This window comes from Arthrobacter sp. 10T419, from assembly GCF_056394105.1.
This window is the reverse complement of sequence record NZ_JBFTHF010000001.1, coordinates 671,510-727,759: the sequence shown is the minus strand read 5'-3', so window position 1 is coordinate 727,759 and position 56,250 is coordinate 671,510. Positions and strand designations below refer to the sequence as shown.

Here is a 56,250-nt window from a genome sequence, read left to right as displayed (position 1 = left end):
CGTCTCCTCGTAGCCGTAGTCGCTGACCCAGACCTTGGTCTCGATGAAAACCTCCGAACGGTCCAGACCGGAGCGGCGGATGCCCTCACCGACTTCGCGCTCATTGCCGTACGCGGCGGCGGTGTCGACGTGCCGGTAGCCGGTTGCCAGCGCGGCCTCGACCGCCGCCGTCGTCTCTTCCGGCGGGCTTTGGAAAACGCCGAGTCCGAGGGCGGGCATCGTGATTCCGTTGTTAAGCGTGATGTTCATGATTTTCCTGACTGTGTGGTTGCGGGCGGACGAGTACTTTGAGGGCTTCTCGGTCGGCCATTGCCTTGTAGCCGGCGGGAACGTCGTCGATGCCGATGGTGCGGTCGAAGACCTTGCCGGGTTCTATGGTTCCGTCGAGCACGAGGGGCAGCAGTTCCTCGATGTACGCGCGGGCCGGTGCGACACCTCCGGTGAGGGTGATGTTGCGCATGAACTCGGGGAACCCGAGCGGAACTTCGGAGAACTGGGGTGCGCCGACGCGGCTGATGACGCCGCCGTCGCGAACCACACCGATCGCCATTTCGATCGCCGGCTTGAGCCCGACGGCTTCGAGTACGACGTGGGTGCCGTCGCCGTTGGTGAGTTCCCGGACTTTGGCGATGCCCTCGTCGCCGCGTTCGGCGACGACGTCGGTGGCGCCGAACTCCCGGCCGAGGTCGGTGCGGGCCTCGTGGCGGCCCATGAGGATGATTCGTGAGGCGCCCATGAGCTTGGCGGAAAGGACGGCGGAGAGTCCGACGGCGCCGTCGCCGATCACGGTGACGCTCTGGCCGGGTTTGATGTTGGCCTTCTTGGCCGCGTGGTATCCGGTCGACATGACATCGGAGAGGCTGAGCAGCGACGGGATCAGCTTCTCATCGAAGCCGGCGGGGACGACGACGAGGGTGCCGGATGCCTGCGGGACCCGGGCGAATTCGCCCTGGCCGCCGTCGTCGTGACCGCCCCAGTGGGCGCCGTGGCGGCAGGAAGTCTGCAGGCCTTCCTTGCAGAAGTCGCAGGTGCCGTCGGAGGCGACGAAGGGCGCGATGACAAAGTCACCGATCGCCAGGCCGGTCACCTCGGAGCCGAGTTCTTCGACGATGCCGACGAATTCGTGGCCCATGCGGGATCCTTCGGCGGACTCGGGCCTGGAGGCGTAGGGCCACAGGTCGCTGCCGCAGATGCAGCCGGCGACGATGCGCACGATCGCGTCAGTCGGTTCCTGAATGGTGGGGTTGGGGACGGTTTCGACGCGCACGTCGCCGGCGCCGTACATCAGTGTTGCTCGCATGTTGGGATTCCTTAGTAAGTTGTGGGCCGATTTCCAGTCAACACCGGTCACGGACCGCGTGGGAGTGCATGTCAGTACCCCCATGAAGGGGGGGACGGTGGGTCAGCGGGCCGGTTCGGGTTCCGGTGCGGGCACTGCCGCCCGGAGTGTCGTGGGTCGCCGTGAAGCGAGGTCTGCGGGCAGGATGAGCGCCGCGGTGACGGCCAGCGCCATGAGCAGCAGGACGCTGCCGACGGTGAGGGCGGCGCTGACCTGCGCCGCCAAATGGGCGGTGGCCGGGCTGGCGGGTACGGAGGCGGCCGCGGCCACCGCGACAGCAAGTCCCAGGCAGGTGCCGATCTGGTGGAAGGTATTCAGCAGGCCGGATGCGGCGCCAGCGTCGGCGGCGGGTGCGCCGATGATCCCGAACGACGTCAGCGGCGCGAACGCCAGGCCCTGGCCCGCGCCGATGAGGACCATGGGCAGGGCCACGTCGGCCAGGTAGGACGAGTTCGTTCCGGCGAGGCTGAGCCAGAACATCCCCACCAGCGAGAGCAGGATCCCGGCCATCAGCAGAACGGAGCCGGGCATCCGCCGGGCGAGCCTTGGGTTGGCCATGGCGACGGCGAAGTTGACCGCGGTCATGGGCAGGAACCCGATGCCTGCCTGCAGCGGATCGAAGCCGAGGACTTCCTGCATGAACTGGGTGGTAAAGAAAAAGAACCCGATCATCGCACCCAGGTACAGGAAGCGGGCAAAGTAGGCACCTGTGCGGCGGCGGCTCGCGAAAAGCCGCAGCGGCATGATGGGCTGGGCGGCCTTGCGTTCGATCAGCACGAACGCGACGAGGATCACGACGCCGGCGCTGACGGCCGTGATGGTGACCGGGGAAGTCCATCCCGCATCGGCGGTGTTGATGATGCCGAACACCAGGGCGCCGGCGCCCAGGGTGGCGCTGAGTGCTCCGGCCACGTCGAACCGTCCACTGGCACGTCCGGATTCGGGGAGAAATCGCGGCGCGAGGATGATCATGGCGGCGCCGATGGGCACGTTGACAAAGAAACCGGCCCGCCAGGAGATCCAGTGCGCCAGGGCGCCGCCGATGACCAGGCCCAGGCTGGCGCCGATCCCTGCCGTGGCACCGTACAGAGCCACCGCGCGGGTGCGCTCACGGCCCTCCGGGAAGCTCGCCGTGAGCAGGGACAGCGACGCCGGTGCCACCACAGCCGCGCCGATGCCCTGAACGGCGCGGCCGGCGATGGCCCACCCGGCGGAGGGAGCCAGCCCGATCAGCAAGGACGCGGTCGAGAACACCACCAGCCCGAAGACGAAGACCCGCCGGCGGCCCAGCAGGTCGCCGGCGCGGGCGCCGAGAAGCAGCAGGCCGCCGAAGACCAGGACGTAGGCGTCCTGTATCCACGAAAGCTCGCCGGTGCTCAGCCGCAGATCGGCCTGCAGGCTCGGCAGCGCGGTGAAGATCACCGAATTGTCCAGCAGGATCATGAAGTAGCTGGCGAGGATGATCGTCAGGATCGCCGCTGGATGGACAGCAGGTGTGGATGCACGTTTCATGCTTTCCATGCAACCGTGATTCCTCACGCGCCGGGAGTCACTGTCGTACAGGGTACTGACAGTCCCTCCCTCAAGCACTAGCCTCCGCGTAGCGTGGATGCCATGACACACAGCGATGACGTGCGGAAGTTCCTGACTTCCCGGCGAGCAAGGATCACGCCGGATGAGGCCGGCCTGCCGGTCTATGGCGGCAACCGTCGCGTTACCGGCCTGCGCCGCGAGGAAGTCGCGATGCTCGCCGGGATGAGCATCGATTACTACGTCCGTCTGGAGCGCGGAAACCTCTCCGGCGCCTCCGACAGCGTCCTCGAAGCACTCGCCCGGGCCCTGAAGCTCGACGAGGCCGAAACGGCCCACCTCTTTGACCTCGCCCGCGCCGCCACAGCTTCTCCCCGGGTGCGGCGCAAGCGCAGCCCGCAGACCGTGCGGCCCAGCGTGCAGCGCGTCCTAGACGCGATCACGGCCGCCCCTGCCTGGGTCCGGAACGACCGCGGCGATGTCCTGGCTTCCAACGAATTGGGCCGGGCGCTTTACCTGGACCTGATGGCAGAGCAGACCACCCCGCCGAACAGCGCACGCTTCACGTTCCTGAACCCGAAGGCGCGGGAGTTCTTCGCCGACTGGGAACGCGCGGCGGATGACATCGTCGCCGTCCTGCGCTCCACCGCCGGGAAGAACCCCTACGACAAGGACCTCACGGACCTGATTGGTGAACTCTCAACCCGAAGCGAGGAGTTCCGCACCCGGTGGGCCCGGCACGACGTGAAGTACCACCGGACCGGCCGCAAACGGCTCCACCATCCCATCGTCGGAGACCTGGACCTGAGCTTCGAGGCATTGGAACTACCGGCAGAGCCGGGGCTGCGCATCAATGTCTACACAGCAGATCCCCGGTCACCGTCCGAGGACGCACTCAAAGTCCTCGCCAGCTGGGCAGCCACCCAGCCCACTGCTCCCGAAACTGCCGTTAAGGAGAAGAAATGAACGATCGTCCCTCCACCGTGCTCATTGCCGGTGCCACCGGCAGCATCGGCCGCTACGCTGTAGCCGAGGCCCTAAAACAAGGCTACGCTGTCCGGGCACTCGTACGTGACCAGGCCCGCGCCGCCCGTGTGCTCCCCGACGCGGCCGAGCTCGTCGTCGGTGACCTGACCCGCCCCGAAACCCTCGGCACAGCCGTCGAAGGAGTCGATGCTGTCGTCTTCACCCACGGGTCCACCACCAATGAACGTGACGTGCGGGACAACGACTACGCCGGGGTCGCGAACGTCCTCAAATCCTTGGACGGCTGCCGGATCCGTGTTGCCCTCATGACTGCTATCGGCACCACACGGCCTGGCGTCGCCTACGCCCAGTGGAAGCTGCGCGGCGAGCGGCTCGTCCGCGCTAGCGGCAACCCGTACACGATCGTCCGGCCGGGCTGGTTCGACTACAACGACCCCGACCAGCGGAAAGTCGTCATGCTCCAAGGCGACCGGCGGCAGGCCGGTTCCCCCTCCGACGGCGTTATCGCCCGGGACCAGATCGCCCGCGTCCTCATCGAGAGCCTGCACATAGACGCCGCCGACCACAAGACCTTCGAACTCGTCGCCGAGCACGGTCCCGAACAAACCGACCTCACCCCAATCTTTGGTGCCTTGATGCCGGACCCAGCTGGGTCTCTGGATGCAGTCGAAGACGTGGTCGACCTCCCCACGGAGAGTGAGCCAGAAATGTTCCGTCGTGACCTCGCCTCCATCTCCGCCGGAAACTCCAGGACCGAAGGCTAGCGTCCGGGCTCAAGGCTTCCCCGTGGGTCAGATCCGGTTGCCTCGGGGCCATAGCACCCAGCCGCCAAGCACGTTTCTCTCGGCGACTATCACGGACGGTCCGATCAGGTCGGAAGCTATACGGTCTCCCCCGTCCCGAGTTCGCTGCGGCTTATCAGCCCAGCTGGAAGGAATCCTGGTCGTATCTGGGAAGGATAAGGCTTTATGGGAAGAGGTGCGTCAATCCTTCAGCGGGAAAGCGGTCGCAAAAGCATGGCCGCCAAGAACATGTTCTTGGCGGCCATGCAAGTCCTCAGAGAGGTCAAATCTAGACATTAAATCTAAATTCAACCACGTCGCCGTCGGCCATGACGTATTCCTTGCCTTCAATGCGGACCTTGCCACGGGCCTTCGCTTCGGCCATCGAGCCGGCCTCGATGAGGTCGTCGAAGGACACAACTTCGGCCTTGATGAAGCCGCGCTGGAAATCGGAGTGGATCACGCCGGCGGCCTGCGGTGCCGTGTCGCCCTGGTGGATGGTCCAGGCCCGGGTCTCTTTGGGACCGGCGGTGAGGTAGGTCTGCAGCCCCAGCGTATGGAAGCCGACGCGCGCCAGCTGGTCGAGGCCGGACTCGTCCTGGCCGTTCATTTCCAGCATTTCGCGGGCTTCTTCCTCGTCCAGTTCGACGAGGTCGGACTCGAGCTTGGCGTCGAGGAAGATGCAGTCGGCCGGGGCCACCATGGCGCGCAGCTCTTCCTGCTTCTCCGGACTGCCAAGGATTCCCTCATCCGCGTTGAAGACGTAGATGAACGGCTTGGCCGTGAGCAGGCCCAGCTCCTTGAGGTGTTCCATCTCGAGCTTGTCGCTCTTGATCGAGGAGAAGATGGTGTCGCCGCGTTCCAGCACAGCCTGGGCGGCCTTGACGGCGGCAAGCTCGGCGGCTTCGCGCTTTTTGATCTTTACTTCTTTTTCGATCCGGGGGACGGCCTTCTCGATGGTCTGCAGGTCCGCCAGGATCAGCTCGGTGTTGATGGTCTCCATGTCCGAGCGGGGATCAACCTTGCCGTCGACGTGGATGACGTCTGGGTCATCGAACACGCGGACGACCTGCGCGATGGCCTCGGCCTCACGGATATTCGCGAGGAACTGGTTGCCCAGGCCCTCACCTTCGGAGGCGCCCTTGACGATGCCGGCGATGTCCACGAAGGACACGGCGGCCGGGAGCAGGCGTGCGGAGCCGAAGATGGCCGCCAGCTTCTCGAGCCGCGGGTCCGGCAGGTTCACGACCCCGACGTTGGGCTCGATCGTGGCGAACGGGTAGTTCGCTGCGAGCACCTGGTTGCGGGTCAGTGCGTTGAAAAGAGTTGATTTGCCGACGTTGGGCAGTCCGACGATGCCAATAGTAAGAGCCACGAGTATTGATTCTACCGGTAAACGGGCCGGTCCCCTGCGGCGGCGGGGCGCCGTTCGCCGTCGGCGTCGCTCCTGGCTGCCTCAGACCGTGAGGGCCCGTGCGTCATTGGCTAAAAGTGTCAGGGGTGCGTGCCAGAGTGAAGGCATGGACGCTTTCGCACTCATTCTCGCCCTGCTGATGTTGCTGATCGGAGCCGTCGCCGGCGCCGCCTTCACCTTCGTGGTGTTGCGGCGTCGCAGCGCCGGCCTTGAACAGGACTTCGACGGCGTCTCCGCGCGCCTTTCCGAGGTCAGCGCCCAGTTCGCCGCCGCCGACGCCGAACGCCGCCTGCTGGCGGCCCAGAACCGGGAGCTGGGCGACGCCAGAACGCAGGACGGCAGCGTGCTGCGTGCACTGGCCCCCGTAGCGGAAAAGCTCACCGCGGTTCAGCAGCAGGTCTCGCTGCTGGAGCGGGACCGGCTGGAACAGTACGGCCAGCTCGCCCAGCAGCTGCAGGAGGCGAGGCTGTCTGACGAGCAGCTGCTGCGCTCAACGCATGCGCTCGAATCCGCCCTGCGCTCCAACAGCGCGCGCGGCCAGTGGGGCGAAGTGCAGCTGCGCCGCGTGGTCGAGGCGGCCGGGATGCTCCGTCACGTGGACTTCCACGAGCAGCTTCACAGCTCCGGTTCCGGATCAGAGAACACCGTCCGGCCCGACCTCGTGGTGCAGCTCCCGGGCGACAAGCAGCTCGTGGTGGACGCCAAGGTGCCGCTGACGGCCTACCTTGAGGCGCAGGAACTCGGCGCCACCGCCGGAAGCCGGGCCGCCGGGGCGGGAACGCTGAACGGTCAGCAGGCCCTGCTGACCACCCACGCGAAGGCCCTGAAGGCCCACGTGGACGCCCTGAGCAACAAGAAGTACTGGGACATCCCCGGCAATGCCCCGGAACTGGTGGTCTGCTTCCTGCCCGCGGAGTCGATCCTGGCCGCGGCACTCACTGCGGATCCGGCCCTGCTGGACTACGCGCTGTCCAAGAACGTCGTCCTCGCCTCTCCCGGGACGCTGCTGGCGGTCCTTAAATCGGTGGCGTTCACCTGGCGGCAGGACGTGCTGACGGACAGCGCGCGGGAGCTTTTCGAACTGGCGCAGCAGCTCTATGAGCGGATGGGAACCCTGGGCGACAACGTCTCCAAGCTTGGCTCATCGCTGAAGACCTCGGTGGACCGCTACAACTCCCTGGTCGGCACACTGGAGGCCAGGGTGCTGCCCACCGCACGGAAGCTCAACGCCCTGGACGGCGCGGGCCTGGCGACTCCGGTCACCGTCGAGGTGACACCGCGCTCGGTGGCGGCACCGGAACTCCAGCAGGAAATTGGCGTACGGGACGTCGTCGGCGACCGGGCCGACGACGTCGAGCGGCGCAACGACGCCGGCACCTCGGAAGAGTCAGCCGCGTAGGACTACTCTCCGGGCGAGGACTGTTCCGGGCGAGGACTGTGCCCCGGGCTAGGACTCTTTGGCGGCGCGGGTGCCGCGGCCGCCAAGGGCTCGGGTGACGTCCCCGGCCTGCTTCAGCGTGGCCCGGAGTTCCTTTGGCAGCGAGAACAGCAGGTCCTCCTCCGCTGTGACGACTTCCTCGACGGAACCGTAGCCGTAGTCGGCCAGGAGCCGCAGTACGTCCTTCACCAGGACCTCGGGCACGGACGCCCCCGAGGTCACGCCTACCGTGGCCACGCCCTCGAACCAGGACTCGTCCACCTCGTTGGCGAAATCCACCCGGTAGGAGGCCTTCGCCCCGTATTCAAGTGCCACTTCCACGAGGCGCACGGAGTTCGAGGAGTTGGCCGAGCCAACCACAATCACGAGGTCGGCCTGGGGCGAGATCTTCTTGATGGCCACCTGGCGGTTGGTGGTGGCGTAGCAGATGTCGTCGCTGGGCGGATCCTGCAGCGTGGGGAACCGCTCTTTCAGGAGCCGCACGGTCTCCATGGTTTCGTCCACGCTCAGGGTGGTCTGCGAGAGCCAGATAACCTTTTCCGGGTCGCGGACCGTCACCTTGTCCACCTCGTGCGGGCCGTTGATGATCTGGATGTGCTCGGGGGCCTCGCCGGCGGTGCCTTCGACTTCCTCGTGGCCGTCATGGCCGATCAGCAGGATGTCGAAATCGTCCTTTGCGAAGCGGACAGCCTCTTTGTGCACCTTGGTCACCAGCGGGCAGGTGGCATCGATGGTGCGCAGGCCCCGGTCCTCCGCAGACTGCACAACAGCCGGCGAGACACCGTGCGCCGAGAAGATCACCAGGGCGCCTTCAGGAACCTCGTCGGTTTCGTCAACGAAGATGGCACCCTTTTCCTCGAGGGAGCTGACAACGTGGACGTTGTGCACGATCTGCTTGCGGACGTAGACGGGAGGACCGTAGTGCTCAAGCGCTTTTTCCACCGCAATCACGGCACGGTCGACGCCGGCGCAGTAGCCGCGCGGGGCCGCCAACAGTACCTTCTTCGGTCCGGTCACGGGTGCCGCCGCGAGCACTTCCTCCGGCGAACGCCGCCGGCGCGGAACGGAGGGCATCGGAATGGATACAGCGGTGGAGGTCATGCCCCAATGCTACCGGTGTTCGCTACGGCAGGTTATTTGACGCCGGCCGGCGGGCGCCGACAACACGGAGCACGATGCCGGCGGCCAGCAGCACGCCGCCCGCCAGCAGCGCCGCCACAATCCACTGCCCGAAGCTGGCCGTGGCTGCCGCCACGAATTCACGTTTGAAGATCCCCGCCACGTCGTTGCCGCTCCCGACGCCCTGGACCATCGTTCCTGCCGCGTCCGAGCCAAATTTCCAGACACCGGCCAGGACCAAGGCCCCCAGACCGGTCCCGGCAAGGACCGTCCACTTCCGCCGCGCCGCGACGAACGCCAGGAGGAACGCAATGGCCGAGCCCACAGCCACGGCGGTGCCCATCGGCGCATAGGCCGAGACCCGTTCGATGAGCTGGCGCTGGTCGGACTGGCCGATGCTGATGCGCACCTGCTCCGGCGCCTTAACCGGAACGGGAGAGGCCTCCGAGACGCGCTTGACCACCAACCCGACCAGCGGGGCGACGTCCAGGGTCAGGGAGGTGGTGCCGGCCACTTCCGGCGGAAGCGTGCGGGGATCGGCGAAGCTTAGCCGGTGGCTCCTGCGCAGGGTCTCTGCCCAGGCCTCCGAGTATCCGGGCATGGAGGTCAGTGACTGCGCGGCGTCCGCCAGGATCGGTTTGACCACGGCCTCGAGGGGGGCGGGCAGCTGCTGGCCGCCGAAGGCCATCCCATTCACGGCGGCCGTGGCCAGCCTCTTCTGGAACGCGGGGTCCTTGCCGAGCGGTGCGGTGAGGGCGACGAAACCCTCCTCCTGGACAATGTTCCGGTCCACCCACATGGCCGGGACGGCAACAGCCGCCATGGCGAGGCCGATCAGCACTGCAATGGCCGAGACAAAAGTGCGCACGAAAGTCTCCTAGAAGGTTGGGAGTAGAGCCATCCTACGGTGGCGTCGCCGCGAACCCGAATGCAGGGCACCGTAAAGCGGGGCACCGTATAGCAGCGGCCCAAAACGTCCGGCCCTACTAGTAGAGCTATGGATAGAGTTGAAGCAGCTCCCCTCTTTATCAAAGGACCATGCATGCACCCGCACCTGCACCAGGCACTTCTCGCCGGCGGCCACCGGCATGTCTGAAGACACCGCCGCGGCAACCACCCTGCCGGCGACTGCGGCAGACACCAGCCCGGACAACCCGTGGCCGCTGCAGCTGCTCTCACAAAAACTGAAGATGCACATCGACCGGGCGCCCTCGGCCTGGATCGAGGGCCAAGTCATCGAACTCAACCGGCGCGGCACCAACGCCTACCTCACGCTGCGGGACATCGACGCGGAGATCTCCCTCCCTGCCTCGGTCTGGACCAACGTCCTGGACCGCCAGCCCACGCCGCTGGAGCGCGGTTCCCGGGTGGTGGCGCTGCTCAAAGCCGAGTTCTGGCTGAAGACGGGCCGGCTGAACATGTCGGTCAAGGACATCCGGCCGGTAGGACTCGGCGACCTGCTGGCCAGGATCGAACGTCTGCGCCAGGCCCTCGCGGCAGAGGGGCTGTTCGCCGACTCCCGCAAAAAGCGGCTGCCCCTGCTCCCCCATCGGATCGGCCTGATCACCGGCCGCGACTCGGATGCTAAAAAAGACGTGCTCCGCAACGCGGCGCTGCGCTGGCCCGCCGTCGAATTCGAAATCCGCGAGGTGGCCGTCCAGGGCAACACCGCGGTGGCCCAGGTCATCGGCGCGCTGCAGGAGCTGGACGCCCACCCGGAGGTCGACGTCATCGTCATCGCCCGCGGCGGCGGCGCCCTGGAGGACCTGCTCCCCTTCAGCAGCGAGGAACTCATCCGGGCCGTGGCCGCCGCGGCCACGCCGATCGTCAGTGCGATCGGCCATGAGGCGGACCGTCCCATCCTTGATGACGTCGCCGACCTGCGCGCCTCGACGCCCACCGATGCGGCGAAACGGATTGTGCCCGACGTCGTGGAGGAACTGGCGCGGGTCCGGCAGGCCCGGGAGCAACTGCGCCGCGGCGTCACCCGCCTGGTCGAGCGGGAGACGGACCGGCTGGCCTCGCTTCGCTCCCGACCGGTGCTGGCAGCCCCGGAGGGCATGGTCACCGCCCGGCACGACGACGTCGAACGGCTCAAGGGCCGCTCCCATGCGGCCATCAACACCGCCGTCGTGCGGGCCGCCGACCAGCTGGTCCACCTTAAGGCCCAGGTGCGCGCCCTCTCGCCGCAGAAAACGCTGGACCGCGGCTACGCCGTCGTCCAGCTCGACGATGGCAGCACCGCCCCGGGAACCCGCCACGAAGTGGTGCGACACCCGGACCAAGCACCCGCCGGCACTCCCCTGGCCGTGCGGGTGGCCGGCGGCAGGTTTAAGGCCCAGTCCACCGGCGGTCAGGAGCCCGCCGAGGACTGACCGGCCCATTTCCAAGAACCCAGGCAATCCAGACTTCCCGGACCCCGCGACGGGACCCCGACACGCGGTAGGCACCGGACCCACGCAAGGAGCATCAGCATGGCAGCAGAAAACGCAGCAACCCCGACCCCGAACACCGACATCGACGGCCTCAGCTACGAGGAGGCCCGCGAACAACTCGTGGGCGTGGTGGGCAGGCTGGAGGCCGGCGGCGCCAGTCTCGAGGAATCCCTCGCACTGTGGGAGCGCGGGGAGGCCCTCGCGAAGCGGTGCGAGCAGTGGCTCGAGGGCGCCCGCAAGCGTCTCGCCGCGGCCCGGGACCAGGCCGGCCAGGAAAGCTGACCTACGGCCGGCCGGCTAGGAGCGCCGCACCAGCTCGCGCTCCATGTCGACGTCGATCTCCGGGACCGGCCACTCGAGCGCCAGTCCTTCCAGCGCGTCCAGCAGCAGCTGCTGTACAGCGATCCGGGCATACCACTTCTTGTTGGCAGGGACCACGTGCCAGGGCGCAAGCTCGGAGCTGGTCCGCTCAAAAGCGGCCTGGTAGGCGTCCATGTAGTCGTCCCAGAAGGCCCGTTCCTTGAGGTCGTTGCCGCTGTACTTCCACATTTTCGAGGGGTCTTCCAGCCGTGCGAGCAGCCGTTCCTGCTGCTCGTCGCGGCTGATGTGCAACATGACCTTGACGATCTTCGTCCCGGCGGCCGTCTGCCGGGCCTCGAACTCGTTGATGGCCCGGTAGCGGCGCTCCAGTTCCTCTGCGTCCGCCCAGCGGTGCACCCGGTGGATCAGGACGTCCTCATAGTGGGAACGGTCGAACACGCCCACCATGCCGGCCGCTGGTACTTCCTTCTCGATCCGCCAGAGGAAGTCGTAGGACTGTTCCTCCGGGGTGGGCGCCTTGAACGACTTGAGCTGCACACCCTGCGGATTCATCTGGCCCATGACGTGGTTGACGATGCCGCCCTTGCCCGCGGTGTCCATGGCCTGCAGGACCAGCAGGACGCGCTTCTTTCCGCCGGTCCTGGACTCCGCAAAGAGCTGCTCCTGCAGCTGCGTGAGCTTGCCGTCGAGCTCGCTAAGCAGGGTCTCTCCGGCGGCTTTGTCCCCGGCGTAGCCCGGTGTGGAACCCGGGTCAAGGTCGCGGAGGCTGAACTTCTTGCCTGCCCTCAGGGTCTCGGAGGGATGTTTGTCGAAGTCCACGACATCTGCCATCAAAGCCTCTTTCCGGTTCGGGCAGCCCGCCGGCCGGACGTTCGGCGAGCGGCGCTGCTGTCCCGAATCCTAGTTGCCCTGGTACCGGCTCAGGAAGTCCGCCATGCGGTTGATCGCTTCCTCGAGGTCCTTGACGTTCGGCAGGGTCACCATTCGGAAGTGGTCCGGCCGGACCCAATTGAAGGCGCGGCCGTGGGAGACGAGGATCTTCTGCTGGCGCAGCAGGTCCAGGACGAACTTCTCGTCGTCGCGGATGTGGTAGACCTCGGGGTCCAGGCGCGGGAACAGGTACATCGCCCCGCGGGCCTGCTGCGTGCTGACGCCCGGGATGGCGTTGAGCATGTCGTAGGCCTTGTTCCGCTGCTCCAGCAGACGGCCGCCGGGCAGGATCAGGTCGTTGATGCTCTGGTATCCGCCGAGTGCCGTCTGGATCGCATGCTGCGCCGGCACGTTAGCGCACAGCCGCATGTTGGCGAGCAGGTTGATGCCTTCAAGGTAGTCCGCGGCGTCCTTCTTCGGACCCGAGATGGCCATCCAGCCGGCCCGGTAGCCGCAGACGCGGTAGGCCTTGGACAGCCCGCTGAAGGTCAGGCAGAGCACGTCGTCGCCGGTGAGGCTGGCCATGTTCACGTGGACGGCGTCCTCGTAGAGGATCTTCTCGTAGATCTCGTCGGCGAACAGCACGAGGCCGTGCTTTTCGGCCAGGGCCACGATCTTCTTGAGCGTTTCCTCCGGGTAGACAGCGCCGGTGGGGTTGTTGGGGTTGATCACCACGATGCCCTTGGTGCGCGGCGTGATCTTCGCTTCGAGGTCGTCCAGGTCCGGCTGCCAGCCGGATTCCTCGTCGCAGAGGTAATGCACAGGCTTCCCGCTGGCCAGGGCCACCGACGCCGTCCAGAGCGGATAGTCCGGGGTGGGAATGAGGACCTCGTCGCCGTCGTCCAGCAGGGCCATCAGCGACATGGTGATGAGCTCGCTGACTCCGTTGCCCAGGTAGATGTCGTCGACGTGGATGTTCTGGATGCCGCGGGTCTGGTAGTACTGCGAGACGGCGGTGCGGGCGGAGAAAATGCCTCGGGAATCGCTGTAGCCCTGGGCGTGCGGCAGGTGGCGGATCATGTCCACCAGGATCGCGTCCGGCGCTTCAAACCCGAACGGGGCCGGGTTTCCGATGTTCAGTTTGAGGATGCGGTGACCCTCTGCCTCCATCTGCTGGGCGGCCTGAAGAATCGGTCCACGGATGTCGTAGAGGACATTATGAAGCTTGGTGGACTGCTTGAATTCTGCCATTCATCAAATATGCCATATGGCGGATGTACTTCCCCTGAGACTTGTCTCACAGCGGAAGTCCGCGTCACACGGGCTCCCCGGGGCCGCCTGGCACCGAGCGGCGCAACGACGGCGGCGTAGCGACGGCGGCCGCCGGGTCCGGGGGTGCCGGATCCGGCGGCCGCCGTCGAGCGCTCAAAAGCTCCGGTCTACTTGACCAGGCCCTTGTCCTTGAGCCACGCTGCCGCGGCGTCCTTCGGGTTCTGCTTCTCGCTGCCGCCGACCGCCCGGTTGAGGTTGATCAGGTCCTCAGTGGTGAGCAGCTTGGAGACGGCGTTGAGCGCCTCCTTCGCCTTGTCGGTCATCTTGGCCTTGTTGTACAGCGGCAGGACCTGCTGGGCGATGAAGTTGTTCTTCGGGTCCTCCAGCACCACCAGGTCGTTGTCCGCGATGGCCGGGGTGGTGGTGTAGATGTCGGCCACCTGGACCTGGTCCGAAAGCAGGGCCTTGACCGTGACGGGGCCGCCGCCGTCGCTGAAGGGTTCCAGCTTCTTGGGCTCGCAGTTGTAGTTCTTCTTCAGGCCGGGCAGCCCGTAGGCGCGCTCGGCGAACGTTGCGGGGGCGCCGACCACGATCTCGTTGCAGACCTTGGCCAGGTCCTCGATGGACTTCAGCTTGTACTTCTCGGCGGTGGCCTTGGTGACCACCATGGCATCCTTGTCCTCGGCCTTGGCGGCGTCCAGCACGGCCAGGCCGTCGGGAAGCTTGCCCGGCAGTGCCTTGGCAATGTCGTCGGCGGAGATCTCGGTGGCGTCCTTGTTGACGTGCAGCAGCAGGTTTCCGCTGTAGTCCGGGATCACGTCCACGGAGCCGTCCTGCACGGCCTTGAAGTAGACCTCGCGGGAACCGATGTTCGGCTTGGTGGTGGCGGTGACGCCGGCGGCGTTGAGTGCCCCGGCGTAGAGCTCCGCGATGATCTGGCTCTCGGTGAAGTCGGCCGAACCGATCACGAGGGCGCCGCCGGCTCCCCCGGAGGAACCGCCGCTCGCGGGTGCCGAGGACAGCGGGTTGGACGAGCCTCCGCAGGCGGACAGGGCCAGGGCCAGGCCGACGCCGGCGGCGAGGCCGCCGAATGCGCGCCTGCCGAGGGCTCGTTGGCGGTTTTCTTTCATGACGTACCTCCTTGGACAACAGTCTCCGCCGGTGCGGGGTCTGTGAGATCAACCGCGGCCTGCTGGCTCCGGTTTGGCTTGTTGGCGGCCCCACGGGACAGGAAGAGCCGCTGGAATAGGACGAGGACAAGGTCGACGGCGATGGCGAGTCCCGCGATGAGCAGCGAGCCGCCGAGCATCTGCGGGAAGTCGGAGAGCACCAGGCCGTCGAAGAGGTAGCGGCCCAGGCCGCCCAGGTTGATGTACGCGACCACCGAGACCGTGGCGATCACCTGGAGGACTCCGGTGCGGAACCCGCCGAACATCACCGGAAGCGCGTTGGGGAACTCGGCCCGGAAGAGCACCTGAAGTTCGGTCATGCCCATGGCCCGGGCGGCGTCCACGACGTTCCGGTCCACGCTGGAGATTCCCGCGTAGGTCCCGGCCAGCAACGGCGGCACGGTCAGGATCACCAGCGCCCAGACCGGAGGCATCAGCCCGATCCCGGCCAGCAGGACGAAGAGCGTCAGCAGGCCCAGGGTCGGCAGGGCGCGCAGGGCCCCGGCGAGGGCCACCACGGCCACCCGGCCGCGGCCGGTGTGGCCGACGTAAAGGCCGATCGGGACGGCGATGGCGGTCGCAATCAGCATCACGAGGCCGGTGTACTGCAGGTGCTCGGCCAGGCGAACCGGAATGCCGGTGCTGCCGGACCAGTTGTCCGGGTCGGCGAGCCACGCGGCGGTGTCGGTGATGACGTTGCTCATGCGGACGCCCCAGCCGTGGAATCGGACAGCCGCCGGGCCGCGGCCGGCTCCCCGGGCTTCCCGGTTTTCCCGGCGCCTGCCCGGGTCCACGGGGTCAGGAGGCGTTCGAGCAGGACCAAAACGGAGTCCATCAGCAATGCCAGCACCAGGATCGCAATGATGCCCACCATCACCTCGGTGACGAAGTCGCGCTGCAGCCCGGAGGTGAAGAGCATGCCCAGGTTGCCGATGCCCAGCAGGGCGGCGACGCTGACCAGGGAGATGTTGCTGACCGAGACCACGCGGAGCCCGGCGAACAGCACCGGCAGGGACAGCGGCAGGTCGATCTGCAGGAACCGTGCCAGGGGTTTGAAGCCCATGGCGACGGCGGCCTGCTGCAGGTCCTCGTCCACGGAGTCAAACGCGTCCAGGGCGGCCCGGACCAGGAGCGCGACGGCGTAGATGGTCAGGGCCACCACGACGTTGACCGGGTCCAGGATCCTGGTCCCCAGCACGGTCGGCAGGATGATGAAGAGAGCCAGCGACGGGATGGTGTAAAGCAGCGAGGACGCGGTCAGGACCACGGTGCGCAGGGTCCGGTTCTGCCTGGCAAGCTGGGCCAGCGGGATCGAAATCAGCAGGCCGAAGAGCATCGGCAGGATCGCCAGGACGAGGTGCTGGCCGGCGAGGCTGAAGACCTGCCCGCTGTTGGCCAGGAACCATTGCATCAGCGCACGCCCTGCCGGATCCGGCGGTCCGCTTCGATCACGGCGAGCACTTCTTCCGCCGTGATCACACCGGCCACCCGGCCGTCGGCGTCGACAGCGACGCCGAGTCCGGACGGCGAGGACAGGGCCGCGTCCAGCGCGCGGCGCAGGGTCTCGCCCTTGTGGAAGAGGGAACCGCCCGGGACGGTCGCCGCTCCGGCGCCCGGCGCGCTCCAGCCCAGCGGCCGGTTGTCGGCGTCGACCACGAGCTGCCACTCGCCCGCTCCGGGGCCGCCGTCACGGCCGAGGGCGTCGGCGCGGACGGTGTCGACCGGGTGGATCGTGACGCCGTCGGAGGGGCTGAAGGCGAGGTGCCGGAAGCCCCGGTCGCGGCCCACGAAGGACGCGACGAAGTCGTTCGCCGGGGCCCGCAGGATCTCTTCCGGCGTCGCGTACTGCGCCAGCTTGCCGCCGCCGGCGAAGACGGCCACCTTGTCCCCGAGCACCGTGGCCTCGTCGATGTCGTGGGTGACGAACACGATGGTTTTGGCCAGGTCGCGCTGCAGGCGGAGCAGTTCCTTCTGCAGTTCATCGCGCACCACGGGATCCACCGCGCTGAAAGGTTCGTCCATGAGCAGCACGGGCGGATCTGCGGCGAGGGCACGGGCCACTCCCACGCGCTGTTGCTGGCCGCCCGAAAGCTGTGAGGGGTAGCGGCGGCCGAGGCCGGAGGCGAGGCCGACGACGTCGAGCAGCTCCTCCGCGCGCTTGCGGGATGCCGCCTTGGACACGCCGTTGAGCCGCGGGACGGTGGCGATGTTGTCCAGCACGGACCGGTGCGGCATCAGCCCGGAGGACTGCATGACGTAGCCCATGGAACGTCGCAGCTGCGCGGCGGGCACGGAGGTGACGTCCTGCCCGTTGACGGTGATGGTGCCCGAGGTCGGCTCGACCATGCGGTTGATCATCCGCAGCGAGGTGGTCTTGCCGCAGCCCGAGGGGCCGACGAAGACCGTGATGGCGCCCTTGTCGATAGACATGCTCAGATCGTCGACGGCGGCCTGGCCGCCCTGGTACTGCTTGGTGACGCTCTGGAACTCGATCATGGCCTCTGCCATTCCGGGCTTACCTAACTGTTGGCGGCAACATGGGACGGTCCAGCCAACTGATCATATGCATGCTGATTTTTGGCTGTAAAGCGGGTATGACCCAGCGTAGCTGCCACCGCCGGCGATGTCGGAGCACAGAATCGAAGAAACGGGCCCGATAACGTCGGCGGCGCCGCGGCTACCGTTGGCATTCGGCGCCGGGCGGGATTTGGATGGGCGCGGGTTCAGGCCCGGTCCCGGACCCCGCGCTGGTCCGGGACCGGCACTGTGTCACGTCGCCCGGCCGCTGCCCTTACCGTGGCCTTTTCCGTTGTCTTTTCCCCTGCGGGGATGGTCGTGGCTGAGCCGCTCGGCCGCCCGCTGGCTCCGGCTGGCCACCACCACCTTCTGATGCCACTCCCGCTGGTACGCCCGTCGGGCGGCGGCGTCGTGGCGCCGGGCCAGGGCCGCCACTTCGCGCTGCATCTTGAGGTAGCTTGCCCAGCGGCGCTCGTCCAGGGCACCCTCCGCGAGCGCGGCCTGCACGGCGCAGCCGGGTTCGCGGCCGTGCGCGCAGTCGGTGAACCGGCACCGGGTGAAGACCTCCTCGAGATCGCCGAACATCTCGTCCATGCCGTCCCCGGCATCGAACAGGCCAAAGCCGCGCACCCCGGGCGTGTCCATCAACACCGAGCCGCCGGGCAGTGGCACCAGCTCCCGGGACGTCGTGGTGTGCCGGCCCTTGCCGTCACCGGCCCGGACCGCACCCGTTTCCTGCGCCTCGAACCCGACGAGGGCATTGATCAGGGTGGACTTCCCGGCGCCCGAGGGGCCCAGCAGCACGATGGTCCCGCCGGTCGGCAGATGAGCCAGCAAGTCATCGAGGCCATCGCCCTGCTCGGCGGAGGTGGTGACCACGTCGACGCCGGCGGCCTGCAGCATGACCTGCCCGACGACGTCGTCCGCCACCTCAGCGAGGTCTGCCTTGGTGATCACCACCAGCGGGGTGGCGCCGGAATCCCAGGCCGCGACGAGTGTCCGTTCGAGCCTGTTGTGCGTGAGCGGACGGTCCACCGGCACCACGACGCCGACGATGTCCATGTTGGCGCCGAGCACCTGCGCTTCGGAGGATGCCTCGAAGGCGCGCTTGCGGCTCAGCTCTGAGCGGCGCGGCAGCACGCCCACGATGGCTGGTTCGCCCACCGGGTTGCTGCCGAGCCAGACCCAGTCGCCGGTGGCCGGGATGGGTCCGGTCCGCGGGTAGGGCAGCTGTGCCTGGCCGGCATGGTCCGCGACCAGCACGAGGTTGCGGTCCACCCGGACCACCCGCCCGGCTCTGGTGCCGCCGGGGACGGGATTGGCGGCGAAAAGTTCCGTGACGGCCTCGGTGAAACCGAAACGGGCCGGCCCCTGGAGGCCGGAGTGGTGACTGAACTGAAGATTCAATGGAACCCTTTGATGGGCCCGGCTGCGCATTGCCCGCTGCGGTCTGGAGAGACCGGTCAGCTGTAAGGGCTAGGAGGTGTGGACTGCCGGGGCAGGAATAATGATGGGGCTTTGGGGTGTGCGCTGCGCGCGCAGTTCCGTTGCTTTCATTGCTTCCACCTCCCCGGCTATCTGGCCCACAGCTGGGCTCATCGGGCGGCCTTCCCGGCCGCGGTTTCTCTAGGGTAACCGCCCGGACCGCGGCTGGCTAGGGATTTCTCAGGCGAGCTTTCCGTCCAGCGGTCGCTCGCGGTACAGCCGGAGCGCGGCATCGACCAGTGAGACCCGGTTCAGGCCCGCCACCTCGGCCAGCGGGATCCAGGCCGCGTGCGTGGTGCTGCCGCCTACCTCATGCCGCAGTTCCCCGCCGGTGATGCTCGCTTCATAGACCAGCCGCAGGGACTGGAAGTCGCGGTGGCCGCCGTCGAGCCGGCTCTCGGCGGGCCAATGCCCGACGTCGATCCCCAGCATGGCGCCGATCTCAGCGTGGTAGCCGGTCTCCTCGTAGATCTCCCGGCGGCACCCGTCCACGGGGTGCTCGGCGAGATCCAGACCGCCACCCGGCAGGGTCCAGCCCTCCTTGCCGCCCTGCTTCCAGTACGCGAGCAGGAGGCAGTCATCCCGGAGGATCAGTCCGTAGGCAGCCGGGCGGGTATCGAATGGCAGGGTCATTGCTCCAGCGTAACGGCGCAGCGCGGGCCCTGCCGGATCTCCGGGTTCGGCCCTAAAGTTTGAGTGTGACCAACCTCGAAGTCCTTCCGCCCGAAGAAGTCTGCCCCGCCGCCCACAGCGTGGAGGGGACCGCCAGCGGCCCGTGCCTGCAGTTGTGGCCGGCCAGGGAGGTTCCGCTGGGCGGCGTCCGCGCCATGAACGTCTCGCGGACCCTGCCGCAGCGCGGGCTGCCGACGGTAGGCGCGTGGTGCTTCCTGGACAGCTTCGGACCGGACCGGGTGTCCATGTCCGTGCTGCCGCACCCGCACACGGGGTTGCAGACTGTCACCTGGCCGCTGGCCGGCAACATCCGGCACCGGGACAGCGTGGGCAGCGACGTGATCGTCCGCCCGGGCGAACTGAACATCATGACGGCGGGCCGCGGCGTTTCGCACTCCGAATTCGCGGTGCTCCCCGTAAACGGGGTTCCGGGCGGGCCGACACCGGAACTGCCCGTGCAGCGCGGGCTGCAGTTGTGGGTCGCGCTGCCGGACTCCGAACGGCACCGCGCACCGGCCTTCGAGCAGCACCGCGAGCTGCCCGTGGTCCGCGGCGACGGCTTCAGTGCAACCGTCATGGTGGGGACCCTGGCGGGCACCACCTCGCCGGCCACGATGTACTCCCCGATCGTTGGCGCCGACATCAGCTGCACCGGAGGCATCAGCCTGCCGCTGCGGCCGGAGTTCGAGCACGCCGTGCTGGTGCTCGACGGCGCCTTGGACCTGGACGGCCAGGAGGTGCGGCCGGGCCCGCTGGGCTACCTCGGCTCCGGGCGCAGCCGCCTGGACCTGGACGCCGCTCCGGGCACCCGTTTCCTGTTGCTGGGCGGCGAGCCGTTCGAGGAGGAGCTGCTGATGTGGTGGAACTTCGTCGGCCGCAGCCACGAAGAGGTGGAGCAGTCACGGCTGGACTGGGAAGCCCAGGCCGGGCTCTCCGACGACGACGCGTCGCGGGCACGGTTCGGGCTGGTGCGCGGACATGGTCCCGACGCCGGATCCAAAGCCGGCCGCATCCCGGCGCCGCCGTTGCCGGGGGTGCCGCTGCGGCCGCGACGCCGGCAGTGACTCCGTCCTAGGTTCCCCGATGCGGCTGCCGCTAGCCCTGCTCGGCGACGAGCTGGAGCACCCCGAACACGGGTTCCTGCTGCAGCACCCGGACGTCGGTGATCCCGGCCGCGGCCAGGGCAGCGCGGAACGATTCCTGCAGCCGCGGCACGTTCATGCCGAGCCCGCTGCCCAGGATGACCGGGCCCTCGATGCCGAGCTGCCTCACGGTCTGCTCGGCCATGGCGGCGAGGTCGCGGCCGGCCTGGTCTATCAGCTCCCGGCTCGGCTCATGGCCGGCGTCCGCCGCCGCCACGACGAGCCGGGCGCGCTGGGCCCAGAAGCGGCGTCCGGTCTCGGGTGAGTGGAACAACGCAATGAGTTTGTTCGGGTGGCCCACCCCGCAGGAATCCAGCAGGGCCCTGGTAAGTTCATCCGGTTCCAGCCCCTGGTTCATCCGGCGCAGGCTGTGCCGCACGGCCTCGCGGCCCAGCCAGTAGCCGCTGCCTTCGTCGCCGAGCAGATAGCCCCAGCCGCCGGCCCGGGCTTCCTGTCCGCGGCTGTTCTTGCCCCACGCGGCCGAGCCGGTTCCGGCGATCACGGCGACGCCGGTGCTGGCCCCGCCGGCTGCCAGCAGGAGCCGTGAGTCGTGCACGACGGTGATCTTGGCGCCGGGCACGTGCGGGGCGATCAGCGCGGCGAGGGCCGCGGCGTCGTCGTCGGTGTCGATGCCGCCGGCTCCGGCGTAGACCTGGGCGACGTCACCGCCGCCAATCCGGGCGAAGAGCTCCGCAAGGTTCCGGGCGGCTTCCTCGGGAGTGACGTTCTGGACGTTCGCGCTGCCCACGGACTCGTCGGCCACGGGCGTGCCGGCCTCGAACCGGACGCCGCGGGTCTTGGTGCCGCCGATGTCGAGTCCGATCACGGCGCCGGATGTAGTGGCATGCACGGCGGCGGAAACGGCGTCCGGCGGGGTGGGGATGTCAGAATGAGTCACCGGAACAGCCTACTGAATCACCGACAGGAGCGAGCAATGTCCCGCGATATCTTCGGTACCCGCATTATCGCCGCGCCGATGGCCGGCGGGACTTCAACTCCGGCCTTCGTCACGGCCGTGCACGAGGCCGGCGGTCTGGGCTTCCTGGCCGCGGGCTATAAGAGCGTTGCTGCCATGCTGGCGGACATCCGCGCCGTCCGCGAGTCCGGTGCGCGGTTCGGCATGAATGTCTTCGTCCCGGACCCGGCCCAGCTGGCGCCCTCCGCGGCCACCGTGGCCGAGCTCGAGGCATACCGGCTGCAGCTGCGCGCAGACGCCCTGCGCTACGGTGTGGAGCTCCCGCCTTTGCGGCTCGATGACGACGACGCGTGGCAGGCCAAAGTCGAGGCCCTGCTGGCGGATCCGGTGGAGCTGGTCAGTTTCACCTTCGGCCTCCCCGGCGCGGACGTGGTCCACGCCCTGCAGCGGGCGGGGTCGGCGGTACTGGCCACGGTCACCACCGCGGCCGAGGCCCGGCAGGCGGCCGAACAGGGCGTGGATGCCCTGGTGGTGCAGCATGCGTGCGCCGGGGGCCACAGCGCGGCGTTCCTGCCCGTGTCAGGCGATCCGGGTTCAGCCGTGCCGGGTTCAGCCGCGCCGGCCACGACGGCGGAGCTGATTGCGGCGGTGCGCTCCGCCGTCGCGCTCCCCCTCGTCGCGGCCGGCGGGATCATGGACGCCGCCGGCGTGGACCGGGTGCTGGCCGCGGGCGCACAGGCAGCCCAGCTGGGCACGGCCTTGCTGCTCACGGAGGAGAGCGGCGCCCGGCAGTTGCACAAGGACGCCCTGGCCAGCCCGCACTTCACCCGGACGGCCCTGACCAGGGCTTTCACCGGGCGGCCGGCCCGGGCGCTGGTCAACGAGTTCGTCCGGGACCACCCGGACGCGCCGGAGGCCTACCCGGCGGTGCACCACCTCACCGCCCCGCTTCGCGCGGCCGCCGCCGCCGTCGGGGATGCGGAGCGGCTGAACCTCTGGGCCGGAACCGGCTGGCAGCAGGCGCGCGCCGCCTCCGTCGCGGAGGTCTTGCCGGGCTTGCTGGGCTGAGCGGCGCGGGCGGGCCTGCCCGCTCGCGGCGTCGCTCCGGACTCGCCGTGTGGAAACGTCGAGCCCGGACGGAACCCGCGAGCGAAGAACGGCGACGACGGTGCGTGCGCGGGCCGTCCGGCTCAGGTGCCCGAGCGTCCGCGGACAAAGCCGGCCAGGAGCGCCGGGCCCTCGCTAAGCACCAGCTCGCGGAACAGCCGCACCGGGTCCGGCTCGGCGTCCGCTCCCCCGCGCCGCTCCCGCCAGGCCAGGCCGATCTCCCGGAACGCAAGGCCGGAGTCGAGCGCCAGTTCCACCCAGCCCAGGTCGCCGGACTGCCCCGGGGTGTGGCGTCCGGGGGCCAGTCCGCCGGGCGGCAGGATGCTTACACCCAGCCCCGCCGAGACGAGTCCCCTGGCCGTGTGGGAGTCCTGGCTTTCGAAGGCGATGCGGGGCCTGAATTCGGCTTCCCGGAACAGTGCGTCCGTCAGCGAGCGCATGCCGTAGCCGGGGCCCATCGCCACGAACGGGTCCTGACGGATCTCCGCGAGGCGGGCACGACGACGCCGGGCGAGCGGGTGCCGGTGGTGGACCACCAGCCGCAGCGGTTCCCGGTACAGGGCAGCCGAGGAGATCAGCCGGCTCGGCGCCGCGATCGGAGCGGTGAGTGCCAGGTCCGCGTCCCCGGCGGCCAGTTCGGCCAGGCAGCCGTCCCGCGCGCCCTGGCTGAGGTCGAAGGCCGGCTGCGGATGCCGGCTGCGGAAGGCACTGATCAGCAGCGGCAGCATCGCCTCGCCGAAGGTGTGCTGGAACGACACCGCGATCCGGCCGCGCACCACCTCCGACTCGTGCCGGACCAGGTCCAGCCCGGTCTGAAATTCGCCAAGTGCGGCCTCAATGTGCGGGAGGAGCGCCTTGGCCGCGGGGGTCAGCCGCACGCCGCGTCCGTCCCGGATCAGCAGTTCCGTCCCGATGATGCCGCTGGCCCGCGCAATCCCACGGCTCACCGTTGACTGGGGCAGTCCCAGCACCTCGGCCGTGGCGGTGATGTGCTGGGTCCGCCCCAGCTCGGCCAGCAGGGGCAGCAGCGGCAACAGCTGGACGAGCTGCTTGTGCTCAACGTCCATGGCCAACCCTCTCAATCGTTCCGAATTTGCCATGAATTCTATGAGAAACATGCATTGGAAGCATGTCTTTCCGGGACCTATTCTGGGGACATGCCCCGCCTCCCCCTCCGCAATCCCGCAACCGAGCCCGGTACCCCAGCTGATGCGGGTACCGCAGCTGATGCGGGCACCGCGGCGGACGGCAGCCCCGCAGCCGACGGCCGGGTTACCGCGTGGGCGGGCCATCCCAAAGGCTCGGCGGCTTACCGCCGGATCCTCGCCGGCCTGGCCTTCGCCGGCGTCGCGACCTTCGCCCAGCTCTATTCAACCCAGGCCGTGCTGCCGATCATCGCCGCCGATTTGCAGGTGACGGCCGCCGAGGCGGCCCAGACCATCTCCCTGGCCACCGTTGGCCTGGCCGCAACGGTCCTGCCGTGGTCCTTTTTGGCCGACCGGATCGGCCGGGTGCGTGCCATGGCCTGGGGCATCTCCGCGGCCACCGTCCTGGGGCTGCTGGCCCCGCTGGCACCCAGCTTCCCGGTCCTGCTGGGCCTGCGGATGCTCGAGGGCATGGCACTGGGCGGCATCCCGGCCATCGCCATCGCCTACCTGAACGAGGAAGTGAACAAGGCCCACGCCGCCCTGGCGGCCGGTACCTACGTCGCAGGCACCACCCTCGGCGGGCTGGCGGGCAGGCTCGTGGCCGGTCCGGTGGGCGAGCTGTGGGGCTGGCGGGCCGCAGCACTGGCCGTGTCCGTGATGGCGACGTCCGCCGCCGTCCTGTTCCTGGTGCTGGTGCCGCCGGCACGGAATTTCACCGCCGCGGCCGCCAGCGGCTTCCGCGGCGCCCTCGCAACCCTCGCCGGCCACGGCCGGAACCCGCGGTTGCTGGCCATCTACGTCCAGGCGTTCCTGCTGATGGGCGGCTTTGTGGCGGTCTACAACTACCTCGGTTTCCGGCTGTCCGGCGAACCTTTCAGCCTGCCGGCCACCCTGATCAGCCTGATCTTCCTGGCCTATCTCTCCGGCACCGTCTCCGCCCGCTGGGCCGCCGGGCTGACGCTGCGCTTCGGCCGGCGCAGCGTGCTGGTGGCGGGCACGGTCCTTATGGTCGCCGGGCTCGCACTGACCCTGACCGAGCTCCTGGTCCTGATCCTGGCCGGGCTGTTGCTGTTCACCGGCGGTTTCTTCGCGGCCCACAGCATCGGCTCCGGCTGGACCGGGGTGATCGCGAGCACGGGCCGCGCGCAGGCAGCCTCGCTCTACAACCTCGCCTACTACCTGGGATCCAGCGTCATCGGCTGGGCCGGCGGCCTGCTGTTCCAGTCGTTGGGCTGGACCGCCCTCGCCCTCGCCGTGATGGGCCTGGCCTGCACGACGGCGGTGATCACCGCCGTCGTGCATCCCGCCGGCGCGGGCGGCGCCGTCGCCCCGAGCGCATCCCCAGGGCGGAGCGCGGCGCGCTAGCGGGTCGCCTCGAGGGCCTGCACAAGATCGGCGACAATGTCCGCCGGGTCCTCCAGCCCCACGGAAACCCGGAGCAGGCTGGCGTGCGGCTTGGCCTCCGCGGCGACCGGCCGGTGGGTCAGGCCCGCGGGGTGCTGGATCAGGGTGTCAATGCCGCCCAGCGAGACGGCGTGCGTGATCATGCTGACGGCTGCCGGAATGCGCTCGGCATGTTCGGCGCTGGCCAGCTCGAACGCCAGCAGCGAGCCCGGGCCTGCCATCTGGGTGCCGACCAGGCCGCGCGGATCGCACTCCGGCAGGCCCGGATAGAACACCCGCCGGATCAGCCCGTGCTCCGCCAGGGCGGCCGCGACCTTCTCGGCGCTGGCCTGCTGCGCCCGCACCCGGACCGGCAGGGTCGCCAGGCCCCGGTGCAGCAGGTACGCCGGCCATGGCGTGAGGATGCCGCCGGTGATGGCCCGGATCTGCCGGAGCCGGACGGCCCATTCCGGGGAAACGGCGACGACGCCGCCCATGGCGTCGCCGTGGCCGCCGAAGAACTTAGTGGCGCTGTGCAGCACCATGGCCGCACCGTGCCGGTACGGCTGCTGGAGGACGGGAGTGGCGAAGGTGTTGTCCACCAGCAGCGGCACGCCGTCCGCCGCAGCCGCCGCGGCGGCGATGTCGACGAGCTCCAGGCTCGGGTTCGCCGGCGTCTCCAGGATGACGAGCCCGGTGTCGGGGCGCAGTGCCGCGCCGATGCCGTCGGGCGTGGTGAAAGTGACCTCGGTGCCCAGCACCCCGGAGGCCAGCAGGTGGTCGCTGCCTCCGTAGAGCGGCCGGACCGCCACCACGTGCTTCTTCCCGGTGGCGACGACGGCGAGCAGCACCGCGCTCAGGGCGGCCATGCCGGTGGCGAAGGCGACGGCTTCTTCAGTGGCCTCAAGCAGGGCGACGCCGTCTTCGAAGCGGGCGACGGTCGGGTTCCAGAGCCGCTGGTAGACCGTGCTCTGCCCGTCCAGGTGCGGGCCGCCGGTGGCCATCTGTTCGTAGGCGAGGCCGCCGTCGTGGACGGAGGGCAGCGGCGCCGTGGTGGACAGGTCGATCGGGACGGCGTGGACGCCGAGTTCCGTGAGGCCGTTCCGGCCGGCGTGGACCGCCAGCGAGTCTTGAGAAAGCACCGTTACTCCTTATGAATATTCACCATTGAATGCGGTAAGTATCTGGCAATAATTCGGCGTTTTACAGGGGTTCTGAATGGAACTGTCAGATAGTGGCGTTTATGATGAACTCACAACACATCAAGGAGGATCCGTGAGCAGCACCACGAAGAATGTTCGGCCGGGAGCCGGAGCCGGCGAACCCCTGGACGCCATTGACGAGCGCCTGCTCGCGGCCCTGGTCGCGGATGCCCGGATTTCCAACAAGCAGCTGGCCGAACTGGTGGGGATCGCACCGTCCACGGCACTGATGCGCACCAGGGCCCTGTCCGAGCGCGGGATCATCCAGGGTTTTGAGGCCAAGCTCAGCCTTGCCGCGGTGGGCCGCTCGGTGCAGGCGCTGATTGCCGTCCGGCTGCGCGCCCACGACCGCGAACAGATCGACCGTTTCACGGCCCGGGTCCCCAAGCTGCCCGCCGTGCTGTCCACGTTCCACACCTCGGGTTCGGTGGACTACCTGCTGCATATCGCCGTCGCCACCACGGAGGACCTGCGCGACTGGGTGCTGGACAACCTGGCCACCGACCCGGTCGTAGGCCACACCGAGACCACCCTGGTGTTCGACCACATCCAGGGCAACCACGGGCCGCTGCCGGACTAGGGGTTTCCGCCCGGCTGCGGGCTCAGGCCCGCTGCCGGAGGGCGCTGCGCAGCGTGACGGCCGCCAGACCGAGGGCAACGAGCGCGCACAGCACCACAAAACCGGCCACGGCAGCCTGCAGGCCGAAGTATCCGGCCGCCAGCCCCAGCCCGATCACCGGGAAGGCGCTGCCGAGGTAGGTGATCACGTAGACGGTGCTGATGATCTGGGCGTGGCGCGACGCCTCCACCTTGCCGGCCACATCGTTGAAGACCGTCCGGAACGAGACGCCCTGGCCCAGGCCGGCGGTGATGCTGGCGGCAATCAGCAGCCAAGGACTGCTCCACGCCGCGGCTGCCGCGATCAGCAGCACGGAACCGGCGAGCAGGGACAGACCTACGGGCACCACGAAGCGCCCGCGTACGGCCAGCAGCTGGCTCAGCGCCGACGCCGCCAGGGTCAGTCCCGCGAGCAGACCGATCAGCGGCCGTGAGTCCGCATGGACAATTTGCGCGAAATAGCCGGGAGCCAGCGAGAGGCAGAATCCGAAGACGGCAAAACTGAGGAACCCTACCGCCGAGGCCAGCCAGAACGCGCCCCGCGCCTCCCTCGACACGGAGGGGCGCCGGGGTGCGAGGACCTTCAGCGGCTGGGGACCCGCGACCGAGGTGATGGCGGGCCTGGCCTTGAGCAGGTAGAGCGGCACCAGCAGGGCGGCTAGGACTACGGAGTGCAGGTAATAGGGCGTGGACGTCGGCCCGGGAAGCACGGACAGCACCCCGCCAATGGCCGGCCCCGCCGCCACCCCGCCGGCGGAGGCCAGCAGCGTAAACCGCGAGGCCCACTCGGGCCGGCTGGGCAGCAGCTCGCGCAGGGCCGCGGAACTGGCGCCGGTGGCCAGGGCCACCGCGGCGCCCTGCAGCGCCCGGCCCGCGGACAGCATCAGCAGGCTGTCCGCAGTGGCGAAGACGAAGCCCCCGGCGAGGCCTACCAGCACCGCCAGGACCAGGGCAGCGCGCCGGCCGATGTGATCCGACCAGTGTCCGGCGAGGATGAGGGTGGCCACGAGCGCCAGGACGTAGGCGGAGAAGGCCACCGTGACGTCCAGGGCCGTGATGCCAAGTTTGGCCTGCAGCAGGGGGTACAGCGGTGTCGCCAGGTTGGCGCCGACCAGCAGCGTGAAAATCACGACGCCGGCCATCACCAGCCGTGCGGTGACGGAAGCGTCCCAGCCCCAGCGTTCTGCCGTGGCCGGGCGCATGCGAAGTTCGCTGAAGACGGTCATAGCGGTGCCCCTGCTGCATCGAAGCGGGCCGCACGCGTTCCCTGTGGGGAGGCGCCGGCCCGGTGAAGATTGATATCTACAGAATGCGGCACGAATGACTGTTCCAGCCAAGTTCTGTGCCAAAATTGATCAAAACCGTCAATCACGGACCACAAGTATGAACCGGAGTGATGATTTGAACAGTCTGGACCCCACCGATCTGAAGATTCTGCTCGAACTCATCAAGGACCCGCGGATCCAGATCGGCGAACTCAGCGACGCCCTCGGGATCGCGCGGAACACCGCGCAGTCCCGGGTCCGGCGGATGCTGCGCTCCGGTCTGCTGCACGACGGCGGCCGGGAAATCGACCTGGAGGCGGTGGGGTACGACGTCGTCGCCTTCGTCACGATCGAGGTCAACCACCGCGAACTCGACGGCGTGGTGGGCGCCCTGCGCCTGATCCCCCAGGTCCTGGAGGTCCACGAAATTTCCGGCCGCGGCGATGTCTGGTGCCGGGTGGTGGCGACCGACACGCACAACCTCCAGGCGGCGCTGCGGTCCATCCTGAGGATCAAGGGCGTCATCCGGACCGAGACCGTGCTGGCCCTGCACACCCACATCCCGTACCGGACCGAGCCGCTCATCAGCCGGCTTGCCCAGGGCAGCGCCCTTGCCCCCGGCCGGTCGGCCTCGCGCCGGGCCGGCGCCGCGGACCCACAGCTAAAGACTGGATAATGTCCCCGTGACTATCATTGACAACGCCGTCTACGTTGACGGCGTCCGGCGTGCCGAGCCGCGCAACCTGGAACAGACTTTTGAGACCCTGACCGAACACGGCGGCATGGCCTGGATCGGCCTGTACCGGCCGACGGAAGAGGAAATGGCCGCCGTCGCCGAGGAGTTCGGCCTGCATGGCCTGGCGGTGGAAGACGCGATCTCCGCGCACCAGCGCCCCAAGCTGGAACGCTACGATGACAACCTCTTCACCGTGCTCCGGCCGGCCCGGTACCTCGACGAGACCGAGACCGTGGAGTTCGGTGAGCTGCACGTCTTCACCGGCCGGAACTTCGTGGTGACCGTCCGGCACGCCGAGACGGCGGTCGTGGGCCAGGTCCGGCGCCGGCTGGAGCGGCGCCCGGACCTGCTCTGCCACGGCCCCGAGGCGGTTCTCTACGCCCTGATGGACCAGGTGGTGGATGATTACGTCCCCGTGGTGGCCGGGCTGGAGAACGACATCGACGAGATCGAGGACCAGCTCTTCAGCGGGGATCCGCTGGTTTCCCGGCGCATCTACGAGCTCGCCCGGGAGGTCATCCATTTCCAGCGGGCCATCCACCCGTTGCCGGCCATGATGCAGCAGCTCCGGCGGGGCTTCGAGAAGTATCAGGTGGACACGGAACTGCAGCACAGCCTCCGCGACGTCGAGGACCACGTGGAGCGGCTGATTTCCCGCGCCGATTCCTTCCGCGACCTGCTGCAGAACGCGCTCACCCTGGACGGCACGCTGACGGCGAACCGCCAGAACGAAGCCAGTGCGGAACAAAACGAGCAGGTCAAAAAGATCTCTTCCTGGGCCGCCATCTTCTTCGCGCCGTCCTTTGTCGCCGGTGTGTACGGCATGAACTTCGAACGGATGCCGGAGCTGCATTGGACCTTCGGCTACCCGATGGCGCTCTTCATGATGGCGGGCACGGCGACGCTCATGTACGCCATTTTCAAACGCAAGGGCTGGCTCTAGCCGGCGCGGCGCCAATGTCCTGACGACGCGTAAACGGGCTGACGCGAGGGGTATACCCGCCGCGCCAGCCTTTTTGCGCGTCATGGAATCATTTACGCGTCGGGCCGGCCTCCTGAGCGGCGCTGGCGTGCCTGGGCCACAAGGCGGATGAACGCGAGGACGAAGCAGCTCTCGATCACGGCCATCAGCCCGAGCCACAGCCACTGCCCGTGGCCGATGAAGTAGATCGTCCCGAGAAGGACCAGCACGCTGCCGAGGACAAGGGCATAGACGGCGAAGCCGAAGGCCACGCGTGCGCTGCGCACCCCGGTGCGGAAGCCGAAGCCGTGGGGCTCACCGCCCGGGTAGCCGCCCACGCGGTCCTCCGCGGCCGGCTCGAGCCGGTCGAACTCCTCCCACGGGTCACGGTCCTGTTCCCGTCGCTGCTCGGCCATAGCCCCATTATCCCGCGACGACGGCGCGCCGGCTGCCCCGGGCGGCTGCCCCGGGCGGCTTGACCGCTTAGGCGGCCCGCTGGCCGACTTCGCCGGGCGCGGCTCCGGCTGCGCCGAAGATGAGCTGGCGGGTGGCGATCTTCTCGGTGAAGAACCGGTCATGGCTTACTACCACGACGGCGCCGGGGAAGTGCAGCAGCGCCCGCTCCATGACCTGGGTGCTGGAGAGGTCCAGGTGGTTGGTGGGTTCGTCGAGCAACAGCACCGAGGCGCCGGAGAGAAGGCACTGCGCCATGGCCACACGTGCCTTCTGGCCCCCGGAGAGGTTGCCGATCTTCTGCTTGAGGTCTGCTTCGGAGAACTGGAACATCGCCAGGAAGCGGTTCACGGACTTCTTCGTGGCGCTGAAAGCCAGGCTGTCCGGCAGCGCGTTGACGGCGTGTGAGACGGTGTCCCCGTCGTCGAGGTCTTCCAGCATCCGGTTGTACGAAACGAAGCCGGGGCCCTTCGCCCACGCCACCGCACCGGCGTCGGCGGCCTCTTCGCCGGTCAGGACCTTCAGCAGGGTGGACTTCCCGCTGCCGTTGGCCCCCAGCACCGCGATCCGGTTGCCCCTGCGGATTTCAAAGCTCAAATCGTCGAACAGCACCTTCTCGCCGTAGGACTTGCCCAGCCCCTCCACCCGGCACAGCACGTCCTTCACGTGCAGCCCGCCGTAGATCTCGGTGACAATCTGGTCGACCGGCCGGGGCGTCCGGGATTTCTTGATCTTGGCGAGCTGGTTTCCCAGGCCGCGGCCGGCGGCCTTGGCGGCTTCACGGCGGTCGGCGATCCCTTCGGCCTCGAACGCGAGCAGCTCGGACTCGTGCACGAACTGCTGCTCGAGGGTCTTGAGCCGGAATTGCTTCTGGACCACGTATTCGCCGAAGTTGCCGGGGTATTCGTGCAGGTGGAAGTTCTCCACCTCGATGATGCGGGTCACGACGGCGTCCAGGAACGTCCGGTCGTGCGAGACGATGACCGCAGCACCCTTGAAATCGCGGAACCAGCTTTCCAGCCATTCGACACCGGCGACGTCCAGGAAGTTGGTGGGCTCGTCGAGCAGCAGGACGTCCGGCCCTTCGAGCAGGATCTTCGCCAGCGCGGCACGGTTGCGCCAGCCGCCGGAGAGCGCGTCGATCGCACAATGGCGGTGCGCGTCGTCGAACCCTAGAGTGGTCAGCACCGTATCGATGCGGCGCGGGTAGTCCCAGCCGTCGAGCCGGTCCATTTCCTCGAACAGTCCGGCCTGCCGCCCGATCAGCCGGTCCAGCTCATCTGCCGCGGGATCTTTGGCGATGGCCGCATCAATGGCGGCAAGCTCGGCTTCCACCGCCTTGATCTCGCCGAACAACCCGTCGAGGACTTCGGTGATGGTCGCGTCGCCGTTGAGCTCGGAGAACTGGGAGAAGTACCCCACCCTGGTTCCGAGGTCCACGCTGACCGTGCCGGTGTCCGGGGACACCTGGTCCAGGATCAGCTTCAGGATGGTGGTCTTGCCGGATCCGTTCTTGCCGATCAGGCCGACCCTGTCGCCGGCTTCGAGGCGGAAGAACGCCTCGCGGAGGATCTGGGTGTTGTCGAAGCGGACGCTGACGTCGTGCAGCCGGATCAGGCTCATTGCTGCTGTCCTCTCAAGGGGGTTGGCCCCGGCGATTCCCGGGGGCTGTCCGGGAGGGGGCTGGCCGACGATATCCGCCGCCGACGCCGAAACTGTGGGCGGGCGTCCGTAAGCGGGCCGGGGTTTCAGACTATCCCGAACGGGCGGAGCGGTCGGACACGGAGACAGCAAAGACCCCGCACCGCGATGCGGTACGGGGTCTTTGGACCAATGCTTACTTGTGGTGCTTGCCCGACCCGCTGGGCTTGGCGTGCGCGGCCTTGGGTGCTTCGGCGTGGCCCGGCGCGCGAACGGCTGCGGTGACCGACCCGGATCCGTAGCTCGGAACCGCGGGGGTGGCGGCGTGCTCATTGCGGTGCTCGGCGGCCTTCGCGAGCCCGGCTGCGCGGTGCGCAGCGGCGTTCTGGTGGGCCCAGGCGCTGTTGCCGTGCTCCGAGGACTTCTCGTGCTCGTTTGACTGGTCTTCCCCGGCCTCGTCGGCATCATCGCCGTCGGTCGGCTCCGGGGCGGGAGCGGTCTCAGTCTCGGTCGGCTCGGGGGCCGGAGTAGTCTCGGTCGGCTCGGGGGCAGGAGTAGTCTCCGTCGGTTCCGGGGCGGGAGCGGTCTCAGTCTCCGTCGGCTCCGGGGCCGGAGCGGTCTCGGTCGGCTCCGGGGCGGGAGCGGCCTCCGTCGGCTCAACCGTCGGATCCGCCGTCGGGGTCTCGGTGGCGGTCGGTTCGGGAGAGACGGTGGCGGTCGGGTCCGAGCTGAGTTCCGTTACGGTGGCAGCCATGGCGGCGCCGGCACCACCCGTGACGACGACGGCGGCAACGACGGTGGCCTTGCCTGCAGTACCGAGGGCGCTGAGCCAGGTGAAGATTCCTGCCAAGGGGTGATCCTTCCAGAGTTCGTACGTTGAGGGCGGCTCGCGGTTCCACACCGCCAGCCGCGCGCAACGTTACCGAACAGAAAGCAAGGTCCGGGGCGGGAAAGGAATTCCTGCGGAATTCCTTGGGAAAAACACTGTCAGCCGCGGCTCAAAGGCACTGGTCCGGCGCCTGCCGGGCGCCCGGGGGCCTGGCACCCCCGGGGCTTGGCAGCGGAGGCTGTGCATAACCGTGTCCCGTTTCAGGCCAGGCGGCTGCGGACGATCTCGCTGACGGACTTGCCGTCGAAGCGACCGGCCACCTTGGCGGTGACCGGCTTCATCACCGCGCCGATGGAGCGCATGGAGAGCTCCTGACCGTCGGCCTTAAGCGCAGCGATGGCCTCGTCGACGATCGTTTCCACCTCGTCGCGGGTGAGCGCCTTAGGCAGGTATGCCTCGATGATTTCGGCTTCAGCGACCTCGGCGGCGGCGCGGTCGGTTTCGCCGGCTTCGGTGAAGATGCGGGCGGTGTCGCGACGCTTGGCGGCTTCCTTCTGCAGCAGCGACGTCACCTGGGCGTCGTCTAGCTCAACCGGCGTCTTGCCTGACTTCTCCCGGGTGCTGATCTCGCCCAGGACGTTGCGGACGGTAGTCAGCGCGGTCTTGTTGCCGGCCTTCATGTGGGTGACAACGTCTTCTTTCAGGCGCTCTTTGAGCGTCATGGTGTCCTCTTTCCTAGATCGTTAGCGGGGTGCCCTACAGGCCAGTTTCCCCCAGGAGCGTGCGAATGACGATGCCGGGCCGCCTACGGCCTGCCGTCCACAGGTACAGGCCGTTGTTTCCACCGCTCCCCGCTCAGACTTCGGGCCTGCACGCCCCCTGGCCGAGAACGGACAGGCCTGTGAGGTCCCCGGCCTGGTACGTGGTTACCCCGGGGACGGCCGTGGGGTTCATCAGCTGGGCCGGGTCCTGGACGTGGCCCAGGCCCACGACGTGGCCGAGCTCGTGTTCGATGACCCCGCGGGCGGGCGCCAAGCCGTCCCGGAGGATCAGGGACTGCATTGCGGGCCCGTTCAGTTCCAGCTGGCCGCTGACGTAGGTGACCTCGGTGCCGTCCCGGCTGAGCGCGGCGCTGCCGCCCAGACCCATGACGTTGGTTCCCACGGCGTAGTTGGTGAAGCGGGGCTCCTCGGCTGTGGTCTCCCAGGCGATAAGCACCGGCGCCCAGCGGTCCCCGTACCGCGCCGGCTGGTAGGACTTGTGCTTCGCCGCCGGGGCCTCCGTGGTGGCTCCGTCGTTGATAAACACCAGCCCGGTCGCCCGGGAGACGGCTGCGATGGCCTCCTTGATCAGTCGGGGCCCTTCCGCCGGCTGGTTGGCGGCGCGCGTGACGTAATGGATAGGCCGGCAGGGGTCGTAGGCGGCCGGCCGCTTGTCCTTGCCGGTGGCCGTAAACGCGTAGGAGCGGGATTTGACGGTGACCGGCGCGGGTCGACCCAGCGGGGCGACGGCCTCTTCGCGCCCGGGTGTGGGGTGGTCCGCAGCCGCGCGCGGGGTGGGCGCCGGAGTAACCGCCGCAGGAGCCGCCGCCGGAGTCCGGGGCCTTGCACCGGCGGACGGAGCGGTGCGGTACACCAGGGGGTCGGATGCGCCGGCGGCAGGATCGCCCGCGGGTCCGCCCAGGAACGACGACGGCTTCAGGTCACCTTTGAGGTACAGCAGGAAACCGCACACGAGCGCAATGGCCGTCAGGACGGCGACAGCCTTGAACAACCGTCCCAACATCCTGCCGAGGGCCCGGAGGAGGCGGACCGGCCACGGGGCGCGGCGCGCCCAGACGTCCCGGACGGTCGAGGAGGTGTGGACCTGGCTGGGGTCCCAGCCGGGCAGCAGCGGGGCCGGGTTGCCGCGCCAGCCTTCCGGCGGGGCCTGGCTGCCGGCCGTTTCTTCAAGTTTCCAAAGCGGAATCCGCCTCGGCTCCCCCGGATCACTCATCGGCGCCCCTACCCCCGTCGTCGTCGGCTCCGGTGTCAGCGTAAGGGAATTCGAGGCGCCGCACTACGTCAGGGGCTCCGTTGGCCCGCTGAACGGGCAGAAAGGCGCAGGATGGGGGCATGACTCTCGGGCGGCGCCGCAGGGTCCAGGCCGACCTTGGCCGCCCGGAGCGGCACGATGCGCCGGCGCCGGGCCGCGGGCGAAGTCTGGTTAGCTCTACCGCTTTCTCCCCGGGTCGGGTAGCTTGATGCCCTGTCGCATGCTGGGGGGTGATGGCAGCCGCATTTTCGTCAGTGCGCTGCGCCCATCCACTACTCCAGGCCCCGCCCGGGGCTTCCGCCCCCAACGAAGAGGTTGTCATGCGCTTAGTAACCCGAACCCTTGCCCCGATTGCTCTGTCCCTGGCTTTGCTGGCTCCCGCTGCCGCCGCGACAGCGGACCCCGCCGAATCCGAACGGCATCAGTCCTACAACAGTGGGATCAACACCTGCAACGGTGAATATGTCGAAGTGAAGGGGAGCTTCCACATCGTAACCAAGCTGCAGAAGGACGGCACCTATTTTCACCGCTACGTCTATCAGGGCATTGGCCTTGGTGACCAGGGCAATCGATACGTGATGACGACAACAAATAAGCTCACCTCGTCGAGCAGCGATTTCTCGCAGGACATTCGCGTCATGATGGTCAGCCAGGGATCTGCACCCAACCAAGTGATCATCATCCACTACGGCCCGGGCGGAAGCTCAAGGACGACCACAGACTGCCGGGGCTGAGAGTCGGTTGCCGGACTGGGGGTCTCTGGGCCCTCCCTGGCCGCTTGGCCGCCACGCGTCCTCGCCGGCTGGCCAGGCGGGCGCCGTCGGATTCGCGTGTACAGCTAGGGCCTAAACGAACGTTCTTCCAACGGCGCAGGGATTCAAAAACCCCTGCGAATTGTGGAGCTAAGGAGATTCGAACTCCTGACCTCTTCGATGCGAACGAAGCGCTCTACCAACTGAGCTATAGCCCCGCAGCAACGCCGCTCCCGGAGGAACGGCGTTGTCAACGTTCCTAGGCTACAAACTATCGGCGTGCATTGCCAGCCAGCCCTCGAATGTCTGCGTGCCGTGTCGCTCGCCGGGGGCCAGGTTGAGGCCGGCGCGCAGGTAGTTGCCCATGCCGCCGGGCAGCGGCAGTTCCACTACCCGGCCGCGCGCCCCGGTAGCCTGCCGCCAGCTGTGGGCCAGCTCGCGCATCCCGACGATCTCCGGACCTCCGACGGTCCGGACCCGGTGCTGCACGCCGGACGGCGCCTCCAGCGCCGACTCCAGTAGTTCCGTGGCCACCTCTGCGGGCGCAATCGGCTGGAACCGGGCGCCCTTCACCACTGGGATCAGCCGGATCCTTGCTCCGGCGGCAAACACGCCGGCGAGCAGGGAATGGAACTGCGTGGCCCGAAGCACCAGGGTTTCAAGCCCGGAACGCTCGTAGACCTGCTCTTTGGCCGCCTTCGACTTGTAGTAGCCAAAGCTGCTCCGGTCGCAGTTGACGATCGAGAGCATGACAGCCTTCCTGACGCCGGCGTCCTGGGCGGCAGCGAGCAGCCGCGCTCCGCCGTCGGCGAAGTTCTTCAACGCCCTGCCGGATTGTCCCTCAAGGCAATCGATGACGACATCGGCTCCGGCCAGCGCGGCGGCCAGCCCCTCCCCCGTGGTGACATCCCCACGGAAATACTCTGCGCCGTCGTCCCGGCCGGCCTCCCCCGGCGCGGGCGGACGACGGCTAAGCACGGCGACGCGGTGTCCGCCCTCGACGGCCTGCCGCACCACTTCACGGCCCACCTGGCCGGTTCCCCCCGCAACGCAGATTCTCGTCATGCTCGTCAGGATAACTCCCGCGGGCAACAAAAAGCCCCGGGCGGCCGATGCGTCGGCTGCCCGGGGCGGGAAGTTTGAGTCAGGCGCGTCGGCGCTGCAGGACGTCGTCGAGGTTGCTCAGGGCGCTCTGCCCCTTGCCCATCACCTTCGACTCGGCAGCAGCCGCCTCCGGCTGCCGGACGGTGGCCTGCTTGAGCGAGGGCTTGCCGACGGCTTTCGGGGCTTCCGGCAGGTCCAGAGGCTCCGGGGCGGGGCGTTCCGCCTTGGGCGCCTCCACATACGTCGGCTTGGGGACCTCCACGGGTTCCCAGCTGGAGCCTTCTGCAGAGGACGGGTCGCCGACGCGGCGCACGGACGTATCGCCCGAGGCGGCGGCCTCGGCCAGTGCCGCCTGCCGCAGTTCGTCGGCTGTCAGGGGTGCGGGGGCGGCCTGGGGCTGCGCGGCGCCTGCTTCTGCATCGAAGAGCGGACTCTCCTTGGCGGGCACCGCAGCTTCCCGGACGACGTCGGACTGCGCCGGGGTCTCCTCGGAAGCTCTCCGCGCCGGGGCGCCCATGGCCGAGCGGAACGCGGCGTTCACCTTGCGCCGGCGGTCCCGCACCGCAAGCCTGCGGAGCAACACGACGGCGGCAACGGCCCCGAGCAGGGTGGCGGCGGGCAGCCAGCCCGAGCCGACGCCGAAGAGCCGAAGGGCGGCGGACACGACGCCGGTGAGCAGCGAGAGCAGCCCCAGCACGGCAAGTGCCAGCCGGCCGTAGCGGATCCGGAACGCCGGAGCCGCCGGTTTCCGATCGCCGGGGTTAGTGGAACCCGGGGCTGACTCGGGGCGCTGCGTACTCGTCATCGGTGTCTCCTGCGGGGCAGCCATCTTCATGAGGTTTCCGGCTTGGGGGTCTGCTTTTTCTACATCCACGGCATTCATCAGGAGCTCCCCCGCCGGCTGCAGCTGGGGGCGGCCGTTCCGGAGCATGTAAGGAGCCACCCATACGATCCAGAGCGCAACAGCAATGACAAGGATCACTGAGCTGCTAAGAGGGAAGTCCACAATCAAAACCGTATGAGCAAGACGGCGGAGCGGGCGGCATTGGCAGCGGTGTGTCGCGAGGCAACTGCCAAATCACTGGATATATGACGAAACTGCTGGTCAGGCGGGGGTTTCCGGTGCCTGTGCGGGGCGTGTTTCCAGCCACCGGGCCAGCAGGCCCCCGGGGACTTCCTCGGAGGTCAGGGCGAAGGTGCGGTGGTCCGCCCATGCGCCGTTTATGTGCAGGAAACGCGGCCGGTAGCCCTCGTCGCGGAATCCGAGTTTTTCCACCACCCGCAGGCTCGGACGGTTCTCCGGCCGGATGTTGATTTCCATCCGGTGCAGCCCCAGGGTCCGGAAGCAGTAGTCAGTCGCCATCGCGACGGCGGTGGGGGCTATGCCCTGGCCGGCGCGGTCCTGGTCGACCCAGTAGCCGAGGGTGGCCATCATGGCCGAGCCCCAGACAATCGAGGAGACCGTCAGCTGCCCCACGATCACCGGTTCCTTGAACCCGGGAGTCCAGGCAGCAATGACAAAGGGAAGCGCGGTGGCCTGCGCCGCCTGGGCCTTGAGCGACCGCACCATCTGCCGGTAGTCAGGCAAGCCGCCGCCGGGTACCGGGTTGGACGCTTCCCAGGGGGCCAGCCACGCGTCGTTGCGGGCCCTAAGCTCGCTCCACTCTTTGCGGTCCCGGTACCGGATCGGACGCAGCACAAGATCGCCGCACTCCAGGGTCACCGGCCAGGTGAAGCTGCCCCCCATGGGACTATTTCGTCAGGCTGGAGGCGAAGCCGGGCAGCCATTCGCGCAGACCGGGGCCGAGGTCATCGCTGTCGCAGGCGAGCTGGACGCAGGCCTTGAGGTAGCTCAGCTTGTCGCCCGTGTCATAGCGGCGGCCGCGGAAAATGACGCCGTACACGCCGTAGCCTTCACCTTCGCCGGCGGAAAGTTCCTGCAGGGCGTCGGTGAGCTGGATTTCCCCGCCGCGGCCGGGCTCGGTCCGCTCGAGGACCTCGAAGACCGCGGGGTGCAGCACATAGCGGCCGATGATGGCCAGGTTCGAAGGGGCCTCGTCGACGTCGGGCTTCTCCACCAGCTGCTTGATCCGGACGTACTCCTCGCCCTCAACCGGCTCGACGTCGGCGCAGCCATAGGCGCTGATCTGCGAGGGGTCGACCTCGATCAAAGCCACGACCGAGCCGCCGGTCTTTGCCTGGACCTCGATCATGGTGCTGAGCAGCTCGTCGCGGGCATCGATGAGGTCGTCGCCCAGCAGCACGGCAAAAGGTTCGTAACCGACGTGCTGCTTGGCGCGCAACACGGCGTGCCCGAGGCCCATGGGGTCGCCCTGGCGGACGTAGTGGATATCGCCCAGGTTGCTCGCGGCCTGGATGGACTCCAGCTTGGCGGTGTCGCCCTTGGCCTCCAGCGTCGCTTCCAAGGTGGGCACGCGGTCGAAGTGGTCCTCGAGGGCGCGCTTGTTGCGTCCGGTGATCATCAGGACGTCGTTGAGGCCCACGTTCACGGCTTCCTCGACCACGTACTGGATGGCCGGCTTGTCGACGACCGGCAGCATTTCCTTCGGCATCGCTTTGGTGGCCGGAAGGAAACGGGTGCCGAGGCCCGCAGCAGGGATGACGGCCTTACGGACGGAGGCGTTGGGTGTAATCACTCGACTAATCTAACTGAGGGGGCAAAACATCAGGTAATTGTCCCCACCGGCACGGCAGCCGCGGCAGCCGACATCATCAGGCGCCGCCCGGGCGAGAGGACGCCACCGCATGAGCACCAAGGAAGAGATCCGTTCGCGGCACCGGCTGCGCCGGACAGCGATGTCGCCGGCGGAGCTGGATGCCGCCGGTTCGGCAATCGCCCGGCACGGGCTGGCGTGGGCCTCCGGGCTGGCCGACGGCGGACCACGCACCTTCGCTGCCTACCTCGGCGTCGGTTCCGAGCCGCCCACCCTGCCCCTCTTGGCCGCCCTGCATGATGCCGGCCACCGGGTGCTGCTCCCGGTTTGCGAACCTGGACTGGCGCTGAGCTGGGTGTACTGGACTCCGGCCTCGGAGTTTGTCCGCAGCCGCTATGCACCCATCCAGGAGCCGACCGGTGAACGGCTCGGCACGTCCGTGATGCGGGACGTGGCCGGAATCTTCCTCCCGGCCACGGCCCTGGACCGTTCGGGCAACAGGATCGGGCAGGGCGGCGGCTATTACGACAAGTTCCTTGCGGCCCTCGCCGCCCTGCCGGCGGGCCCTTCCCGGGCTGGCGATGGCCCGCTGCCGACGGCGGCCGTCGTCTACGACGCCGAGGTACTCCCCGCTGGCAGCATCCCGGCGGAGTCCTTCGATCAGAAGGTCGCCGCCGCCCTGACTCCTGGCGGCTTGGTCCGGCTTGCCGGGCTTTCCTAGCCGCAGTCGGCGGGTGATAGAATTGGCACTCAGGCCCTGCGACTGCTAACGCGGTTTCCTCGTCCACCGATTCCGGTGGCGGAAATGCCGCTCCGGCAGCACGGGACCTGCTCGTTTGTCCAAGAGGAGGAACCCCAGTGCCCACGTATGCATATGCCTGCAAGGACTGCAGCCACGCCTTCGAGACCGTGCAGTCGTTTACGGACAGCTCCCTGACGACCTGCCCGGAGTGCCACGGGACGTTGCGCAAGAAGTTCAACAGCGTCGGCGTCGTGTTCAAGGGCTCCGGCTTCTACCGGACCGACTCACGCGACAGCAAGGGCAGCGCCGTCGCCCCCGCTGCCAGCCCGGCTGCGAGCTCCGCACCGGCTTCCGCCGCCGCCAACTAGTACCCGGCAGGCCGGCACCCTCGCGGTTGTCCACATAGCGCCGCCCGGGCCTGACGCCCGCTGGCTTCCCCACCATAACGTGGCGACATGGCCCACCGCAGCCGCCGCACACTCTTTTCCCGATCAGCACCGTCTTACGGGTCGACGCCGCGTTTCAGATCGGCTCCGTCACCGCTTCCGCGCGCTGCCATCCGCCCTGGCGCCCGCCGCAAATTTCCGCCGAGGCGGCGCTTCCGCGGCTGGCTGGGCAGACACCGCCGGCTGGTCATAGCCCTGCTGCTGTGCCTCGCCGCCGGCATGGCCGTGCAGCAGCTGACGCCTGCGCCCGAAGCCACCGTCACCGCGTGGGCCGCGGCCAAGGATCTCCCGGCCGGCCGGGTGCTGGACGCGGCCGACGTCGTCGCCATCCAGATCCCGCCCGGCGTTCTGCCCGCCGGCCCGCTTGACCCTGCCGGACTGGACGGGAAACAGCTCGCCGTGGCCCTGCGCAAGGGCCAGCTACTCTCCGACTCACAGTTCGTCGGCCCCGGGCTGCTTGCCGGCAGTCCGCCGGGTTCGGTGGCCGTGCCACTTCGCATGGCAGACCCTGCCTCGATCCAGCTGGTCTCCCCAGGCCAGCTGGTCAATGTCGTGATGACGAGCGGCGACGGTTATGAAAAGGCAGCCGCTTCCCGGCTCCTCGCTTCGGCTGTTCCGGTCCTGTGGACCTCAGCGCAGGGCGGCCGGGCCGGCCCATGGCTCGACGCCGGGGCGCCGGACGGCCTGATCGTGGTGGCCGCGGACCCTGACCAGGCCCGCCAACTCGCCGGAGCGTCCACGCAGGGCAAGCTGTTCTTCGTCCTGGTCAGGGCCACGCGCGGATAGCGAAGGCCGCCGGCTGCTTCGCCGGCGTGCGGGTCAGCCCCAGTGCGGCGGCCGCTGCTCCTTGAGCCAGGCATCGTGGTCGTAGCTCCCGGGCTGGTCGCCCCAGCGGCGCGGATCGTCTTCGGCCGCCTTGTTCGGCAGCAGTCCGCCGGAAGCCGCGGCGCCGGCCCCCGGCTGCCCCTGTGGTTTCTGGGCGGGCGCTTCCTGATTCCGTTCAGCGGTGTCCGGGGCAGTCACGTTCGGGTCGCCTGCCTGCTTTGCGTCACCGCTGTCACTGCCGTCACCGTGGTTGTTGTTTTCGTTCTCGCCGTCTGCGCTCATGCCGCCGGCCTCCTTGCTGCAAATAACTGTTCAGTGCCTCCGGGCCTGCCGGTCAGCTGCGGTCAGCTGCGGCCGGAGCGTAGGCATCTTGCCCGTCTTCGACGCTCAGGTTTTCGATGTCGTCGGAGAAACCGGGCGAGGGGCGCACCCGGCTCGGCGCCGCAGGCTTCTCCAGTCCGAGGTAGCCGCCGATCCGGTCCGCACAGGCGGACGGATCGGTGAAGACCTCTATTGTCCATAGTGGCATGTACCGCCAGCCCATGCGCTCCAGCAACTGCGGGCGGAGCCGGCTGCGCTCACGCACTGTCATCCGCCGGTACCGTTCGGTGCCGTCAGACTCGATGGCAACCGGGCGGGGAATCTCGGCGTCGTCCTGGCCGATAGTGTGCATCGGGTCGGCCGCGGCAACCATGTCCAGGACGCCGTCGTACTGGTGCCAGACGCGAGCGCCGCGGGCACGGAGCCGGTCCCCGAGATCGGCCACCAGCGGGTCGGCGCCAAGGGCCTGCTCGCTGGCCGCGGCACGGGATGCCGGGCTCCCCAGGTCGGAGTTGCCGGCGATCTCGCGGTCCAGGAGCTCGTAGAAGTCCACCGCGCCGTGGCTCAGGCGGGTGACGTCCAGGTCCTCGGGCCGGAAGCAGCTCAGCACGTGCAGTGAACGCCGCGCCCGGGTCATCGCCAGGGCGAATTTAGCACGGCCGCCCTCGGCTGAAAGCGGCCCGAGGCTATGCAGCGCACGCCCGTGCGGGGTGCGGCCGTAACCGGGCGAGAAGATCACATGGTCGCGGACCAGCCCCTGGGCCCGTTCGAGGTCCACGACCCGGAAAGATTCGTCGCCGGCGGTGAAGAAACTGCCCAGCACCGGGTAGTTGGGCAGCTGCCGCCGGATGGCCTCGCCGATCCGGGCGGCGTGACGCAGGCTGCCCGTGACAACCGCCAGGGAGGTGCGGGGGCGCAGCCGTGCGTGTTCGAAGACCAGCTCCACCACACGGTTCACTTCGGCCACGACGGATTCGACGCCGTCGTGGTCGGCGCTCGGCAGGCCGGTCCCGTCCGGCAGGTATTCCACTGTCAGGGCCCGGTCCAGGCCCGTGGCCGACTGCCCCTCCGGGAGCCGGCGGAGTCCGCCCTCGTAGAATCCCTTGCTCAACTGCCGGACCAGGTCCTCGTCGACGGCGCGGTAGACGGTCCGCAGTTTCCAGACCGGCAGCACGGCGGCCAGGGCCTGGTAAGCGCTGTCCACCGGCTGGTGCGAGTTCTCACCCGCGGCGAGCCGCTCGACCCCCACGGTGAAGCCGCGCGGGCTGGCGATTTTGTCGTCGCCAAAAGCAATGACCTGCCGGGAGCGCGCCACGGCGGGCAGCACGGCCTGCAGGGACGTCGCCTCGGCGTCGAGGATCACGACCGCGTCGAAGCGCTGTTCGGCCGGCAGCAGGCTGGTCATAAGGTAGGGGCTGACGGACCAGACCGGCACGAGCATGGGCACGAGCTCCGGTGACTGCGCGGTCAGTGCCGCCGGAGTGACCCGCCCGTCCTTGAGCAGGCTGCGCAGCAGGTCGGCCTGGCGGGGGTGCTCGCTGAGGGCGGCGCGCCACCGCTCGGCCAGTTTCCAGCGCAACCGGGCGGCGCCGCTGGCGATGTGCGCGTTGTCCGCGAGGCGGTACTCCGCCTCGAGCTGGCGGAGTGCGTCGCCGTCGGACATGGCGAGATAGTCGTCACCGCTGATCATGGCTTCGAGGGCCGACTGCCACCAGGCCAGCTCAAGCTCCGCGGCCACCGACTCGGCCGGCACCTCGCGCTCGGCGAGGTCCGCGAGCAGCTCGCCCAGGCCGTGCTCGCGCATGTTCTCCACCAGCAAGGTGCGCTCGGGCAGGGTCTCCAGCGTGCCGGTGTCCGCGACGAGGCGTTCCAGGCGCTCCACCAGTTCCTCGTACGGGGTGTCCCGGACCGCTCCGCCGGCAGCCGTATGCCGCACGGCCTCACTCAGCTCGGCCAGCTCGGAATCCAGCTCCCGGTACAGGGCGGTGATCTCGGCCAGCCCGGAGGGAACGGCAGGGTGGCGCTGAGTGGTGGCGTACCCCGACCAGGTGGCCCGCTGCTCCTGGACCAGCACCAGCGAACTGTGAAGGTCCGCGATGTGCACGCCCGGACGGACGTACTCCTTGGCAACGCGGCGCAGGCGTGAGCGTTGCATCGACGCCATTTCGATGTTCCGCTCGCGGCGCCACGAGGACGGGGCGGTGGCCGAAATCAAATCATGGACGGGCCGGTCGAAGATGTCGGGGGTGAACTTGTCCAGGCTTTCCCGGACCGCGACCAGCAGGTCGATCTGGTCCCCCCATTCGGCGAATGTCTCGCCGAGGCGGATCTCTGCGTGTTCGGCGACGCCGTTCATTCGTTCGCGCAGCTGCGGGAGCTTCTCCGCGACAGAGCGGGCCACTTGCTGCGCCTCCTGGGTCTCCTTGCGCGTCAGCAGCCGGGCGCCATGCCAGGGGCTCATGGTCGAGGCGCGGCTGAAGCTGCCCAGCTCGGCCGCCCGTTTGAGCCGTCCGGCCAGTTCCTCACGGTCCCGGATGCTGTCCAGCACGCTGCGCTTGAGCCGGACGGTGGTGGCCGGTGCCGGGTGGATGGCGGTCAGGGCCGCGAGCGACTGCATGGCCTCGTACGGCGAGCAGCCCCAGCGCTGGCGAACGTTGTGCAGGGATGCGACATGGTCCATCAGGGCGTGCCGGTGCTCGGTCAGGGTGGAGTGCAGGTTCTTCAGCTGCGGTTCGAGCGACTTTTCGTTGCGGACAATCGCGCGGACCAGCTGCCCCTTGAGCATCAGGGGCGTGGAGTTGCCGGCGAGCTGCACGAGCAGCGACTCGAGCCCCAACGTCTCCAGCTGTGCGGAAACTTCGCCCAGGCTGGCCCGGCGGTCGCCCACGACCAGGACGCTTTTGCCTTCATCGACCAAGGCGCCGATGGTGTTGATCGCGGTCTGGGTCTGTCCGGTGCCCGGCGGGCTGCTGACCACCAGTGAGTCGCCGGCGCGGACGGCGTCCACGACGTACTGCTGGTCCGTATCGGCGTCAAGCAGCAGGAGTTCGTCGGCGGGGCTGCGCTGGTCCGTGCTGGGAAAGCGCCCCTCTTCGAGGTGGGGAACATCCACCGGGTCGCCGGCCGCGGCACGGCCCAGCGCCGCCACGAGCGCGTTGTTCGGGTTGATCCAGGGGTCATCCAGGTTGCCGGAGAGGTCGGCGAACGTCGAGACGAGCAGGTTGTGCTCGATTTCGGCGCCGTGGATCGGCTGGATCAGGGTGCCGAGGCGGTCCAGCACCGGCTGCGGATCGTACCGGGCCGTGCTGTAGGCCATCCGGGTCACGGCGTTGACGTCGAAGACAATCCCGTGGATGGTCTTCAAGTGCCGGACCAGGGCGGGGTTGATCCGGGCCTGTTCCGTGAGCTGCAGTTCGTAATCGTCCTCGCCGGGGCGCACGGTGAGGGAAATGGCGGTGAGCATGACCGGCGCGGACACGCGCTGCGGCTTGCCCCCGACGGCGGAGGTCCAGACAACGGTGCCGGCCGAGAAGTAGCCGGCGTCGATGCCGCGGTCGTTGGCGAGCTCGAAGATCTTGGAGCGAAGGTTGCGCGAGGCCCGCGCGGCGACGACGTACTGCTGACGGTCACGGATCAGGGTCGACAGGCGGGTCCTGCGGCCGGCCATCAGCTGCGCCAGGCCCGAGGGATGCGCGTGGGTCAGGTCAATGGAGCCCTCGGGCGTTTTCGTAAAGCGCAGCATGGTGTCTGCTCCGGTGACGGGTTTGAGACCCGACAGCCATTTCCTGAACTCCTCGGAGCCCTCGGGGTGGCCTTGACCAACTGACACTGCTGCCTTCTTTTCTGTGCTCACGGTTTCTGTGCTCGCGGTTTCTGAGTTCGCGCGGGACGCCCTGGACCATACCGGCATGCCTTCGAGGTTAGCCCGAATCGGGCGTCAGTGCGGGGCCGCAACACTGGCGTACACCAAATTCGTGGGCAAATTGCTTCGGCGAAAGGGCTGGCCAAAAGAAAATGGCCGGCCTCCGAAGAGGCCGGCCATTCACAACGCTATTCCCACTCGATGGTTCCCGGCGGCTTGCTGGTGACATCCAGTACCACGCGGTTCACGCCGTCCACCTCGTTGGTGATCCGGTTGGAGATCCGGGCGAGCAGCTCGTAGGGCAGCCGCGACCAGTCCGCCGTCATGGCGTCCTCGGAGGACACCGGACGCAGCACGATCGGGTGGCCGTAGGTGCGGCCGTCGCCCTGCACCCCGACGCTGCGGACGTCCGCCAGCAGCACGACCGGCATCTGCCAGACCTCGTTGTCGAGGCCGGCCGCGGTCAGCTCGGCGCGCGCGATGGCGTCGGCCTTGCGCAACAGGTCCAGCCGCTCCTTGGTCACTTCGCCGACGATCCGGATGCCGAGCCCGGGGCCCGGGAAGGGCTGACGGCCCACGATTTCCTGCGGCAGGCCGAGCTGGGCGCCGACGGCGCGGACCTCGTCCTTGAACAGTGCACGCAGCGGTTCCACGAGCTCGAACTGCAGGTCTTCCGGCAGGCCGCCCACGTTGTGGTGGCTCTTGATGTTTGCCGCGCCCTCGCCGCCGCCGGATTCGACGACGTCGGGGTACAGGGTGCCCTGGACCAGGAACTTGATCTTTTCGCCGTGCGCCGCAGCCTCGGCGATGATGGCAAGTTCGGCCTCTTCAAACGCGCGGATGAATTCGCGGCCGATGATCTTGCGCTTGGTTTCCGGGTCGCTGACGCCGGCCAGCGCGGCCTGGAAACGTTCCTGCTCGTTGGCGACGTAGAGCTTGACGCCCGTGGCGGCCACGAAATCGCGTTCCACCTGCTCCGCTTCGCCTTCGCGCAGCAGGCCGTGGTCCACGAAGACACAGGTGAGCTGGTCCCCGACGGCGCGCTGGACGAGGGCTGCGGCCACGGCGGAGTCCACGCCGCCGGAGAGCCCGCAGATCACGCGGGAGTCGCCGATCTGCTCGCGGATCCGCGCCACCTGCTCTTCGAGGATGTTCCCGGTGGTCCAGTTCGGTTCCAGCTTGGCGCCCTTGAAGAGGAAGTTCTCCAGGACCTGCTGACCGTAGGCGGAGTGCTTCACTTCGGGGTGCCACTGCACGCCGTAGAGGCACTTCTCCTCGTTGGCGAAGGCGGCGACGTCGGCGCCCGCCGTCGTCGCGAGGACCTCAAAGCCCTCCGGGGCCTCGTGGACGGAGTCGCCGTGGCTCATCCAGGTGCTCTGGTGCTGCGGCATGCCCTCAAGGATGGAGCGGCCTTCGCCGATGGTGGTGGTCTCGGTGGCGCCGTATTCGCGCAGTCCGGTCTGGGCGACCTTGCCGCCCAGGGCGTTGGCCATGGCCTGGAAGCCGTAGCAAATGCCGAACACCGGGACGCCGGCCTCGAACAGGTCTGCGCCGACGCTCGGGGCACCTTCGGCGTAGACGCTCGCGGGGCCGCCGGAGAGGATGATGGCGGCCGGGTTCTTCGCCAGCAGCTGCTCGGTGCTGTAGGTATGCGGAACGACTTCCGAATACACATTCGCTTCCCGGACGCGGCGGGCAATCAGCTGCGCGTACTGGGCACCGTAGTCAACAACCAGCACAGGCCTTTGGGACGTCTGGGATGCAGTGGGAGTGGTCACCCCACTAGCCTACTTTGCACCGCCGGTCCCCCGCACATTGAGAAGCCCCGGGTAAGCGAACTCACAGGCCGCCGGAGCGTCCGGAGGAGAGCAGGTCAGTAGCGCTGCGGCGCCTGCGGGTTGGCAGCCAGTTCCGCCTCCACCTCTGCGTGGAACCTCTTTTCCCCAAAGAAGGACAGGAACGGCACGACGCCGCCCAGCGCCAGGATGACGAGCTTGGCAAAAGGCCAGCGCATCAGCGACCAGAGTCGGAAGTTGGACATCAGGTAGACGACGTACATCCAGCCGTGCACGATCAGCACCGCCACGGAGACGTTCACTCCCCCGATTACTCCCGGCGGCTCGGCGTCGGCGAACCCGAAGCCGAACGGCTGCCCGGTCACGGCGTTGGTGCCGCCGGCGAAAAGGTAGTGGCCGAAGACGTAGCGGGCGATCAGCTCCGCGCAGAGCAGGAGGAGCATGGAGCCCGTCAGGTAGGCGAGGACCTTGTAGAACTTCAGGGCGGAGCGGATCTGCGCCTCGGTCCCGCCGAAGCGGCGCTTCTTGCCGTTGGCGCTTCCCGTTCCGTTGGACTGCTGCGGCTGGATGGCCGGCTGGGGCTCGATCATGATTGCACTCTCGGATTGGTTGGTTCGGTTGCGGGGGAATCAGTGGGCGGATCGGTGTCGTGGGGTCCGCCGGCGGCGGCCAGCCGGGCGGCCGCCTCGTCCTGGGCGTCTTCGAGGCCGCGGCGGTAGTCGTCCTTGACCAGGCGCCACCAAATAAACAGTGCGAAGCCGGCAAAGACCACCCACTCCGCGGCGTAGAAGAGGTTGAGCCAGTTCACGGTCTGGGCGGGCGGCTGCGGGCCGATATTGAGCGGTTTGACGGAGCCGGCGGCGGCAACGTCCGCACCGCCGGAGCGCTCGGCGCTGGCGGCCACGAACCCGGGATAGCTGCTGACGTCCCAGAGATTAATGAGTTCCGCGACGGAGACGGCGCTTGCCCGCCCGGCGCCGGCGTCGGTGTTGGGCAGCGGCGCTTCGGAGGGGATCAGCCGACCGGTGAGTTCAATAGTGCCCGACGGCGGCGCCGCGGCGTCAGCCGCATCGGCCACCCAGCCCCGGGCCACCGGGATCCAGGTCTGCGGCGATGCGCCGGCGCCGGTCAAGGCGGGAGCGCCCTGCACGGCGAAGGCGGAGACGATCCAGAATCCCTTGGCGCCCTCGTGAATCCGGCCCGGCACCAGGACCTGCTTCCGCGGGTCGTAGCTGCCGGTGGCGGTGACGACCTGGTCGGCCACCGAGCCCGGGAAGAACTGCCCCGGCTTCAGGACCGTGGTCAGCGGGCGGGCGTCCTCGGTTCCTGTGGAAACCGGCGCCTCGGACCGTGTGGAGCGGCCGAACTGCCACTGGCTCAACAGCACAAAGACTCCCGAAATCACGATCGCCAGCACCAGGCCTGCGATCCAGCGGGGTTTGAGGGCGGTTTTCAGCACCCCTTAACCGTACTTCGTCGGCGTGTAGAACAACGAAACGGCTCTGGAGACCAGCCATAGCGTCGGCAGCAGGTGCTAGTGGTCGAAGAACACCAGGCTGGAATTGATCAGTTCGGAGATCACTTCGGGATCATAGGCCCGGCGGAGCGACTCCCGGAAGGACTCCTTGGACAGCGAACGCGCCAGGGTGGCCAGCACCTCCAGGTGGTCCGAGAAGGAACTCGCGGGCGTCGCGATCAGCAGGATAACGGTGGCCGGTCCGTCGGCCGCCCCAAAGTCCAGCGCCTTGCCGTACTTGGTGATGCCGACCGCGATCGAGGTGCGGGAAACAAATTCGCTGCGGGCGTGCGGCAGGCCGACGCCGCCGGGAAGCCCGGTGGCCAGCTGGTGTTCGCGGGCGTTGACGTGGCTGAGGAACCCCTCCAGATCGGAGATCCGGCCGGCGTCGTACATCCGCTGCGCGAGCTGGGCGGCGGCGTCGAACTTGTCCTCCGCGTCCAGCTCCAGGATCACCATCTGCGGCGTGGTGAGGTCGGCATCGTACCGGTCCAGTGGTTCCGCCAAGAGGTGTCCCTTCGAAGTGGCGTCGGTGCACGCCGGCTGGCGGCGCCGTACGGCGTCCCCGGTCAGCGCAGCGGAACGATGTCCTCGACGCCCAGGCGTGCTGCGTCGGCGGATTCGTCGTCCGGCTGCTCCTGGCTCAGCCGTTCCGCGTCGACCCGGGCCAGGTAGTGCTTGATCTCGCTCTCGCGCTGCGCGTCGCTCCAGCCGAGAACCTCACCGATCAGTTTAGCGACTACCGGCGCCGCGGACACACCGCGGTCCCACGCCTCGATGGAAATGCGGGTCCGGCGGGTCAGCACATCCTGGACGTGGCGGGCCCCCTCGTACCTGGCCGCGTAGACGGCCTCGGCTGCGAGGTAGTCGTCCGCGCCCGGCAGCGGCTCGGCCAGCTCGGGGTTCTCCCCGATCAGCGCCAGCACTTCCGGGGCCATCGAACCGTAGCGGTTGAGCAGGTGTTCGATCCGCGCGACGTGCACCCCGGTTTCTTCCGCCATCCGGTTGCGCTTGTTCCAGGCAGCCTTGAAGCCGCTCGCACCGAGCAGCGGGATGGACTCGGTGCAGGACGGCGGGACGCGTTCGTCCATGCTGCGGGTGGCTTCGTCGACGGCGTCCTTGGCCATGACCCGGTAGGTGGTCCACTTGCCGCCGGCCACGACGACGAGGCCGGGCACCGGGTGCGCCACCACGTGTTCGCGGGAGAGTTTGGCCGTTGAGTCGTTCTCCCCGGCCAGCAGCGGGCGCAGTCCCGCATAGACGCCTTCGACGTCCTCGCGGGTCAGCGGCCGCTTGAGGACCTTGTTGACGTGCTCGAGGATGTAGTCGATGTCCTTGCTGGACGCCGCCGGGTGCGCCTTGTCCAGGTGCCAGTCCGTGTCGGTGGTGCCGATGATCCAGTGCCGGCCCCAGGGAATAACGAACAGCACGGACTTCTCGGTCCGCAGGATCAGGCCCACCGTGGACTGGAAGCGGTCGCGCGGCACCACCAGGTGGATGCCCTTGGAGGCGCGGACCTTGAGCTGGCCGCGGTCGGTGACCATGGCCTGGGTTTCATCGGTCCAGACGCCGGTGGCATTGATGACCTGCTTGGCCCGGACGTTGAAGCTGGAACCGTCCTCGTGGTTGACGACCTTGGCCCCGACCACCCGTTCGCCCTCGCGGAGGAAGTCGACAACGGCCATCTGGTTCACCGCGTGCGCGCCGTAGTAGGCGGCGGTGCGGACGAGGTTCGCGACGTACTTCGCGTCGTCAACCTGGCCGTCGTAGTAGCGGATGGACCCGACGAAGGCGTCGTCTTTAAGGCTCGGCGCCGCCCGCAGGGTGCCGCGCCTGCTCAGGTGCTTGTGGAACGGGACGCCGCGGCTGTGGCCGCCGGTGATGGACATGGCGTCGTAGAGCGCGATGCCGGAGCCTACATAGGGCCGTTCCACGAACCGCTTGGTGAGCGGGTAGAGGAATGGGACGGGCCGGGCAAGGTGCGGGGCGAGCACGGAGAGGATCAGCCCGCGCTCGTGCAGGGCCTCCTTGACCAGCGCGAAGTCCAGCATCTCGAGGTACCGCAGGCCGCCGTGGATGAGCTTCGAGGACCGCGACGAGGTGCCCGCAGCCCAGTCGTTGGCCTCGACGATGCCCACACTGAGGCCTCGGGTCACGGCATCGAGGGCGGCGCCGGCGCCGACAATGCCGCCACCGACGATCAGGATGTCGAGTTCCTTGCCGGGCTGGGTGCTGGCTTTGAGCACCGCGAGGGACGCTTCGCGTTCCGCGGGCCCTAGCGCGCCACCGGCCAAGGGAGCACCACCGGGAAAACTGTTCATCTCACGCCTCCATCCGGATCAAACCTCGTAGTGCACCACACTACTTCCAAGTTCTTCGGATGGGCAGGGTCTTGGCCCCGCCGGCGCCGGGCTCAGTTTCCGGCGTACGGGGAGACGACGACGTCGACGCGCTGGAATTCCTTCAGGTCCGAGTAGCCGGTGGTCGCCATTGATCGGCGCAGCGCGCCGATCAGGTTCGAGGTCCCGTTGGTGTGGTGGCCCGGGCCGAACAGGACCTCCTCGAGCGGTCCGACGGTGCCGACGTTGGCCCGGTCGCCGCGGGGCAGTTCGAGGTGGTGGGCTTCCTGGCCCCAGTGCCAGCCCTTGCCTGGAGCCTCTTCGGCGCGGGCCAGGGCGCTGCCGAGCATGACCGCGTCGGCTCCCATGGCGATGGCCTTGACGATGTCGCCCGAGGTGCCCATGCCGCCGTCGGCGATCACATGCACGTAGCGGCCGCCGGATTCATCCATGTAGTCCCGGCGGGCGGCCGCGACGTCGGAGATGGCGGAGGCCATCGGCGAGTGGATGCCCAGGGCGCGGCGGGTGGTGCTCGTCGCTCCCCCGCCGAAGCCGACCAGCACGCCGGCGGCGCCGGTGCGCATCAGGTGCAGAGCCGGGGTGTAGCCGGCCGCCCCGCCGACGATCACCGGGACGTCGAGTTCGTAGATGAACTGCTTGAGGTTCAGCGGCTCGTGGTCCTTGGAGACGTGCTCGGCTGAGACCGTGGTGCCACGGATGACGAAAATGTCAACGCCGGCGGCCACGACGGTCTTGTAGTGCTCCTGGGTGCGCTGCGGCGTCAGGGAGCCGGCCACGGTCACGCCTGCGGCGCGGATTTCGGCGAGCCGCGAGGTGATCAGTTCGGGCTGGATCGGGGCCTGGTAGAGCTCCTGCATCCGGCGGGTGACGGCCGGGCTGTTGGTCTCGTTTTCGAGGGCGGCAATCTGGTCCAGGACCGGCTGCGGGTCCTCGTAACGGGTCCAGAGGCCTTCCAGGTCGAGGACGCCGAGGCCGCCGAGGCGGCCCAGTGCGATGACGGTTTCCGGGGACATCGCGGAATCCATTGGCGCGGCAATGACGGGCATATCGAACTTGTAGGCATCGATCTGCCAGGAGACGGAGACGTCCTTGGGATCGCGGGTACGTCGGTTGGGGACGATCGCAATGTCGTCCAGGGAGTAGGCACGACGCCCACGCTTGCCACGGCCAATCTCAATCTCGTAAGTCACGTCCCCACTTTACTTGACCGGGCCGGGGACCCGGCATTGGCCGCGCCTGCCGGGCTGCGGGCCCGCCCGCGGGGGCACGGCGGCGGCCGCGGCGGCGGCGTTGCCGGGCCGGCCGATAGCGAAGTATGCACCCGGATTAATCGATAGCTCACACTTACTTGACACGATCTGTCAATAGTTTACAAAACCTGAAAATGCCCTTACGTTTACTTTCGGCCGGCCGGGGATTTCGCCGGGGGCCTCCACACCCAGTTCCGGGCATTCCGCAATGCCCGGTTAAAGAAAGCAGAACCCATGGGAAGTGCATCACTCAGGAAGTCCCGCGTCCTGGCCCTGTCGCTGGCCGCCGTCGTCGGAACCATGACCCTCGCCGTCACCCCGGTGCTCGCCGCCCCCGGCACCGGGCCGGTCGCCACCGAAAATGTCCCCGCGCCGGACGTCAACGCCGGCGAGGCGTACACGCAGTTCATCGTCAGTTTCAAGAAGACCCCGGGCAACGCCACCCCCAACGGCCGCGCGAACGCCTGGGGCAAGGCCGCCAAACAGCAGGGGGTGAGCGTACGGGAGCTGCGCGCCCTGGCCACCGGAGCAACCCTGATCGCCTCCGACAAACCCCTGTCCGACCAGGCCGCCACGGACTTCATCGACTCGATCGTCGCTTCCGGCTCCGTCAACGCCGTCGAACCCGACGCCCGCATGACGGCCGTCCTGACGCCGAACGACACCCGCTACGGGGAGCAGTGGGACTTCACCGGCGCCAATGGCATGCGGATCCCCGGCGCCTGGGATGTCTCCACCGGGTCGGGGTCCACCGTTGCCGTGATCGACACCGGCATCACCGCACACCCGGACCTGGACGCCAACGTGCTGCCGGGCTACGACTTCGTCTCCGATGCCACCGCTGGGCGCGACGGCAACGGCCGCGACTCCAACGCCCAGGACCAGGGTGACTGGTACGCCGCCGGCGAGTGCGGGCAGACCACCGCCGGCAACTCCTCCTGGCACGGCACGCACGTCTCCGGCACCATCGCCGCGGTGACGGGTAACTCCACCGGCGTGGCCGGTGTCGCGCCCAACGCCAAGGTCCTGCCGGTCCGGGTCCTCGCCAAGTGCGGCGGCTCCCTCTCCGACATCGCGGACGCCATCATCTGGGCCTCCGGCGGGACTGTCTCCGGGATCCCCGCCAACGCCAATCCGGCCAAGGTCATCAACATGAGCCTGGGCGGCTCCGGCGCCTGCGGCACCACCTACCAGGCCGCCATCGACTCCGCCGTGTCGCGGGGTACGACCGTGGTGGTGGCGGCCGGCAACAGCAACCAGGATGCCTCCGGCTTCCGTCCGGCCAACTGCAACTCGGTGGTGACCGTCGCCGCCAGCAACCCGAGCGGCGCCCTCTCCTACTACTCCAACTACGGCGCCACCGTGGATCTCACCGCTCCGGGCGGCGACACCAGCGTCAGCGGCGGAGGCATCCTCTCCACGCTCAACACCGGAACCACGACGCCGGGTGCGGCCGGCTACGCCAGCTACCAGGGCACGTCGATGGCGACCCCGCACGTCGCCGGGCTCGTCGCCCTGATGAAGTCCAAGTCACCTGCCCTCACCCCTGCCCAGGTCGAGTCCACGCTCCGGCAGGGCACCCGGGCCATGCCCGGCGGTTGCACCAAGGGCTGCGGCGCCGGCCTCTCTGACGCCACGGCTACGATGGGGCTCCTCGGCGGAAGCACCCCGCCGCCGCCGTCGGGCAACCTGCTCCTGAACCCCGGCTTTGAAAGCGGCTCGGCGTCCTGGACCTCCAACCAGTCGGACACCTTCGAGACCGGCACGGCCGCCCGCAGCGGCAGCGGCTTCGCGGGGCTGAACGGCTGGGGCAAGTCGACGTCGTACACGCTGGACCAGGCCTTTTCCATCCCGTCCTCCGTCAGCGGCTCCTCGCTGTCCTTCTACCTGAAGACGCTCTCGGATGAGACCACCACCAGCACCGCATACGACACCCTGAAGGTCCAGGCCATCAGCGGCGGCGTGACCACGACGCTGGCCACCTACTCCAACCTGAACAAGTCCACCGGCTATGTCCTGAAGACGCTGGACCTGTCCTCGTTCAAGGGCAAGACCGTCACGCTGCGGTTCCTCGGCGTGGAGGATTCCTCCCTGGCAACGTACTTCTACCTTGACGACACCTCGGTGACCACCTCGTAGCACCACCGGCCGCTGCTAAGAATGGGCATGCCCTCCCTCCCCGGGAGGACATGCCCATTCTTTGTGCCCCGGAGTGGACATAACACCGCTATGTCCACGGGACGTCGCCGGCAGAGGGCATGTCCGGCGGCTCAGACCCCCTCGGCCTCGTCGACGGCGAGCTGCGATTCGAACATCCGGAAATAGCGGCCGCGCAGTGCCACGAGTTCCTTGTGCGTGCCCTGCTCCACGATCCGGCCGTCCTCGAGCATGTAGACGATGTCCGCCTTCTCGATCGTGGCGAGCCGGTGGCTGATGGCGATGATCGTGCTGCTGCGGTCGGCGAAGAGCCGGGTGAAGATCCGGTGCTCGGCCAGGGCGTCGATTGCCGACGTCGGTTCGTCCATCACCATGAAGGACGCGTCCCGGTAGAAGTTCCGGGCCATGGCCAGGCGCTGCCACTGCCCGCCGGACAGGCCGCTGCCCTTCCGGCCGCGCGGGTCCTCCATCCAGTTGCTGACGTGGTTATCCAGCCCGTTGGGCAGCTTGTTGATGAACTCGAGGGCCTCCGCGTCCGACGCGGCCCGGCGGATCCGGTCGTCGTCGCGCGGCGCATCGACGTCGCCGAAGAAAATGTTCTCCGCCGCGGTGGCGAACTCGTACTTCAGGAACTCCTGGCTGAGCACCGCGAGGTGGCGGTGCCACGACTTCACGTCGACGGCGGCGAGGTCCACGCCGTCGAGCAGCACCTGGCCCGAATCCGGGCGGTAGAGCCCGGCGAGGATCCGGATCAGGGTGGACTTGCCGGCGCCGTTCTCGCCCACTACCGCGATGTGCTGGCCCTGCCGGATGGTCAGCGAGATCCCTTTGATGACCTCCAGCTCGCTGCCGGTGTAGGTGAACCGGATATCCCGCAGTTCCACGGTCCGGGGCGCCTGGAGCAGGGGCGGGGCATGGTCGGAGTGGACGGGCAGCGCCATGAACAGCTCGTAGTCCTTGAGGTTGGCGAGGTCCTCGTCGATGGAACTGAGCGAGGAGACGAGGCTGTTGGCGGTGGACAGGGCGCGGCTGACGATCTGCTGGACGTAGAGGAACTGCCCCACCGGCTGGGCCCGGGCGATGATCTGGCCCACCACCCAGATCAGCGAGACCACCTCCGCGCCGTATTGCAGGGCGTCGGCGGCGAGCTGTTTGGGGATGTAGCGCTTCTGGAAGTCGAGCCGGCGCTTCTCATCCGCGTCCCGGAGCCGGGAGCGGAGCCCCATCAGGTAGCCGACGATCCCGTAGAGCCGCATCTCGGCGATGTGCTGCGGGCGCAGCAGGTTGGTTTCGATCATCCGGCGCTGCCGGCGTGAATCGACCTGCGTGTTCCAGTGCGCGATTTGTTCCCGGGACAGTTTGAACTGCAGGTAGACGCTGGGCACGATCGCGACCAAAACGATCACCGCGATCCACCAGCTGACCAGCAGCAGCGCGCCGATCGCCAGGACCACCGAAACCAGTTGGGTGAAGATGGCGGCGATCCGGTCCAGGACCCGGGCGTAGGAATCGGAGAAGCGCTTCGCCCGGTCGTGCAGGTCCACCGTTTCCTTGTCGTCGTAGCGCCAGAAGTCGAGGGCGAGGAAGCGCTCGTACATCAGGTCCCCGACGATCGCGCCGACCCGGAAGCTCATCAGCTGCTGGATGTAGCGGTCCACG

At 68.4% G+C, this 56,250-nt stretch carries 52 protein-coding genes and 1 tRNA gene (2 of these 53 only partly in view); 16 read left to right on the top strand and 37 right to left on the bottom strand.

Annotated elements, in window-relative coordinates; all coding sequences use genetic code 11:
• The 3 genes from AC1DBD_RS03475 to AC1DBD_RS03465 form a co-directional block, all read right to left on the bottom strand.
• Positions 1–249, bottom strand: the 5' end (the start) of a protein-coding gene (locus tag AC1DBD_RS03475; RefSeq protein ID WP_476981428.1) for an aldo/keto reductase. 633 nt of this gene lie to the left of the window's left edge; the window shows 249 of its 882 coding nt (coding positions 1–249); the start codon lies at positions 247–249; its stop codon lies beyond the left edge, outside the window.
• Positions 233–1,300 (bottom strand): zinc-dependent alcohol dehydrogenase family protein, encoded by a 1,068-nt coding sequence (locus tag AC1DBD_RS03470; protein ID WP_476981427.1) that lies wholly within the window; start codon positions 1,298–1,300, stop codon positions 233–235. The genes AC1DBD_RS03475 and AC1DBD_RS03470 overlap by 17 nt, the downstream gene beginning before the upstream one ends.
• A gap of 102 nt (positions 1,301–1,402) precedes the next feature.
• A complete protein-coding gene (locus AC1DBD_RS03465; RefSeq protein WP_476981426.1) occupies positions 1,403–2,851 on the bottom strand; it encodes an MFS transporter in 1,449 nt (482 codons plus the stop codon).
• 102 nt (positions 2,852–2,953) lie between these two features.
• On the opposite strand from AC1DBD_RS03465, the gene AC1DBD_RS03460 reads away from it, so the two are divergent.
• Both AC1DBD_RS03460 and AC1DBD_RS03455 read left to right on the top strand, forming a co-directional pair.
• Positions 2,954–3,835, top strand: a complete 882-nt coding sequence (locus AC1DBD_RS03460) for a helix-turn-helix transcriptional regulator (RefSeq protein ID WP_476981425.1) — start codon at positions 2,954–2,956, stop codon at positions 3,833–3,835.
• Positions 3,832–4,620, top strand: a complete 789-nt coding sequence (locus tag AC1DBD_RS03455; RefSeq protein WP_476981424.1) for an SDR family oxidoreductase — start codon at positions 3,832–3,834, stop codon at positions 4,618–4,620. The genes AC1DBD_RS03460 and AC1DBD_RS03455 overlap by 4 nt, the downstream gene beginning before the upstream one ends.
• 307 nt (positions 4,621–4,927) lie before the next feature.
• Here AC1DBD_RS03455 and ychF read toward each other — a convergent pair whose 3' ends face one another.
• A complete protein-coding gene (gene ychF / locus AC1DBD_RS03450) occupies positions 4,928–6,013 on the bottom strand; it encodes a redox-regulated ATPase YchF (protein WP_441417133.1) in 1,086 nt (361 codons plus the stop codon).
• 145 nt (positions 6,014–6,158) lie between these two features.
• Here ychF and AC1DBD_RS03445 point away from each other — a divergent pair, with 145 nt between their 5' ends.
• The gene (locus tag AC1DBD_RS03445; RefSeq protein ID WP_476981423.1) at positions 6,159–7,451 is read left to right on the top strand and encodes a DNA recombination protein RmuC; all 1,293 of its coding nucleotides are present in this window, start codon (positions 6,159–6,161) and stop codon (positions 7,449–7,451) included.
• Between the two features lie 48 nt (positions 7,452–7,499).
• Here AC1DBD_RS03445 and AC1DBD_RS03440 read toward each other — a convergent pair whose 3' ends face one another.
• The gene (locus AC1DBD_RS03440; RefSeq protein ID WP_441417131.1) at positions 7,500–8,591 is read right to left on the bottom strand and encodes a 4-hydroxy-3-methylbut-2-enyl diphosphate reductase; all 1,092 of its coding nucleotides are present in this window, start codon (positions 8,589–8,591) and stop codon (positions 7,500–7,502) included.
• 22 nt (positions 8,592–8,613) lie between these two features.
• A complete protein-coding gene (locus tag AC1DBD_RS03435; protein WP_476981422.1) occupies positions 8,614–9,477 on the bottom strand; it encodes a hypothetical protein in 864 nt (287 codons plus the stop codon).
• A 220-nt stretch (positions 9,478–9,697) separates the two neighbouring features.
• Between AC1DBD_RS03435 and xseA the strand changes: the two genes are divergently transcribed.
• Together xseA and AC1DBD_RS03425 are read left to right on the top strand one after the other, a co-directional pair.
• Positions 9,698–10,984 carry an exodeoxyribonuclease VII large subunit gene (gene xseA / locus AC1DBD_RS03430; RefSeq protein ID WP_476981421.1) on the top strand — a complete coding sequence of 429 codons (1,287 nt, stop codon included), beginning with the start codon at positions 9,698–9,700 and terminating at the stop codon, positions 10,982–10,984.
• A 99-nt stretch (positions 10,985–11,083) separates the two neighbouring features.
• Positions 11,084–11,326 carry an exodeoxyribonuclease VII small subunit gene (locus AC1DBD_RS03425; protein ID WP_175321268.1) on the top strand — a complete coding sequence of 81 codons (243 nt, stop codon included), beginning with the start codon at positions 11,084–11,086 and terminating at the stop codon, positions 11,324–11,326.
• A gap of 15 nt (positions 11,327–11,341) precedes the next feature.
• Here AC1DBD_RS03425 and AC1DBD_RS03420 read toward each other — a convergent pair whose 3' ends face one another.
• The 8 genes from AC1DBD_RS03420 to AC1DBD_RS03385 form a co-directional block, all read right to left on the bottom strand.
• Positions 11,342–12,196: a polyphosphate kinase 2 family protein gene (locus AC1DBD_RS03420; RefSeq protein WP_441417128.1), complete on the bottom strand. Its 855-nt coding sequence runs from the start codon at positions 12,194–12,196 to the stop codon at positions 11,342–11,344.
• A 69-nt stretch (positions 12,197–12,265) separates the two neighbouring features.
• Positions 12,266–13,486 (bottom strand): pyridoxal phosphate-dependent aminotransferase, encoded by a 1,221-nt coding sequence (locus AC1DBD_RS03415; protein WP_175321266.1) that lies wholly within the window; start codon positions 13,484–13,486, stop codon positions 12,266–12,268.
• A 188-nt stretch (positions 13,487–13,674) separates the two neighbouring features.
• Positions 13,675–14,637, bottom strand: coding sequence for an ABC transporter substrate-binding protein (locus tag AC1DBD_RS03410; protein ID WP_441417127.1), 963 nt, complete (start codon positions 14,635–14,637; stop codon positions 13,675–13,677).
• Complete coding sequence (locus AC1DBD_RS03405) at positions 14,634–15,380, bottom strand: ABC transporter permease (protein WP_441417126.1); 747 nt, start codon at positions 15,378–15,380, stop codon at positions 14,634–14,636. The genes AC1DBD_RS03410 and AC1DBD_RS03405 overlap by 4 nt, the downstream gene beginning before the upstream one ends.
• The gene (locus AC1DBD_RS03400) at positions 15,377–16,087 is read right to left on the bottom strand and encodes an ABC transporter permease (RefSeq protein ID WP_441417125.1); all 711 of its coding nucleotides are present in this window, start codon (positions 16,085–16,087) and stop codon (positions 15,377–15,379) included. Before AC1DBD_RS03400 ends, AC1DBD_RS03405 begins: the two co-directional genes overlap by 4 nt.
• Positions 16,087–17,184, bottom strand: a complete 1,098-nt coding sequence (locus tag AC1DBD_RS03395; protein ID WP_476981420.1) for an ABC transporter ATP-binding protein — start codon at positions 17,182–17,184, stop codon at positions 16,087–16,089. Before AC1DBD_RS03395 ends, AC1DBD_RS03400 begins: the two co-directional genes overlap by 1 nt.
• 261 nt (positions 17,185–17,445) lie before the next feature.
• Positions 17,446–18,600, bottom strand: coding sequence for a ribosome small subunit-dependent GTPase A (gene rsgA, locus AC1DBD_RS03390; RefSeq protein WP_476917507.1), 1,155 nt, complete (start codon positions 18,598–18,600; stop codon positions 17,446–17,448).
• 258 nt (positions 18,601–18,858) lie between these two features.
• The gene (locus AC1DBD_RS03385; RefSeq protein WP_175321262.1) at positions 18,859–19,311 is read right to left on the bottom strand and encodes an NUDIX hydrolase; all 453 of its coding nucleotides are present in this window, start codon (positions 19,309–19,311) and stop codon (positions 18,859–18,861) included.
• A gap of 65 nt (positions 19,312–19,376) precedes the next feature.
• Here AC1DBD_RS03385 and AC1DBD_RS03380 point away from each other — a divergent pair, with 65 nt between their 5' ends.
• The gene (locus AC1DBD_RS03380; protein ID WP_476981419.1) at positions 19,377–20,414 is read left to right on the top strand and encodes a pirin family protein; all 1,038 of its coding nucleotides are present in this window, start codon (positions 19,377–19,379) and stop codon (positions 20,412–20,414) included.
• 31 nt (positions 20,415–20,445) lie between these two features.
• On the opposite strand, the gene AC1DBD_RS03375 is transcribed toward AC1DBD_RS03380, so the two are convergent.
• Positions 20,446–21,375, bottom strand: a complete 930-nt coding sequence (locus tag AC1DBD_RS03375; RefSeq protein ID WP_476981456.1) for an N-acetylglucosamine kinase — start codon at positions 21,373–21,375, stop codon at positions 20,446–20,448.
• Positions 21,376–21,426: 51 nt separating this feature from the next.
• Here AC1DBD_RS03375 and AC1DBD_RS03370 point away from each other — a divergent pair, with 51 nt between their 5' ends.
• Positions 21,427–22,476 carry a nitronate monooxygenase gene (locus AC1DBD_RS03370; protein ID WP_476981418.1) on the top strand — a complete coding sequence of 350 codons (1,050 nt, stop codon included), beginning with the start codon at positions 21,427–21,429 and terminating at the stop codon, positions 22,474–22,476.
• A gap of 122 nt (positions 22,477–22,598) precedes the next feature.
• Here AC1DBD_RS03370 and AC1DBD_RS03365 read toward each other — a convergent pair whose 3' ends face one another.
• Complete coding sequence (locus tag AC1DBD_RS03365) at positions 22,599–23,582, bottom strand: LysR family transcriptional regulator (protein WP_476981417.1); 984 nt, start codon at positions 23,580–23,582, stop codon at positions 22,599–22,601.
• Positions 23,583–23,672: 90 nt separating this feature from the next.
• On the opposite strand from AC1DBD_RS03365, the gene AC1DBD_RS03360 reads away from it, so the two are divergent.
• Complete coding sequence (locus AC1DBD_RS03360) at positions 23,673–25,028, top strand: MFS transporter (RefSeq protein WP_476981416.1); 1,356 nt, start codon at positions 23,673–23,675, stop codon at positions 25,026–25,028.
• Here the strand turns inward: AC1DBD_RS03360 and AC1DBD_RS03355 are convergent.
• Positions 25,025–26,188: a trans-sulfuration enzyme family protein gene (locus AC1DBD_RS03355; protein ID WP_476892163.1), complete on the bottom strand. Its 1,164-nt coding sequence runs from the start codon at positions 26,186–26,188 to the stop codon at positions 25,025–25,027. The two genes, AC1DBD_RS03360 and AC1DBD_RS03355, sit on opposite strands and share 4 nt — an antisense overlap.
• A 133-nt stretch (positions 26,189–26,321) precedes the next feature.
• On the opposite strand from AC1DBD_RS03355, the gene AC1DBD_RS03350 reads away from it, so the two are divergent.
• On the top strand, positions 26,322–26,828 hold the full coding sequence (locus AC1DBD_RS03350) for an Lrp/AsnC family transcriptional regulator (protein WP_175321256.1): 507 nt from the start codon (positions 26,322–26,324) through the stop codon (positions 26,826–26,828).
• Positions 26,829–26,850: 22 nt separating this feature from the next.
• On the opposite strand, the gene AC1DBD_RS03345 is transcribed toward AC1DBD_RS03350, so the two are convergent.
• The gene (locus AC1DBD_RS03345) at positions 26,851–28,092 is read right to left on the bottom strand and encodes an MFS transporter (protein ID WP_476981415.1); all 1,242 of its coding nucleotides are present in this window, start codon (positions 28,090–28,092) and stop codon (positions 26,851–26,853) included.
• A gap of 175 nt (positions 28,093–28,267) precedes the next feature.
• Between AC1DBD_RS03345 and AC1DBD_RS03340 the strand changes: the two genes are divergently transcribed.
• Both AC1DBD_RS03340 and corA read left to right on the top strand, forming a co-directional pair.
• Entirely contained in the window at positions 28,268–28,807 is a 540-nt protein-coding gene (locus AC1DBD_RS03340; RefSeq protein WP_476892162.1) for an Lrp/AsnC family transcriptional regulator, read from the top strand.
• 7 nt (positions 28,808–28,814) lie between these two features.
• The gene (corA, locus tag AC1DBD_RS03335; protein ID WP_476908494.1) at positions 28,815–29,810 is read left to right on the top strand and encodes a magnesium/cobalt transporter CorA; all 996 of its coding nucleotides are present in this window, start codon (positions 28,815–28,817) and stop codon (positions 29,808–29,810) included.
• 92 nt (positions 29,811–29,902) lie between these two features.
• On the opposite strand, the gene AC1DBD_RS03330 is transcribed toward corA, so the two are convergent.
• The 5 genes from AC1DBD_RS03330 to AC1DBD_RS03310 all read right to left on the bottom strand — a co-directional run bounded on the left by AC1DBD_RS03330 (position 29,903) and on the right by AC1DBD_RS03310 (position 34,746).
• Positions 29,903–30,244 (bottom strand): hypothetical protein, encoded by a 342-nt coding sequence (locus AC1DBD_RS03330; RefSeq protein WP_476892161.1) that lies wholly within the window; start codon positions 30,242–30,244, stop codon positions 29,903–29,905.
• A 67-nt stretch (positions 30,245–30,311) separates the two neighbouring features.
• Positions 30,312–31,904: an ABC-F family ATP-binding cassette domain-containing protein gene (locus tag AC1DBD_RS03325; RefSeq protein WP_476892160.1), complete on the bottom strand. Its 1,593-nt coding sequence runs from the start codon at positions 31,902–31,904 to the stop codon at positions 30,312–30,314.
• Between the two features lie 214 nt (positions 31,905–32,118).
• Positions 32,119–32,772: a hypothetical protein gene (locus AC1DBD_RS03320; RefSeq protein WP_476892159.1), complete on the bottom strand. Its 654-nt coding sequence runs from the start codon at positions 32,770–32,772 to the stop codon at positions 32,119–32,121.
• Positions 32,773–33,011: 239 nt separating this feature from the next.
• Entirely contained in the window at positions 33,012–33,473 is a 462-nt protein-coding gene (locus AC1DBD_RS03315; protein WP_476892158.1) for a GatB/YqeY domain-containing protein, read from the bottom strand.
• Between the two features lie 133 nt (positions 33,474–33,606).
• The gene (locus tag AC1DBD_RS03310) at positions 33,607–34,746 is read right to left on the bottom strand and encodes a hypothetical protein (protein ID WP_476892157.1); all 1,140 of its coding nucleotides are present in this window, start codon (positions 34,744–34,746) and stop codon (positions 33,607–33,609) included.
• A gap of 359 nt (positions 34,747–35,105) precedes the next feature.
• Between AC1DBD_RS03310 and AC1DBD_RS03305 the strand changes: the two genes are divergently transcribed.
• Positions 35,106–35,519 carry a hypothetical protein gene (locus tag AC1DBD_RS03305; RefSeq protein WP_476892156.1) on the top strand — a complete coding sequence of 138 codons (414 nt, stop codon included), beginning with the start codon at positions 35,106–35,108 and terminating at the stop codon, positions 35,517–35,519.
• A gap of 163 nt (positions 35,520–35,682) precedes the next feature.
• Here AC1DBD_RS03305 and AC1DBD_RS03300 read toward each other — a convergent pair.
• The 5 genes from AC1DBD_RS03300 to galU all read right to left on the bottom strand — a co-directional run bounded on the left by AC1DBD_RS03300 (position 35,683) and on the right by galU (position 39,298).
• A tRNA-Ala gene (locus AC1DBD_RS03300) sits at positions 35,683–35,755 on the bottom strand.
• Positions 35,756–35,801: 46 nt separating this feature from the next.
• Positions 35,802–36,602 (bottom strand): SDR family oxidoreductase, encoded by an 801-nt coding sequence (locus AC1DBD_RS03295; protein WP_476981414.1) that lies wholly within the window; start codon positions 36,600–36,602, stop codon positions 35,802–35,804.
• A 79-nt stretch (positions 36,603–36,681) separates the two neighbouring features.
• Positions 36,682–37,623: a hypothetical protein gene (locus AC1DBD_RS03290; RefSeq protein WP_476981413.1), complete on the bottom strand. Its 942-nt coding sequence runs from the start codon at positions 37,621–37,623 to the stop codon at positions 36,682–36,684.
• A gap of 123 nt (positions 37,624–37,746) precedes the next feature.
• A complete protein-coding gene (locus AC1DBD_RS03285; protein ID WP_441417107.1) occupies positions 37,747–38,388 on the bottom strand; it encodes a GNAT family N-acetyltransferase in 642 nt (213 codons plus the stop codon).
• Between the two features lie 4 nt (positions 38,389–38,392).
• Positions 38,393–39,298, bottom strand: coding sequence for a UTP--glucose-1-phosphate uridylyltransferase GalU (galU, locus tag AC1DBD_RS03280; protein ID WP_441417106.1), 906 nt, complete (start codon positions 39,296–39,298; stop codon positions 38,393–38,395).
• Positions 39,299–39,407: 109 nt separating this feature from the next.
• Between galU and AC1DBD_RS03275 the strand changes: the two genes are divergently transcribed.
• The 3 genes from AC1DBD_RS03275 to AC1DBD_RS03265 all read left to right on the top strand — a co-directional run bounded on the left by AC1DBD_RS03275 (position 39,408) and on the right by AC1DBD_RS03265 (position 41,290).
• Positions 39,408–40,037 carry a 5-formyltetrahydrofolate cyclo-ligase gene (locus AC1DBD_RS03275; RefSeq protein ID WP_476892153.1) on the top strand — a complete coding sequence of 210 codons (630 nt, stop codon included), beginning with the start codon at positions 39,408–39,410 and terminating at the stop codon, positions 40,035–40,037.
• A gap of 137 nt (positions 40,038–40,174) precedes the next feature.
• A complete protein-coding gene (locus tag AC1DBD_RS03270) occupies positions 40,175–40,426 on the top strand; it encodes an FmdB family zinc ribbon protein (RefSeq protein WP_441417104.1) in 252 nt (83 codons plus the stop codon).
• Positions 40,427–40,723: 297 nt separating this feature from the next.
• Entirely contained in the window at positions 40,724–41,290 is a 567-nt protein-coding gene (locus tag AC1DBD_RS03265) for an RcpC/CpaB family pilus assembly protein (RefSeq protein ID WP_476892152.1), read from the top strand.
• Between the two features lie 33 nt (positions 41,291–41,323).
• Here the strand turns inward: AC1DBD_RS03265 and AC1DBD_RS03260 are convergent, their stop codons facing one another.
• From AC1DBD_RS03260 to AC1DBD_RS03225, 8 genes are all read right to left on the bottom strand, one after another.
• The gene (locus AC1DBD_RS03260) at positions 41,324–41,611 is read right to left on the bottom strand and encodes a hypothetical protein (protein ID WP_476892151.1); all 288 of its coding nucleotides are present in this window, start codon (positions 41,609–41,611) and stop codon (positions 41,324–41,326) included.
• A gap of 52 nt (positions 41,612–41,663) precedes the next feature.
• Complete coding sequence (locus tag AC1DBD_RS03255; protein WP_476981412.1) at positions 41,664–45,479, bottom strand: AAA family ATPase; 3,816 nt, start codon at positions 45,477–45,479, stop codon at positions 41,664–41,666.
• A gap of 221 nt (positions 45,480–45,700) precedes the next feature.
• Positions 45,701–47,290 (bottom strand): glutamine-hydrolyzing GMP synthase, encoded by a 1,590-nt coding sequence (gene guaA, locus AC1DBD_RS03250; protein WP_441417101.1) that lies wholly within the window; start codon positions 47,288–47,290, stop codon positions 45,701–45,703.
• Between the two features lie 95 nt (positions 47,291–47,385).
• Entirely contained in the window at positions 47,386–47,898 is a 513-nt protein-coding gene (locus tag AC1DBD_RS03245; protein ID WP_476981411.1) for a DUF3817 domain-containing protein, read from the bottom strand.
• Positions 47,895–48,767 (bottom strand): SURF1 family protein, encoded by an 873-nt coding sequence (locus AC1DBD_RS03240; RefSeq protein ID WP_441417099.1) that lies wholly within the window; start codon positions 48,765–48,767, stop codon positions 47,895–47,897. Before AC1DBD_RS03240 ends, AC1DBD_RS03245 begins: the two co-directional genes overlap by 4 nt.
• 75 nt (positions 48,768–48,842) lie before the next feature.
• The gene (locus tag AC1DBD_RS03235) at positions 48,843–49,331 is read right to left on the bottom strand and encodes a PTS sugar transporter subunit IIA (RefSeq protein ID WP_441417098.1); all 489 of its coding nucleotides are present in this window, start codon (positions 49,329–49,331) and stop codon (positions 48,843–48,845) included.
• Between the two features lie 62 nt (positions 49,332–49,393).
• Positions 49,394–51,145, bottom strand: coding sequence for a glycerol-3-phosphate dehydrogenase/oxidase (locus AC1DBD_RS03230; RefSeq protein ID WP_476981410.1), 1,752 nt, complete (start codon positions 51,143–51,145; stop codon positions 49,394–49,396).
• Between the two features lie 92 nt (positions 51,146–51,237).
• Positions 51,238–52,374 carry a GuaB3 family IMP dehydrogenase-related protein gene (locus AC1DBD_RS03225; protein ID WP_441417097.1) on the bottom strand — a complete coding sequence of 379 codons (1,137 nt, stop codon included), beginning with the start codon at positions 52,372–52,374 and terminating at the stop codon, positions 51,238–51,240.
• A 294-nt stretch (positions 52,375–52,668) separates the two neighbouring features.
• Here AC1DBD_RS03225 and AC1DBD_RS03220 point away from each other — a divergent pair, with 294 nt between their 5' ends.
• Complete coding sequence (locus tag AC1DBD_RS03220) at positions 52,669–54,573, top strand: S8 family peptidase (RefSeq protein WP_476981409.1); 1,905 nt, start codon at positions 52,669–52,671, stop codon at positions 54,571–54,573.
• 131 nt (positions 54,574–54,704) lie between these two features.
• Here the strand turns inward: AC1DBD_RS03220 and AC1DBD_RS03215 are convergent, their stop codons facing one another.
• Positions 54,705–56,250: the 3' portion of an ABC transporter ATP-binding protein gene (locus AC1DBD_RS03215; protein ID WP_476981408.1), read on the bottom strand. It continues 296 nt past the right edge of the window; 1,546 of the gene's 1,842 nt are visible here — the last part of the coding sequence; the start codon falls outside the window, past its right edge; it ends in the stop codon at positions 54,705–54,707.

Bases quoted from the DNA above. Each gene is read 5' to 3' on its own strand.
- AC1DBD_RS03470 (WP_476981427.1), bottom strand. From the start codon at position 1,300: ATGCGAGCAACACTGATGTACGGCGCCGGCGACGTGCGCGTCGAAACC.
- AC1DBD_RS03465 (WP_476981426.1), bottom strand. From the start codon at position 2,851: ATGAAACGTGCATCCACACCTGCTGTCCATCCAGCGGCGATCCTGACG.
- AC1DBD_RS03460 (WP_476981425.1), top strand. From the start codon at position 2,954: ATGACACACAGCGATGACGTGCGGAAGTTCCTGACTTCCCGGCGAGCA.
- AC1DBD_RS03455 (WP_476981424.1), top strand. From the start codon at position 3,832: ATGAACGATCGTCCCTCCACCGTGCTCATTGCCGGTGCCACCGGCAGC.
- AC1DBD_RS03445 (WP_476981423.1), top strand. From the start codon at position 6,159: ATGGACGCTTTCGCACTCATTCTCGCCCTGCTGATGTTGCTGATCGGA.
- AC1DBD_RS03440 (WP_441417131.1), bottom strand. From the start codon at position 8,591: ATGACCTCCACCGCTGTATCCATTCCGATGCCCTCCGTTCCGCGCCGG.
- xseA (WP_476981421.1), top strand. From the start codon at position 9,698: ATGTCTGAAGACACCGCCGCGGCAACCACCCTGCCGGCGACTGCGGCA.
- AC1DBD_RS03425 (WP_175321268.1), top strand. From the start codon at position 11,084: ATGGCAGCAGAAAACGCAGCAACCCCGACCCCGAACACCGACATCGAC.
- AC1DBD_RS03420 (WP_441417128.1), bottom strand. From the start codon at position 12,196: ATGGCAGATGTCGTGGACTTCGACAAACATCCCTCCGAGACCCTGAGG.
- AC1DBD_RS03415 (WP_175321266.1), bottom strand. From the start codon at position 13,486: ATGGCAGAATTCAAGCAGTCCACCAAGCTTCATAATGTCCTCTACGAC.
- AC1DBD_RS03410 (WP_441417127.1), bottom strand. From the start codon at position 14,637: ATGAAAGAAAACCGCCAACGAGCCCTCGGCAGGCGCGCATTCGGCGGC.
- AC1DBD_RS03405 (WP_441417126.1), bottom strand. From the start codon at position 15,380: ATGAGCAACGTCATCACCGACACCGCCGCGTGGCTCGCCGACCCGGAC.
- AC1DBD_RS03400 (WP_441417125.1), bottom strand. From the start codon at position 16,087: ATGCAATGGTTCCTGGCCAACAGCGGGCAGGTCTTCAGCCTCGCCGGC.
- AC1DBD_RS03395 (WP_476981420.1), bottom strand. From the start codon at position 17,184: ATGGCAGAGGCCATGATCGAGTTCCAGAGCGTCACCAAGCAGTACCAG.
- AC1DBD_RS03385 (WP_175321262.1), bottom strand. From the start codon at position 19,311: ATGACCCTGCCATTCGATACCCGCCCGGCTGCCTACGGACTGATCCTC.
- AC1DBD_RS03370 (WP_476981418.1), top strand. From the start codon at position 21,427: ATGTCCCGCGATATCTTCGGTACCCGCATTATCGCCGCGCCGATGGCC.
- AC1DBD_RS03365 (WP_476981417.1), bottom strand. From the start codon at position 23,582: ATGGACGTTGAGCACAAGCAGCTCGTCCAGCTGTTGCCGCTGCTGCCC.
- AC1DBD_RS03360 (WP_476981416.1), top strand. From the start codon at position 23,673: ATGCCCCGCCTCCCCCTCCGCAATCCCGCAACCGAGCCCGGTACCCCA.
- AC1DBD_RS03345 (WP_476981415.1), bottom strand. From the start codon at position 28,092: ATGACCGTCTTCAGCGAACTTCGCATGCGCCCGGCCACGGCAGAACGC.
- AC1DBD_RS03330 (WP_476892161.1), bottom strand. From the start codon at position 30,244: ATGGCCGAGCAGCGACGGGAACAGGACCGTGACCCGTGGGAGGAGTTC.
- AC1DBD_RS03325 (WP_476892160.1), bottom strand. From the start codon at position 31,904: ATGAGCCTGATCCGGCTGCACGACGTCAGCGTCCGCTTCGACAACACC.
- AC1DBD_RS03315 (WP_476892158.1), bottom strand. From the start codon at position 33,473: ATGACGCTCAAAGAGCGCCTGAAAGAAGACGTTGTCACCCACATGAAG.
- AC1DBD_RS03310 (WP_476892157.1), bottom strand. From the start codon at position 34,746: ATGAGTGATCCGGGGGAGCCGAGGCGGATTCCGCTTTGGAAACTTGAA.
- AC1DBD_RS03305 (WP_476892156.1), top strand. From the start codon at position 35,106: ATGCGCTTAGTAACCCGAACCCTTGCCCCGATTGCTCTGTCCCTGGCT.
- AC1DBD_RS03295 (WP_476981414.1), bottom strand. From the start codon at position 36,602: ATGACGAGAATCTGCGTTGCGGGGGGAACCGGCCAGGTGGGCCGTGAA.
- AC1DBD_RS03285 (WP_441417107.1), bottom strand. From the start codon at position 38,388: ATGGGGGGCAGCTTCACCTGGCCGGTGACCCTGGAGTGCGGCGATCTT.
- AC1DBD_RS03275 (WP_476892153.1), top strand. From the start codon at position 39,408: ATGAGCACCAAGGAAGAGATCCGTTCGCGGCACCGGCTGCGCCGGACA.
- AC1DBD_RS03265 (WP_476892152.1), top strand. From the start codon at position 40,724: ATGGCCGTGCAGCAGCTGACGCCTGCGCCCGAAGCCACCGTCACCGCG.
- AC1DBD_RS03260 (WP_476892151.1), bottom strand. From the start codon at position 41,611: ATGAGCGCAGACGGCGAGAACGAAAACAACAACCACGGTGACGGCAGT.
- AC1DBD_RS03245 (WP_476981411.1), bottom strand. From the start codon at position 47,898: ATGATCGAGCCCCAGCCGGCCATCCAGCCGCAGCAGTCCAACGGAACG.
- AC1DBD_RS03230 (WP_476981410.1), bottom strand. From the start codon at position 51,145: ATGAACAGTTTTCCCGGTGGTGCTCCCTTGGCCGGTGGCGCGCTAGGG.
- AC1DBD_RS03220 (WP_476981409.1), top strand. From the start codon at position 52,669: ATGGGAAGTGCATCACTCAGGAAGTCCCGCGTCCTGGCCCTGTCGCTG.